The sequence below is a fragment of the Bradyrhizobium sp. HKCCYLR20261 genome (assembly GCF_051168435.1).
Lineage (GTDB): Bacteria > Pseudomonadota > Alphaproteobacteria > Rhizobiales > Xanthobacteraceae > Bradyrhizobium.
Map to the genome: position 1 here is coordinate 113,665 of NZ_JBNPUZ010000006.1, position 56,783 is coordinate 170,447.

Genomic DNA, 56,783 nt, shown 5'->3' on the forward strand with positions numbered 1-56,783 from the left:
GGCGATGAACGAGGCCGTATACATCGTGAGCGCCAGGGTCAGCGCGACGAGCTCGGGAATGATGCGCGAGCCGCCGGCGAAGTTGAAGCCCTTCAGGACGGGGACCTCGAAGGCCACGGGCACGCCGAAGACGACGACCGCAATCAGCGGCAGGCCGATCAGCATGCCCAATACATAGGGCCAGATCCGCATCGCATGCCCGCGCAAAAACAGCTCACGCCGCGCATAAAGCCGCAGACCGACAGAGGCGAGGATCGCGACCCCGAGCGCGATCAGGAACGGCATCAGGCCGGGTTCCTCGACCGGGCGCGGAACGATGAAGCCGCGATTGTTGAGGAAGAAGGTCGAGAACAGCGAGATGCTCTGGCGTGGCCCCGGCAGCGCTGCCAGCACCGCGAGGTACCAGAACAGGATCTGGAACAGCAGCGGCAGATTGCGGATCAGCTCGACATAGGCGCCTGAGACCCGCGACAGCAGCGCATTCGGCGACAACCGGCCGAGCGCCACAAGGAACCCGAGGATCGTCGACAGCACGATGCCGATGACAGACACCAGCAGCGTATTGAGGACGCCGACCATCAGCACCCGGCTGTAGCTGTCAGAGCCGGTGTAGCTGATCAGGGCCTGGTTCACGTCGAACCCGGCCGTGTTGTTGAGGAACCCGAAGCCCGACGTGATGCGTTGGGCGGCCAGGTTGCTGCGAGCGTTGGCGACGATCTCGTAGCCAACCCACGCCAGGACTGCGACGAACAGGATCTGCAGGATGATGCCGTTCCATCCTGCCTTGCCCCCGAGCATGCGCTTCAGACGAAGCCCATATTGCGGAGGCGGTAGCCTCGCTTCGATACTCATTCGCCGCAGCCCCGATGCCCCGATATCGTACAGCGATCAGCGGATCGGCGGTGCGTACTGCAGGCCGCCCTTGTTCCAGAGCTGGTTCAGACCACGCGCGATCTGCAGCTTGGAGCCGGCGCCGACGTTGCGGTCATACATCTCGCCGTAATTGCCGACGGCCTTCACGATGCGCGAGAACCAGTCCTTGGTGAGACCGAGCTGCTCACCGAGATTGCCATCGGTGCCGAAGGCGCGCTTGAACTCGGGCTTGTCGGACTTCGCCATCTCGTCGGCGTTCGCCTGGGTGACGCCCATCTCCTCGGCGGTGATCAGCCCGAACAGCGTCCACTTCACGATGTCGAACCACTGGTCGTCGCCATGACGCACCATCGGGCCGAGCGGCTCCTTGGAGATCACCTCCGGCAGCACGACGTGGTCGGCCGGATTGGAGAGCTTCAGGCGCTCGGCATAGAGGCCGGAGACGTCGGTCGTGAACACGTCGCAGCGGCCGGATTCATAGGCCTTCACCGTCTCGTCGGCGCCGGCGAACGCGATCACCTCGTACTTCATCTTGTTGGCCTTGAAGTAGTCGGCAAGGTTCTGCTCGGTGGTGGTGCCGGTCTGCACGCAGACCGAGGCGCTGTTGAGCTCGAGCGCGGAATTGACCTTCAGGGCCTTCTTCACCATGAAGCCCTGGCCGTCATAATAGGTGACGCCGGCGAAATTGGCGCCCAGCGAGGTGTCACGCGACAGGGTCCAGGTGGTGTTGCGCGACAGCACGTCCACCTCGCCCGACTGCAGGGCCGTGAAACGGTCCTTGGCGGACAGCGGCACGAACTTCACCTTAGTCGGGTCGTTGAAGATGGCAGCTGCAATGGCGCGGCAGACGTCGACGTCGAGCCCGGTCCAATTGCCCTTGTCGTCCGGGTTCGAGAAACCAGGCAGGCCCTGGCTGACGCCGCAGGCGACCATGCCGCGATCCTTGACGGTCTTGAGCGTATCGGCCTGGGCGCCGACGCTCGCCAGCATCGGGGCGAGAGCAAGAGTAAGAGCAACAGTGACGCGTTTCATAAATACAGCCTTTCGCGGTCGTCCTTCGGGAGCGTTGAAATCTCAGCGCGTGGCGGGACCCGACCTGAATCCGCTTCTGCAAACGCCATACCAACAATATGGCTGATGCCATGCACAGCTAAGCCGTGCATGCCAGATGAAGCGGAAATCGCGGCAAGCCCCTCAACGTGCAGCGATCGAATTGCGCCGGCATCACAGAACGACTGGCTGTCCGGGTCAAGGGGTTGACGGCCCTGTTCTGCATTCTGTTATTAACGACGCAATGCTGCCCGATTTGCCCTATGCTGGCAGGCTTTAGAGAGAAAAGACACACTGATGGCATCATCGAACGACCCCGCTGCGGCGGTGCGACAAAACGTCGAAACACGGCTGGTCACGGCGGGACGGGATACGAAGGCGCAGCACGGATTCGTGAATCCCCCGGTCGTTCATGGGTCGACCGTTCTGTATCCAACGGCCGAGGACCTGCACGCGCATCGCGGCGAGTTTCAGTATGGCCGCCACGGCACACCGACCACGAAGGCGCTGCAGCAGGTGCTGATGGCGCTGGAAGGCCCGCAATGCGCCGGCGTGGGCATTGCGCCGTCGGGTCTCGGTGCCATCTCGACCACCCTGCTCTCGGTGCTCAAGGCCGGGGACCACGTGCTGGTCTGCGACAGCATCTACCGGCCGACGCGCAATTTCTGCAACGGCATGCTGGCGCGCTATGGCGTCGAGACGACCTATTTTGACCCATTGATCGGCACAGGAATTGAGCAACTGCTCAAACCGAATACACGCGCGGTGGTTGTTGAGGCGCCGGGCTCCCAATCCTTCGAAATGCCCGACATTCCCGCGATTGCAGCGGTCGCGCACGCGCATGGCGCGCTGGTCATCGACGACAACACCTGGGCCACGCCGCTCTATCACCGCTCGCTCGACCAGGGCGTCGACATCAGCATGCAGGCGGCGACCAAATATATCGGCGGCCATTCCGACATCATGTTCGGAACGATTTCGGCCAATGCGAAAGCGTGGCCGCTGATTTCCGAGGGCATCCGCCTGCTCGGCGTCTGCGCCGGGCCTGACGACGTGTTCCTGGCCCTGCGCGGCGTGCGAACGCTCGGCGTGCGGCTCGCGCAGCATCACCGGTCGGGCCTGGAGATGGCGCGCTGGCTCGCCGCCCGCCCCGAGGTGATCGACGTGCTGCATCCGGCGCTGGAGAGCCATCCGGGACATGCGATCTGGAAGCGCGACTTCACCGGCGCCTCCGGCCTGTTCAGCATCGTGCTGCAACCAAAGCCGCAGGCGGCCGTCGATGCGATGCTCGATACGCTGACCCTGTTCGGCATGGGGTATTCCTGGGGCGGCTTCGAGAGCCTCGCGATCCCGTTCGACTGTGCGAGCTACCGCACCGCCACGTCCTGGGCGCCGGGAGGCCCCACGTTGCGCCTGCACATCGGGCTGGAGAACGTCGAGGATCTCAAGGCGGACCTCGATCGCGGCTTCGCGGCCTTCAACGCGGCTTAACCGCATCGTCACCAGTCAACGGAACGCCCTGCGATCAGGCAGGCGCGGCCGACAAAATGACGTTGATCCGCTGCCGATTGGGCGTAGCCTCCGCGGCAGCGGATGCGGATACGATTGGACATCATGGTTCTGCTCGATCTGATGGGCGGTGTGGCGTTGCTGCTGTGGGGCCTTCACATGGTCCACAGCGGTATCCTGCGCGCATTCGGCCCGGATCTGCGGCTGCTGCTGTCGCGCGCGCTGCGCAACCGCTTCAGCGCCCTGCTCGCCGGATTGGGCCTCACTGCCTTGCTCCAGAGCAGCACCGCGACCGCGCTCATCACGACGTCGTTTGCGGCGGAGGGCCTGGTCGGCCTGATCCCCGCCATGGCGATCATGCTCGGCGCCAATATCGGCACGACGCTCATCGTGCAGGTGTTGTCGTTCAACGTGGCAGCCGTCGCGCCGATCCTGTTCGTGCTGGGACTGGTCGCGTTCCGCAGCGGACCACGGTCGCGAATCAAGGATCTCGGCCGGGTCTCGATCGGCCTCGGGCTGATGCTGCTCTCGCTGCACATCCTGATCGATACGCTCGCGCCCGCCGAGGAAGCGCCGGCGATGCGCGTGTTCATGCAGGCAATCACCGCGGATGTCACGCTGTGCATCATCTTCGGCGCGGCCGTCACCTGGATCGTGCATTCCAGTGTCGCCAGCGTGCTCCTGGTGATGTCGCTGGCCTATGCGCATTTCATCACCGCCGAGGCGGCGCTGGCATTGGTGCTCGGGGCCAATCTCGGCAGCGCGGTGAATCCGGTGTTCGAGGGCGCGCGGCGCGACAATCCCGCGAGCTATCGCTTGCCGGTCGGCAATCTCCTCAATCGCATCATCGGCGTCGCGCTGATCGCGCCGTTTCTGCATCCGCTTGCGGTCCAGTTGCAGCAGATTCAGCCCGACCTCTCGAAGCTGACCGCCCAGTTCCACATGGCCTTCAACCTCGGCACGGCCGTGGTGTTCATCGGCCTGCTCGGAGTCATGGAGAAGCTGCTCGTCACGCTGTTCCCGGATCGCCCGGCCGAGGTCGACCCGGCCAAGCCGCGCTATCTCGACGAAACCGCGCTGGAAACCCCATCGCTGGCGCTGGCCGATGCCGCGCGTGAGGCGCTGCGCATGGGCGATCTCGTCGAGACCATGCTGCGCAACGTCATGACGGCCATGATGACCAATGATCGCGGCCTGGTCGATCAGGTGTCGCGCAACGACAACGTCGTCGACCGCCTCGACGAAGCCATCAAGCTCTACATCACCAAGCTGACGCGCGGCAGTCTCGACGAGCGCGAGGGCAAGCGGGCGATGGAGATCATCTCGCTTGCGATCAACCTCGAGCACATCGGCGACATCATCGACAAGAACCTGAGCGAGCTCGCGACCAAGAAGATCAAGCGCCGGTTCCAGTTCTCGGTCGAGGGCGCCGAGGAGTTGCAGTCCTTCCACCGCCAGATCATGGAATCGCTGCGGATCGCCTTCGGCATCTTCATGTCGGGCGACGCGCAGCAGGCGCATCAGCTGCTGGATCAGAAGGCCGAGCTGCGCAACGCCGAACTCGCCGCGACCGAGCGCCATTTGGAAAGGCTGCGCGAGGGCCGGTCGGAGACGCTGGAGACGACGTCACTGCATCTCGACGTGCTGCGCGACCTCCGCCGCATTCACTCGCATATCTGCTCGGTGGCGTATCCGGTCCTGGACGCGGCCGGCGAGGTTGCGACGCGCAGGAGTGAGGAGGCGGAGAGCGTGAGGACCGTCACTGCCCTGCCTGCATCGGGCGTTCAACCGCTGTCGCGCTGAGCCCCCGCGCTCTGCCGATTGATGCAAGCTGTCTCGTCCCATTGACCGTCATTCCGGGGTAATCGACAAAGTGCAGCCGCGACGCGGCTGCGCTTCGGCGACTGAACCCGGAATCCCGATGTTGTTGGAAATGAACGCAAGCCAATCTCGAGATTCCGGGTTCAAGGCCTGCGGCCTTGCCTCGGAATGACGGTGGGTATGGTGCGATTGTAGTCCGCCTACCCGTAACGCTCAAACAGCCGTGACGCTGAGCGCCCGCTCCCGCTCAATTGCTCAGCGTCTGCGATTCCTTCTGGCGGTTCTTGAAGATCAGCATGACGTTGCGGACGTAGATGACGTTCGACAGCAGCTGGCCGAAGATGATGACCGGCTCGCGCTTCACGAGGCCATAGATCAGCGTCATCAGCCCGCCGCCGATCGAGAAGAACCAGAACGCCAGCGGCACGACGCTCTTGCCCGCGCGCTCGCTCGCGATCCACTGCACCAGGAAGCGCGCCGCAAAGGCGAGCTGCGCGGCAAGACCGAACACCAGCCAGAAATCGAACTTGGCGATGAAGATGTCGTACAGATAGTTGCTGAACGCCTGCCCGAATTGAATCAGCATCACTTCACCTCGATCGCGACCGGCGTCGGCTTCTTGCGGCGGATCAGCCACCACACGCCGGCGAGATCCATGATCCCGATCCAGAGCCGGTCGAAGAAGCCGTAGTTCGAGACGCCCGAATGGCGCGGACGATCGATGACGTCGACATAGGCGATGTCGTAGCCTTCGCGCCGCACCAGGGCCGGGAGAAAGCGGTGCAGACCATCGAAATACGGCATCATCAGGAACACGTCGCGGCGGACCGCCTTGAGGCCACATCCGGTGTCGCGCGTGCCGTCATGCAGAACGGCGTTGCGGATCTTGTTCGCGACCCGCGACTGGAATTTCTTGAAGCCGGTGTCCTTGCGGCCGACACGCTGGCCGGCAACGAGCCCGACACCGGCGCCGCCCTTCTCGAGCGCGGCGATCAGCTCGGGCAGGAACGCCGGGTTGTTCTGGCCATCGCCGTCGAGCGTCGCCACGACAGCTCCGTGCGCCGCGCGGATGCCGCTGCGCACGGCCGCGGATTGACCGGACGACTTTTCATGGCGCAGCACACGCAGATTGGGCCGGCGCGCCATTTCCTCGGCAAGCCGCTGTGCGGTCTCGTCGGTCGAGCCATCGTTGACGTAGATGATCTCGTAAGCCCAGAGACCATCGAGCGCGGCCGCGATCTCGGTGATCAAGGGCGTGATATTGCCGGCCTCGTTGCGCACGGGAACGACGATGGAGACGGCAACGGGGGTTTCGGTCGACAAGAGCGAGACTCGTATGGGCGTGATCGGGCCGGTTCCTGCCCCGGGCGCTCCGGCGGGGGCTTATTATGGGGCTTGGGGCCGGCTATCAACCCCTTTAGCGCGGTACGATCCGGCCGTCTTTCCCCAGGCGAAAACCGAGGCGCCGTGCGGCGAACCAGTAGCGGACCAGCATGGCGCCGGCGAGTCCAACCACCGCCCCGGCCACCACGTCGCTCGGATGATGGGCAAGCAGAACGAGCCGGCTGAGCGCGATGAGGACCGCGTAGATGAACATCGCGATCCGCAGCCGCGGCCAGATGGCGGCGACGGCGAAGGCCAGCGCGAACGCCGTCACCGCATGCGCCGAGGGCATGCTGAAATAGGCCGGCGTGCCGTTGAACGGATCGAAATTGAAGGCATTCGCCTTGCCGCCGACGAACGGACGACCGCGTCCGATGATGTATTTCAGCGCCTGGGCAGCCAGCAGCGAAGTCAGCAGTGCGAAGAAGACATACTGCACATGGGTCGCGAAGTTGAGCAGGCGGCTGCGCGTGGCTTCGGGCCATAAGGGCGCGATCAGGATGGTCACGACCACGCCGGCCGCCAGCAGACCGAGCACGTATTCATCCTGGCCGAACTCGGTGATGATCCGCACCGGCCACAGGCTTGGCGTGCCGCGGGGCGGCATCAAGCCGATCTCATAGGCGTCGAAGGCAACCATCAGCACCAGGATCGTGCCAAGGCCGATGGCGCCGAGCAGGAGAAGCTCGCGCCACAGGCGCTGGCGGCTCGCGGCATCGGGCGCTGTCTGCGGACGCCGCACCAGCCGGCCGACCATGAATTTCCCGACCAGTGCGAGCTGGGCGAAATAGCCTGACGAGGACGGCGAATTGTCGGGGGCGAGCATCTATTCGGTGCCTTCCGAGCGATAGATCGCGATCGACACCGGACGGCCCTGCGAGATGTTGTAGCCGTCGATCCGCTTGGCCACGTTGTAGCGCAGGCCGATTGCCTCGGCGCGCTGCACGAACGCGCGTTCGGTGCGCTGCTCGATGAGCGCGAAACGGCAGGTGCCCTGGCTGAGGAAGTCGGCGGCCCCGGAGCCGTCGGTCAATTGCGTGGACGTTCCCGTCATGAAGACGAGGCTCGGCTCGTGGAAGCCCGCGGCCGCCGCCTTCGGCCCGACGCAGACAACGTTGCGCAGCGCGCGCGCGATCTCGGCGCTCGGGAACAGCGGCGTCAGCGCCGGCAGCACCGCGCCATAGACCACGAAGGCGAGGAACAGCGCCGCCACGCTGGCATTCAGCAGCGAACGCTCGGCGCGGCCGTCGTCATAGAGCCACCAGGCGAACAGGCCGAAGATCAGCGACGCCGCCACGAACGGCCAGGCCAGGAACACCGGCTGGTGCGTGACGATGATGGCTCCGATCACCGCGACCACCGAGGTGATGGCGGGAATGGCGAACCACCACGCCGCGCCCCGGCGCAGCCAGGAGCGCGACAGCACGCGCCGCTCCAGCGCGCCCACGGTGAGGATCGCGATCGCCGGATACAGCGGCAGCACATAGTGCGGCAGCTTGGTCAGCACCGCCTCGAACACGATCCAGGACGGCAGCAGCCACGCCAGTAGGAACTGCGCGCCGGGCTCGCGCCGCGCCCGCCATACGGCCGGCGCGGCCATCGCCGCTAGCGGCGCACCCGGCCAGAAGGTGATGAACAGCAGCAGCAGATAGAGGCCTGGAGGCGCGCCATGCGACTCCTGCGCGCCGATCTTGCTCAGCATGTCGCCGCCGACGGAGTCGGCGAAGAAGGTGTCGCCGGCGCGCAGGAAGATCAGCACGAACCACGGCAGCACCAGCACCAGCATCCACATCAGCCCCCACAGGGGACGCAGACGCCACAGCCAGCCGGCGCCGCGATCCATGATCGCGAGCGTGACGATCGTGAGGCCTGCGAACATCAGGATCAGCGGCCCCTTGATCAGGATGCCGGCCGCGAGCGCCGTCCAGAAAATCGCGGGCGGCCCCCACGGCGGATGCTCCGGATCCTCGCCGCGCTGCCATGAGAGATAGACCCGCGCCAGCGCGCCCATCGCGGCCACCACGGTGAACAGCAGCATCGCATCGGTCTTGGCGAGCCGCGCCTCGACGCCCAGCAGCACCGAGCAGCACATCAGGAGCGCGGCGAACACCGCGCCGCGCCGCGTCACGAAGGTGAGCGCCGCCCAATAGGTCAGGAGAACTGCGCCGATCGCGCCGATCAGCGAGGGGATGCGGTACACCCAGATCCGCAACTGCGCGCGCGGCAACCCGATTGCAGAGGCGGTCTCGACGGCGGCGGATTGCAACCAGTAGATGCCGACCGGCTTCTTGTAGCGCACGTCGTCCTGGAAGCGGATGTCGACATAGTCGCCGCTCTCGACCATCTGCTTGGTCGCCTGCGCGAACCGCGCCTCGTCGCGATCGATCGGCGGGATGGTGAAGAAGCCCGGCAGAAACAGCAGCAGGCCGCAGACGAGCAGGAACGCGACCGCCCTGGCATGGCTCACGGTGACGGCATCGATCATCCGCACCAGCCGATTGCCCGGGTTCACCAGGTTCTTCGGCTCGCGCGGCTCTCCAAAACGGGGGCGGGCATAGGTCTCGACCATGGGGTTCCGAATACGCTGAAACCACCATGCCGACAACCGCTTAGCGAACGGTCACTGGATTCTGACCACAACTGTGTCCGCCGCGCCCGTGGCATCGATCACGGTCAGGCGGGCAAAGCCCGGCCCGGGCGGGTCGATCAGGCGCTGGCGCCGGCTGTCGATTTCGCCGACCGGCAGGCCGTTCACCAGCATCGTCAGCGGCAGCACGCCTCCGGAGACCTTGACCGGCATGACTGAGGCTTCCGGGCCGGCGGAACGGTCGACATCGATACGCGAGCCGTTGAGCGGGAACTGGATGTGGGGCGCCTGCTCCGCGCCTGTCCGCACCAGCTCGCCGATCGGCCGGAACCGGCGCAGCGGCAGCGGCAACTTGGAATTGCTGGCGACCAGCGCCCCCTTGGGCGGTTTCGGCAGCGCCGCCGGCAGCTTGCCGGAGCGCGCGAAGGCATCGAACAGGATCGGCGCCGCAGAGACACGGCCGATCAGGCCAGGCACCGGCGCGCCGTCGGGGCGGCCCACCCAGACGCCGATCGTGACGCGGCCGTCGAAACCGACCGACCAGGCGTCGCGATAGCCGTAGCTGGTGCCGGTCTTGAAGGCGATGCGGTTGCGCGCGGCATTTTCCGGCGGCGGCGTGCCGAGCAGCACGTTGCCGACCTGCCAGGCGGCGGCCGGATCCATCAGCCGCATCGGCTCGCGCGCGTCGTCCTTCTCATCAGCCATCATGATCTCGCGCAGCGGCCGGGTGGTGCCGAGCCGCGGGAAGCCCGCATAGAGCTGCGCGAGGTCCTGCAGCGTCACGCCGACGCCGCCGAGGCCCATGGCGAGGCCCGGCGCTTCGTCCTTCGGCAGCACGAGGCTGCCGCCGGCCTGCTTCAGCCGCGACGACAACCGGCTGGCGCCGACGCGGTCGAGCAGCACGATCGCCGGCACGTTCAGGGACAGCTGCAGTGCCTTGCGCACCGGCACCGTGCCCTGGAACGTCATGTCGAAGTTCTCCGGCGCATAGGAGCCGAAACGCACCGGTCGGTCCTCGATCAGGCTGTCCGGATGCACGAAACCGTCCTCGAAGGCGAGGCCATAGATGAACGGCTTCAAGGTCGAGCCGGGCGAACGCACCGCGCGGGTCATGTCGACCTGCCCCGCCCGCCTCTGGTCGAAATAATCAGCCGAGCCGACATGGGCGAGCACGTCGCCGCTCTCATTGTCGACCACGATGATGCCGACCGAGACATTCGGCCCCAGCGCCATGGCGCGGTCGCGCGCCAGCGGCTCCAGCACCTTCTGCAACGAGGAATCGAGCGTCAGGCGGATGATCGGTTGATCCTTCACCACCGCCGTGGCCTGGTCGGCGGCATGCGGCGCCAGGATCGGCATCGGCTTGCGGAACGCGGGCACCGGTTGCGCCTTCGCCTGCGCGGCTTCGTCGGCCGAGATCACGTTCTCGGAGACCATACGGTCGAGCACGCGGTCGCGGCCGCGGCGCGCGGCCTCCGGATGGCGGTCGAGCCGGCGCGTCTCCGGCGATTGCGGCAGCGCCACCAGCAGCGCGGCCTCCGCCAGCGACAGCCGCTTCGGCTCCTTGCCGAAATAGGCGATCGAGGCCGAGCGGATGCCTTCGAGATTGCCGCCATAGGGTGCGAGCGTCAGATAGAGATCGAGGATCTCGTCCTTGCTGAGCTTTTGCTCGAGCTCGAGCGCGCGCACGATCTGCCTGAGCTTGGCATGCAGCGAGCGCTGCCGCCGTGGCTCGAGCAGCCGCGCGAGCTGCATCGTGATCGTCGAGCCGCCGGAGACGATGTGGCCGTGTGAGCCGAGCTGGATCGCGGCCCGCGCCAGCGCTTTGGGGTCGACGCCGTGATGCTCGTAGAAGCGCTGGTCCTCATAGGCCAGCAGCAGCTTCAGATAGGTCGGATCGACGTCCTTCTTCGCGCTCACCGGCAGCCGCCACCTCCCATCCGCCATCGCATAGGCGCGCAACAGCTTGCCGTGGCGGTCGACCACGGTGGTGGAGAGGGCTTTCGCCTCCTGCAGCGGCAGCGGGCCGAGGGAGATGGTGTAGGCGGTGAGTGCGAGCGCGACAGCGACGACCATTGCGGCCGCGACCGCGAGCAGCCGTTTGACGCCCCGCCCTTTCCTCCCGTCATGGCCGGGCTTGTCCCGGCCATCCACGTCGTTCGGCGCGCGCGGAGGCAGCGTGGGTGCCCGGGTCAAGCCCGGGCATGACGGAGTGTGTGGCTGCAGCGTGCCGCCCAACTCGCGATCGCTGGTCCCACCCTCACTCATTTCGCCGCGCGGACCTCCACGGAGCCTGTCCCGGTCCGACCATAGCGCGAGGGATTGTACATGTCCTCGACATAGGCCTGCGGCAGCACGTATTTGCCGGGCGACACCGCGCGCACGACGTAAGCGACCGTGAACACCGCCTTGGAGTCGGCGGCGCGGTCGAGCGCCGCGGTGAAGCGGTCGTCGCGGAACTCGGTATTGACCGGTTCCTGGCCGTCCTCGATCCAGTCCAGCGTACCGCTGTCACCCGACGACACCAGGCGCGGATTGTCGATCTCGAGCCCCGCCGGCAGATAGTCGGAGACCATGATGTGCCCATATTCCGGCTTGGCCTCGGTGACCTTCAGCACCACCGCAAAGCGATCGTTCTGCTTCGCGATTCTGATGTCGGCCGGCTTGCCGTCGAGCGTGTAGTAGCTGCGCTCGATCTTGAAGCCGTTGGAGGCGGCCGGCTCCGGCGTCAGCGGCGAGCCGGACACCGAGACCACCGCCTGCACCGGCGCCTCACCGGTGTTGGTGATTTTGAGCGGCTGGCTCGAGAGCTCGGCCGCCTTGTAGCTGCGGTACAGCGCCTGCTTCACCGCCTGGCCGTTGACGTCGAGCACCAGCGTCTCCTTGGCGAGCGCGCGCGCCGCCAGCACCATCCACGCATTCTCCTGCGTCGAGGTATACGGCGTGAGCCCACGCGCCGCTTCGACGCGGGCCACCGCCTGCGTCAAGGTCGCGCGCGGTGCGTTGCCCTCGCCCGCCAGCGACACCAGCGCCGCGGCGTCACGCAGATCCGAGCCGTAGTCGGTGCGGCCGAACACCAGCACCGGCTTTGGCGCGAGGCTGTCGGCCGCGGCGCCATAGACCCGCTCCGCGCGGGCGCGGTCGCCGACCAGCGCGAGGGCAGCTGCGAGCTGCGCCTTGGCAATCGGCGTTGCGAGGTTGCCGAGCTTGGTGTCGGCGAGATAGCGCAGGTCGCCGATCGGCGCCGCGCCATTGCGCGCCAGCACGTAGAGGCCGTAGGCGAGGTCGCGGCCTCCCGTCTTTTCCGGCTCCTCTGCATTGACCACCGAGTTCCTGACGCGGTCGAGCGCGCTCTTGAACAGCACGTCCGGCACCGCAAAGCCCTTTTCGCGAGCGCGGGTCAGGAAGTCCGTGACATAGGCGTCGAGCCAGGGATCGTCGCCGCCGGCCGACCACAGGCCGAACGAGCCGTTCGAGCCCTGCCGCGCCAGCAAGCGATCAATGGAGTCGCGGATGCGCTGGTCGACCTCGGTGTCCATCGCCAGATGCGCGCCGGCCGCGAGCTCGTTGACATAGAGCAGCGGCATCGCGCGGCTGGTGATCTGCTCCGAGCAGCCATGCGGATAGCGGTCGAGCGCCTTCAGGATGGTCGCAGCATCCAGCGCGGTCGACAGCCCCGCCGACAGCGACACCGTGCCGGTGCCCGCCACGAGATCAGAGAACATGTCCGACGTCAGCGTCAGGCTCTCGCCCTTGGCCAAGGTGCGGATCGAGCGCCGCGCCAGCACCTGCGTCGCCGGCTTGACGTCGAGCTGATAGTGCCGCGCCAGGCTCAGCCCGTTCGGGCCCTTGATGTCGACATCGAGCTGCGCCGTGCCGGTGCCGCTCGCATCGAGCGGCAGGGTCGATGATCCCCGCTGCTTGGCCGCGAGCTTCAAGATCACATTGGCATTGCCGGACACCTTCACCGGCCCGCTCGCCTTGACGGCCACGACATAGTCGCCGGACGCGCCCTCGACATTGTCGACGTCGAACGACAGCGTGCCGCGGTCGCCAGACAGCAGGAAGCGCGGCAGGGTCGCGGTCAGCACCACGGGATCGCGCACGGTGACGTCGACGTTGGCGCGGCCGACCTTGGTCGCGCTCCACGCCACCGCCATGACGCGCGCGGTGCCCGCGAACTCCGGAATGTCGAAGCTCACTTCCGCATTGCCATCAGGCCCGACCGTGACGATGCCCGAATACAGCGCCAGCGGCTTCTGTGTCGGCGGCGAGCCCTGCAGCTCGGCGCCGCCGCCGTCACCGCCGGAGCGGATCTGGCCGCGCGTGCCCTGCATGCCGTCGATCAGCTGCCCATAGAGGTCGCGGATCTCCGCCGAGAGCTGGCGCTGGCCGAGATAATAATCGTCCGGCGCCGGCGGCTTGTAGTTGGTGAGATTGAGGATGCCGACATCGACCGCCGCGATCACGATCTTGGCGTCCTCGCCGGGATTGAGCCCGCCGACCTTGACCGGGATCTTCAATGCCGAGCCCGGCCGCACCAGCGCCGGCGGGCTCAAGGCAACGTTCAACGTCCGCGCGGACTTGTCGATGCCGAACCAGGCCAGCCCGAGCGCGCGGCCCGGCATGCGCTGCGCAGCCGCGTCGAGCGGACGCCGGAGCGTCGTCACGACATAGGCGCCCGTACCCCAGTCCTTGCCGACCGCGAGCTTGACCTGGTTGGTGCCTTCCTTGACCTCGATGGTCTGCGTCGTCAGCAGGCGGTCGCCGAGCACATTGACCGTCAGCTTGCCGGCGGTGCGCGCGTTCACCGTCACGACCATCGTGTCGCCCGACTGGTATTGCGGCTTGTCGATCGAGGTCTCCAAGAGGTCCGGCGTATCGGCGCTGCCCTCGGTGTACCAGCCGACGTCGAACTGCAGCGACGTCACCGGACCATCGGCATCCGCCGACTTGACGTCGAGCCGGTAACGCCCGGCCTCCGGCTGGAAGCTCAGCCGCGCCGGCTTGTTCGCCGCAATCGTGACATCGCCGTCGCCGACGCGCTTGGTCGACTTCACCGGCTCATAGGCCCAATAGGAATTCTGCCGGTACCACTGATAGCGCGACTCGATCTTCAGGAGCTCATAGCGCAGGCCATTGCGCGCCAGCGTCTTGCCCTCCGGCGAGACGAACACGACGTCGAACTCGGCCTTGTCGCCCTCGCCGACGCTCTTGCCCGCAAACGACGGCTTGATGCCGATCTGCGCCGCCTTCGGCGCCACCGGCAAGGTCAGCTTGCGCTCGACGGCGCGCCCGCCGGTCTCGGCCATGCGCACATAGATCTGCGCCTCCTGCGGCCGGCTGGAGGACGGCGGCTTCGGCAGGCTGACGGGGAACGTCGCCGCGCCCTTGTCGTCGGTCTCGGGCAGGCCCTCGATCGGCGTGCGCTCGTTGGAGGCGCTCTCCTCGTCGGCGACGCCAAACTGATAGCCCGGAAAGCCAGGCCGCTCCGACGCGGTCGTCACCAGCAGGTCGCCTTCGAGCTGCAGGTTGGATGCCGGCGCGCCATAGAGGAAATGGCCGTCGACCTTCACCTCGACCGGCGTCTCAGCCTTGATCTGCTTGTCCTTGGACGACAGGTCGAATTCCAGCCGCTCGGGGACATAATCCTCCACCATGAACGTGGTCTCGCCGACCGCCGCCCCCTTCGGATCGGTGAAGGCGCGCACGCGATAGGTGCCGGTCGGCACCGCGGAGTTCAGCGCCACGCTCAAGGAGCGCCCGCCCGCGCCCTGATCGGGCAGCACGGCGCGGCGGAATTCGACGCCATCGGGGCGCTCGACCACAAGGGTCAGCGGCACGCCGGTCATGGCATTGCCCCTCGCGTCGCGCAGCAGCGCGGTGAGATAGACCGTCTCGCTGGAGCGGTAGACGCCGCGCTCGGAATAGACGAACGCATCCGGGCCCGTCGGCGCTTCGCGCCCGGACACGCCGCGATCGGAAAGATCGAACGCTGTCGTCTTCAGGCTGAGGAACGCATAGTCCGCCTTCTCGCCCGACACCGTCAGCATCGCCGGCGACAGCCCGCCCTCGCCCTTCGCAAGTCCCGTCTCGAACAGCACGTGACCGGCCTCGTCGGTCTTGCGCGTCGCCAGGATCTCGTTGTTGCGCGCCACCAGCCGCACCTCGGCACGCGCCACCGGATCGGTCGACGCCAGCGAGTTCACGAACACGTGGATGCCGTCATTGCCGGAGAACGCGGCGACGCCGAGGTCGGAGACGATGAACCATTGCGTGGCGAGCTGGCCGCCGCTGTCCTCGTCGCCGCTGCTGCCGCTGGCCGGGCCCTTGGGCGCCGCGGTCATCACATAGACCCCCGGCTGCATGTCGCTGATCGCCTGGTCGACCGGGAACGCCGTGGTGACGTCCTGGTTCAGCGTCATCGCGGTCGAGAGCTCACCGCTCCACACCTTCATGCCGCGCTGGTCGCCGAGATCGCTGAGCTGGTAGCTCGACAGCGGCCTCTGGAAGTCGCTGTCGATGACGGTGTTGATCAGATTGCGGTCGCCGATCCGGAACACCTGGACGTTCACCGCCGGCGTGTTGACGCTGACCAGCGGAATGCCCTTCTGCCCGGTGCGCGGCAGCACATAGGCCTTGCCGGTGAAGCGCACGAACGGCTTGCGGTCGCGGACATAGATGTTGAACTCGGCCGATTTCGGCAGGCTCTCCTTGACGCCCGAGGGCAGGCCGGCGCGCAGATTGATGTTGTAGCGCTCGCCATGCTTGAGCCCCTCGACGCAGAGCTGCTTGTCCTCGGACGTCAGCGCCGGCTTGTCGTTGCCGGCCTGGGCCACGAAGGGCGAGAAGTCGGTGCGCTTGGCGAGATCCTCGGAGAACTGGAAGCAGGCGCGCGGGCTCGCCGAGTCCGAATCCACGGTGTAGTCGAGCAGCTTGAAGCCGTGCTCGTCGCGCATCCGCTCATACTGCCCCCGGACATCCGCGACCTCGCGCAGCTCCAGCGACATCCGCAGCGTATCCAGCGCCGGCCGCCACAGCTTGCGCTCCGCCATGGCCTTGCCGAGCACGGCAAGCGCATCGGCCTCCTCGCCGGCATTGCCCGCGCGCTGATAGGCGATGTAGGCCGCCGTCGAGGCCCGCTCCAGGAGGAACGTCTTCTCCGACGCATTGGACGGCCAGATCTGGTTCAGCACCGTGCGCGCCAGCCGCAGCCAGTTGCCGGAATCCTCCGGCGCCGCGGTCGCGATCTGGCCGAGGATCTGCAGGCCGGTCCGTAGATCATTGCGGCGGAGCGCCGCGTCGGCATCCGTGCGCAAGGTCGCCAGCGGCTTGTTCACCGCCCCCGCCTCGCCCTTGATCTGCGCCTCCAGCTTGATCGCAGCATCCGCGAGATCGTCGCGCTTGAACGCCTTGTCGGCGGCGAGCGCGGCGGAGCCTGCGGAGACCAGGCCAAGCGCCATGACGGCGCAGACGACGGCGGCGCGAACCAGACCGATCATGGGACAGCTCCTTGGGGCAAGGCGATGGGGGCGGCTCTTCGGCACCCCCGAGAGGGTGCCCGTGTTTGGCCGATTCGTGGCGAGAATGGACGCGAAATGGTGACGGACTGATGGCGGCGGTTGCAGCGGCCATGGCCGCGGGCCGCTGCCATTGGTCATCGGCGGGGGCGCGGGCCGCAAAATTATGTTCATCAACGGCAATTCACAGCGCATGGCATACCGGCAAAGGCCGCGACGCCCCGGTCAGGGCGCCTCCAACGGGCGGACGAGGCCCATTGGCCCTCCTCCGCCTCCGCTTGGTCGCGGCCAGCTCGTTCCCGGTTCGCTCACTCTTGGCGAAACCGAAGATTTTTCATATGACCCGTGCTATGGAATCCGCGCCGCCCGGGCTCGCCCGACGGTGCCGATTCCCGTGAGTCGGTTGCCAAGGCCGTTCACGTCACGGCCGTTCACGTCGCTCGCGACGACGGTCCCATAGCTCAACTGGATAGAGTAGCGGATTTCTACTCCGCGGGTTGCAGGTTCGAGTCCTGCTGGGATCGCCAACAGTTTTTTTGCTCACTGATTCCATTGAAGAAAATAGCGCTCAGTGCCCCACCTTTTGGAACGCTTGTTCTGGTGGGTCACAATGGCCTCTTGAGCGGTGGGGCAGATCTAGCCGCGCTACTCGAACGGCCGACAGGCTGAAGTTCAACGCGCATCGATCGCAGTATCTGGTCTGGCGGCTTCTCTGAGCCGCGGCGCTAGAGCAAGCGCCTCCATGCAGATAGTCGCACTTCGGGGTGCTAGGACCAGCCGCAAAGGCTGCCACCTAACGACACGTCGTGTAGGACGATCGCATCAAGGGATTGTAGGTCGTGAGACAGTTCTGGTGCTGCGGCAGAAGATTGGGCGCTGGCGCTGGAGGCGACGACCCGTAGACTGGAGGCGGCGCTACCGGTGCCGGCGGCGGCGCGGCTGCATCAGCCACTTCATGGGCGGAGGCACGGGTGGCGCGACACTGCACATAAGCCGGCGACCCCGGCTGCGCACCGTAGCTCCGACACTCCTGGTCATCCTTGGCGGCGATCTCGGCCTGCCGTTCTGCGGCGGACCTAAAACATCCGCCCAGCGATAGCGTCAAAAGAACAACGAGCAACAAGCGCATCAACCCAGTCCCCCTCCGGCAGTGAAGCGCAACCGCCACGGGAGATCAAGGGTATGATGTGGTGACGCCTTTGTGGGTCCCGCTCGCGCGAACGCAAGGCGTAGCGGCTTCCCATCCCGGCCGATCAGCGTAATCATAAGCCATGGGCACGAAATCGCGCGACCGGCTCTATGGTTCCGACGTCCGTATGGCCGCGGAAAGGGCCGCACGCGCACGCAAGGAGGCCGACCGGTTGGCCTGCGACGCTTGGACCAAGCGCATGCTTGCCTTCCGGGGACCGGCTCAACCTTCGCCCACGCTCGGAGACGCGCTGAATGCCGGCTACCATTATCTTGAAGTCCGCTGCCTCGGCTGCGACACTAATCAGACGGTCGCGCTCGACATTGTTCGCCGACCGAAGACGACCCCGATACATGAGCTGGAGCGCTACATGCGATGCAAAGACTGCTCGCGGTTGCGCGGATACCCCTACAAGCGCAGCGAGCTAGTCGCGCTGCGAGAGACCAAGATATCGGCGGAACATCCGGTATCGATATGGTGGCCAGGCGAACGATAGCGCCAGTCTCAACTAGCTCGGGAGGATGGCTTACAAATCAATACTGAGAAGCGCCGCCGCCATAGAACAGCGAACAACCGAGCACGAAGCCCGCATCGTACCATCCGCCTGAATTTGGAAAAGCATACACGCGAACGTCCATGCCAACCGCATGCCCAATCAACGAGAAAAATGAGATGAAGCCATGTACTAGCCCCAACAAAAAGCCCGGCGCATCGTTGTCTGCATACGGAAGGGGTTGCTGGGCACAGGCTGAGACCACAAGAGACATTCCGAAAATCAGTAAAAATCGACAAATCCGCTTCATACCTGCCTCCCCGGAGCAGTGTCGCAGCCAAGCTTACGCAATTCTCGCATTGCCGACACACATTTCTTGGCCCAGTGGCAAGCAATCCGGCTTTGCCCATGTGTAATTTGTACTCCATCACCACCAACCAGGCTGCGATCGCGGAGCTATTCCGGATCGTCCGCCGCTATGAGGGCAACCTTCCGCCCATGCCCGGCGTGTTTCCGGACTACCCGGCGCCGGTCGTACGCGGCAACGACGACGATCGCGAGATGGTGCTGATGCGGTGGGGCATGCCGCCGCCGCCGCGCACTGGTGGGCCACCTGTCACCAACATCCGCAACACGTCCTCACCGCACTGGCGCGGCTGGCTGAAGCCTGAGAACCGCTGCCTGGTCCCGTTCAACAGCTTCGCCGAATACGCGCCCGAGCCGAACCCTGAGACGAACAAGAAGGACGTCGTCTGGTTCGCGCTCTCGGACGACCGGCCCCTGACCTGCTTTGCGGGCATCTGGACCGAGTTCAAGGGCGATCGCGGGACGAAGTCGAAGCCGGTCCCCGGCCCTCACCTTGTCTACGGCTTCCTCACCACAGACCCCAACGCCGTCGTGGCGCCGATCCATCCAAAGGCCATGCCGGTAATCCTGACCACGGCGGAAGAGCGCGAAGTCTGGCTGCGCGCGCCCTGGGACGAAGCGAAGGCGTTGCAGCGGCAGTTACCCGACCACGAGTTGAGGATCGCCACACGCGGAACTGCAAAGGAAGACCCCTCTCCGGTTTGACCGACCTTGATGCCGAATTTCTGGAAGGTGAGGTGGACAGCCTGGCGAGCAGAAAGACATCGAAGAGGCGCTCGCGCACCTCCCCGAGTGTCTCCTGCGCAGCCATCGAGCCAGCGCGTGGTCACACCAGCGATAACAGATCCGACGCCGTTTCGAAGCGGTCCGGCGACGGGCCGGTGACGAGGATCTCGGCGACATCGGACCATTGGCCCGAGATGGTGTAGCGCGTGGTCACGGCCTCGATCGCGTAGTTCGCGAAGGCCTCGCGCGTTTCCGGAACATCGTTGACGGACAGCATGAACTTGCCGGCGATGCCGCCGAGCCGTTGCGCCAGGCGCTCGAAATCATCTCGCGAGAATACGCCGGCGCCGTAGTCTGCCTCGCAGCCCCAATAGGGAGGATCGAGATAGAACAGCGTGCCTGGTCCGTCGTAGCGCGTGATGAAGTCGCCCCACGACAGGCACTCGATGACGACGCCGCCGAGCCGCTCATGAATGGCTTCGAGCAACGGGCCGAGCTTGGTGACGTCGAAGCGCGCAGGACCGGTCGGCTCGACACCAAAATTGCGCCCTGCAACCTTGCCGCCGAAGGCCAGGCGCTGCAGGTACAGGAAACGCGCGGCGCGCTCCAGATCCGTCAACGTGTCCGCATTCGCCGCGGCCAGGCGTTCGAACTCTGCGCGCGACGTCACCTGGAATTTCAGCGTCTCCAGAAATTGCGGATAATGCCGTTGCAAAATCCGGAACAAAGTCACGACGTCGCGCGAGACATCGTTGATGACCTCGCGGCGCGGCGCCCAGCGTCGGCGGAAGAACACACCGCCCATGCCGATGAACGGCTCGGCATAGGTGTCGTGCTGGATCGCCTCGATGCGCCGCGCCAGCAGCTCGCCGAGCCGCCTCTTGCCACCGATATAGGCTGCAGCTGGCCGAACGGGCGCAACCGCCTGCTTCTCTTCTCTCATGGGATTTCACTCAACGTTTTCGAAACCTGCCGCGCGCTAAATCTCCCATTAGGCGGGCCGGCGTTGAGCAATCTGCAGTCGGGCGGGACTTGTTGACGCAGGACCCGCGGTTCGGAGCGTTCGCGCGCTCCGGCCCCTGCCGCGGACAAGGCTCGCCCTGGCAAGGATCAAATCAGGTTCAATCGATGGTGAAGGATGCAACGCCGCAGGTGATCGATTGGCAGATCGAGTTTGTCGGTCTGGCCATGTCGCGCCGCCCTGCCCTCATGGCTTCGGCAGCGGATGCATCTGCCCTTGCAGATAGGCGAGATCGCGCGCGATGCGGTTGTGCTCGTCCCAGAGCTTGACCACCCGCGCCTCGTCCTCGCGGCGCGAGTTCTCGATCTGCGCCTCGGTCCGCGACTGCGCCTCGCGCACCGGCCAATAGAGCGCGCCGCCGATGCTCAGGAGAAAGCCGACGAGGATGCTGATCGGCGCCCAGTCGATCTTGCTCCGCGTATCCAGCTTCTGCGACAGCAGCGCAAAACCGTTGTCCATCTTGGTGTCGAGGATGCGGAATTCCTTCCGCAATTCGGCATGCCCATCCTTGAGGTTCATCACCTCCTGCGTGAGCGCCCCCTGATCGAGCGGCACCGCCATCACTGCGCTCCCCGATAGCTCTCGCGCGGCAACACGCATGCGTTCGCCGCGATAACCGTTCGCATGCTTAACGTCTCCAAAGCTGCAGATTGAAGCGAAGCCGTCCTACCCAATCGCCCTCAAAGTGAGTGCCGCGTTGTTGTAGGTCAGCGTCCCAGCATTGGTGCCGCCGAGCACAGTCGCGTAATGCAGACCCTCGGAAAGGCCAGCCGCGGCCGTCGGTGCTGACACCCAGGTATGATTGCCGTTGTTCAACAACGGAACCCCATAGCCAGGTAACGGTGTCGTGCCGTCAATCCCGACACCGATGCCGGCATTGCATTGCGCGGTATAGGTCAGATCGCTGGCCGCCGAGACCGTCACGTCCGGCTCGTCGCCCCACACCAGGAAGTAAAGCCGCAGGCCCGTGCTCACCTCAGAGAAATAGGCCGTCGACGTCGCATAGTTTCCGCTCGCCGTCGCCAGCACATACGATCGCCGATTGAACCAGGTGATCACGCCGCGCACGAGCGCCGATAGCTGGAACTGACCGCTGGCATTGGTATAGACCATGCCGATCAGGCTGCGCGTGTCGTCTCCGCTCTTGATCTCGGTGCCGACATTGCCCGCCGTCGTGCTCATCACGTGCGAGGTGGTGGAGAAATCCCCGGTGAGGACGCCGTTGTTGGCGAAGGCGTAAACGAAATAAATCGTTCCGGCCGCCAGGTTCTGCCCAGCCACGCCGTTGACGTACACCCCGGTATTGCCGAGCCCGGCAATGCCGGTGACGGGGATGCGATAGAGCTGGCCGCCGACCTTGAGCAGATCGCCCTTGTATGGCGGATATGACAGCGCCGTGGCACTGGAATAGAGCAGCCGGCCGGACGCGATCGGGGCGCCGAGGTTGGCGAGCGCCTGCAGACGCTGCGCGTCGGTCAGCGCCTGGGCCGCAGCGTAGCTCACAGAGCCCCCGATATTGGTGAGCTGCGAGCCATCGACCGCGGGCAGCCTGCCATTGGCGTCGAGCTGCACCACCTGCCCAGCGCCTGTGCCGGCATTGAGCGCAGCAGCCGTGCCCAGCGACGGCCTGGCGCTCAAGTCGGAATACGCCCCCGACGTCGCGACCGTCGCCAGGGCCGGCTTTCCGGTGAGATCGGCATAGGCGCCGGAGACGGCGACGGCCGCCAGAGCCAGGTTGGCGACGGCTTGCGCCTTCTGCGCGGCCGTGAACGCCTGCGCCGCGTCGACGCGGAGCCGGTTGCCGAGCGCCGCCGTGACGGTGGCGGCAAAATTGGGATCCGACCCCAGCGCATTGGCCAACTCGTTGAGCGTATCGAGCGTGCTCGGCGCCGAGTTGACCAGGTCGGCGCGCAGGGCCTGCAGGGCCGCCATGGTGGCGATCTGGTCGGTGTTGGTGCCGGGCGCCGCCGTCGGTGCCGTCGGCGCGCCGCTGAAGGCCGGGCTCGCCGGGCCGACGCCGCCGATCGCCTCCAACATCGCCGCCGCCGTGGCCTTGGACAGCATCGCCAGGGCCGGCGCCGAGATCGACGCCAGGGCGCCCGAGCCATCGGCTGCGACGCAGGGAAACGCGTTCGGTCTCACGGCAAGCGCCGCGAACAGCCCGAGCAGACCGTCGATCACGTGCGCGTCGTTCCAGTCCGACGGATGCACCGTGTTCGGATCAGTGCCATCCTCGGCGAAGACCGTCTTCTTGTGCTTGATGCTCATCGGAGCTCACCCCCCTGCTCGCAGCGGCTCGGCAAACGCCGCGTCGACCTGCTCGAATCTGGTGATGGTCCCAGCATTGATGCCGGCAACGAGCGTCGCCTCGGCCGCGAAACACTGTTGCACGTAGCTGCCGACGGCGGTCGCGACCGTGATCATGGTCGCCGCGTCGAGCGTTACGAACGAGCCGTCGGCGACCTTCCATTTGAAGGTCGCGGCGGAATTGACCTGGGCCAGCAGCACCGCAGCCGCCATCTTCGATTGCGTCTCGCGATCGGTAAGATAGGTCATGCCATTGACCGCCGTTCCCGCCGTCTCCTTGGCGTAGCGCTTGAACGCGGCATAGGCCTTGAGATCGACGAAGATGTCGAACGGCGTCAGCACGTCCTGCAGCGCCGCCGTGGTCTGCGCGCCGGTCGCATCGACCGGCCATGGCGTGGCGCGGTTGCCGGCGGCAAGCCAGGCCAAGTAGGCCGGATCATTGGCGGCGACGACGGCCCGCGCCGCGCTCGACAGGACGCGCCCGTCGCTCGCCTGCCAATACCAGTTGGTCGGATCATAACGCATGCGCGCGTCCCCTATTCGTAGATGCCGCCGGATTGCCGCGTGCCCGCGATCGTGCCGGGATAGTGGCCATCTCCGGCGCCGGCGACGGAGATGATCGCATTGCCCGTGACGAAGAACTTCTTGCCGGTGACGTTCCCGGCGCCGGTGATCCCCGCGTAAACGATCTGGGAGAAGCCGAGATAGAAGCACTCGATCCAGGCGCCCCCATTGCCGAGCGTGATCGGCACGGTGACCGTGAGCGTGACCGACGTCAGGCTCGGGATCTGGATGATGCCGCCATCGCCACAGAACACGTGGCAGCCGATGGTCATGCCGGCATTGCTGCCCTGCGGCGCCCCGCTCACGATCATGTTGCCGGCATAGGTCACGATGCCGGCCTGCGTCACCCCGAGATGCGAGCCGCTGCACACGTTCCAATCGATGTTGGTCAGCGTCAGGTTCGTGCCGTTGCCGGAGCAGTTGACGCCGCACATGGGATCGTTGGTGTAGGCGCCGGTCGCCGTCAGGCGGAAGCCGTCGAAGGAATGCGCGCCACCGCAATTCTGTGCCGAGATCGCCGTCACGCCATTGCCGGCAATGGTGCAGTTCGACGGCGCAGCATGGTTGCCGATCCACCGAACGAAACCAGAGCCCGCCATGTTGGGCAGGCGCACCGCAGCATAGGTGCCATCGGCGACGTGGACGTTGATGCTGTAGCCGTTGAGATTGAAGCGCGTCAGATAGCTCGCGGCATATTGCAGCGTCGCCCAGGCGGCTTGCAGCGTGGTGCCGTCGTTGCCGTCCGAGCCGGAATTGGAGACGAAATAGTCGCGGGCAGCCTGCAGATAGATCGGCTGCCCCGGCACCCGCTGCAGCCACGCCAGCTGAAACTTGGTCCCATCATAGACGAACGCCTGCATGGCGCCGGCGAGCAGGTCACCCCACTGCAGCGGCGTGCCGTCGGAGCGCGTCACCGCCTTGGCGCCGAGGCCGTTGACGTTGATGACGCTCGCTCCGTTGTTGTTGGCCGCGATCGTCGCGACCACCGTCATGCCCTTCTTGTACTCTCTCGGCACCGGGTTGAGCGTCACGACGACATTGTTCGCCGTGCCGGTGTCGTCGCCATAGACCGGCTGCCCGCGCTGGATCAGGTACTGGATCGCATTGGCGAACATCGCATCCGAGTTGTCCTCGGACACCACGGGGCCGCCGGCAATCAGGCTGCCGTTGACGCGGATCGTCTGCCGCAGGCTCGCAATCACGGCGTTGAGCCAGGCCGCCATCACGCGGGTGCCGTCATTGGCCGTGCCGCTCGAACAGTCCTGGAACCAGGTATCAGCCGCGCCAAAGACGCGCGTCTCCGCCGGCCGCGCCGTCACCGTGTTCGGTGCGTTCGCGGGCCCCACAATGTCGGTCATCCCTGTTTATCCCCCGGAGGTCTGATAGGTGATCTCGATATGCGCATGCACGACGCGATCGAGGATGCATTGCAGCGGCGAGATGTCCGGCTCGCAGGCCAGCCCGCTTCCGGCCTGCAGATGGCCGGCGTAAGGAAGCGTTTCGGCCGGCGCCACGAATGCCGGGCTGTCGCCGAGATCGACGCTGATCAGAAGCCGTCCGCCGCCGATCTGCCCGCCAGGCCAGTTGCAGCCGGCCTGGAAGTTGCCAGCCGATCCGCCGCAATCGTTGGTGATGTCAGCGCAGGTGATCGACCAGCCGGCCCGCGCCGCAACGGCCGCGTAGTACTCGCAGCGCGTCCCGCCAATCGCCGCGACCTTGGTGCAGAGGTCAGGGAACGGATCGCACGCATCCGGCAGACCGTATTCGGCCATCCACAGATCATGCGTCTCCTTGTGGGTGGCGCACCAGAACTCGAGCCGGAGGTCGCAATAGCGCGCCAGGATGAAGGCTACAACCGAGGCGATTGCCCGCCAGAAGCCCGCAAGAATGCTTTGCGTCCTTTGCCGAGCCTGAAACGGCGGATCATCAAACACGCCGGGATCGAACGCCCGCACGAGCCCCATCAGGGAGCCACCCTCGTTGGATTGCCAGGCCCGCCCGCGCGGCAACAGTTGCAACACCGATTGCAGGACCTCGTTCGCGGTCGGGCACCGCAAAGGTGCCGGCCGTGTCTGTTCACAGGTTAGCATGGGGATCCCGTTAGAGCGTGGACGCGCCAACACGTGGCACGGCACTGTTGAGGCTAGTCGAACGAAGGCGAAGGATTTGACGGCAAGCTTGCCATTGCGTACCGCGATGCTGACCGTCTTGGCTGGACCGGCGATCTTGGCGCACAACGAAACCGGACCGGCAGAGCCGCGAATTGGTCGAAAATGCCCGATCTCCGACTTGACCGCATCGCGACTTGTCGCCTGTTTGTGCTAGTCTTCTTGCAACGTTGACGGTTCCGCGCTGGTCAATTTTGGCAAGCAGAGACCCGATAGATGAGAACGACGTATGCGCTTCGAAATGGCTTTAGCTCTGGTAAAACGTGCAGAAGAACACGCCAAGTGGATTGGGGATGATCATGGCGATCCTTACGAAGAAGCCCTAAGAACAGGCATTGTAACTACCGACATGAAGCTCGCGCTTAAGGAGATATTGGATCACCTGCGGTCTGCTCTCGATTATTCGGCGCGGGAAATTTGTGAGCAAGTTACTGCTGTCAGAGCGGGTGTTCCAATTTATTTCCCAATTGTGGGGCGAAGCTTCAAGGCAGCTGACTTTAGGTCACGCGTGGGAAAGCTCATGCCGGGCGTTCTAAATGCTCGGCCTGATCTGGAAACAATTCTCGCGTCATTTCAATATTTTTCTGACCAAAAGAACTGGTGGCTACCGGACCTTGCTACGCTTGCAAATGAAACGAAGCATGAGCAACTCAGCGTCAATGAAGTCGGTACGGTCGATGCAACGTTCGAGTATGATGATGACGGAGAACTGCAGATTTCGATGAAGAAACCAGGTGGCACGACATTCGTTGCGGGCGGCCTTATGATGGCCGACCTACCGACCGGTTTTGTATTAGATTCAAGGCAGCTCAGGATCGCTGCCACTATGAAGTACTTGGCGCTGCCGCCCATCGATCAAGAGTTGCTGACCTTTCTAAAGGCTGCCATACCTGGAACGAAGAATGTTATCTCGACATTGGCCAGTGCGATCTAACATGGATCTCGGTATCGAGCCGACTTATAGACCGGAATGTCAGCCTCTGGCCCTTCGCGACATATTGCAGCGCCACACAACTTTAGTCAGTTTTGGAGTGGAGCTGACATGAAATCGAGCTGCGGTTGGACGCGGCTTAGTTCGCCGAGAAGGTGACGCCGCCGAGCGTCGCGATCTGGCCCGGCGACAGCGCGGCGTCAAGCGCCGGCACATCGACGCGGCTGCGGGCCTCGCCGGCGGCGTTGGCGATCGCCTGCCAAATCCATGACCGCGAGAACGATGTTGGCGAGGCCAGATAGGGCATGGTCGAGATCGCGGCATCGCTGCCGGCGACTCGCGAGTTGAGGCGGAACGTCGCGGCGAGTTCGATCTTGATCGCTTCCTGCACATCCGTGGTGAAGGGTTGCAGGCCTCCGATGGTAATAGCGACAGGCACCGCGGCCGGCGCCGCTACGGTCACCAGTGCGCCGGCCGGCTGCACCGTGTCGAGATAGGCCGCCACGCGGGCGATATCGGCTGGCTGCGGAATGCCATCGGAATAGAGATCGTCCATCAGCGGGAATACGCGCACTGTGCCAGGGCCGTTGAACAGCCGCTCGACGAAGACCCGCGTCACGCCGGTGACGGAGCTCGCCCACATCACGTAGTCAGCTGCCGAGCCGCCATGCGGCGGGTTGCGCTTGCGGAATAGGATGCGGGCGCGGAAGGTCTCGTCGTCCTCGACGTCGAGGCCGCCTGCGATGCCGCCGCTGTCGACGGCCGTCGTCGCGTCGTGGAGGCCGGGGCCACTAAAGCCCGAGGTGAGATCGAGCGGCGTGTTGGCGACCGCATTCAAAACTGAGCCATCGGCCGCAGCGATCACGCTCACACGCAAGTTGCCGCCCGCCCCGATCGCGCCGCCGGCCGTGGTCAGGTATTGCGCGCCGTCGGATCGCGTGAATACGGCACCAGCGGTGACCGCAAGCGCGTCCGTCGTGGTGATCACGACGACGCCGGATGCCGGCCCCGCGGGGCGCCGGGCGAGCCCCAGTTCCTCGCCATGGAGATCGAGGTTTTCGGAATCCGCCGTCAGCGCGAATTTCTGCTTTTGGATGTAGTCGGCGAAGCCGAACAGCAGATGCTCGATGCCCCCAAAGACTTTTGCGGTCGGGTTGATGTTGTTCGGCCAGATCCAGGCATCCGAGCCCGGCAGATTTGAGCGGAACGCGGTGCGCGCGCGCTCGACCGAGTCCTTGAGAGAGGGAATAGCGAACATCAGCGCGCCACCTGGCTCCAGAGCACATCGAATTGACGGTCATAGACGAGCAGTCCGTCGCGGCCATACAGCGCGACCGCCAGCTCGATCCGCCCCGCGATCTCGTTGGTGGTCGCCTGCGCGTCGATGCGCACACAGACGCCCTGGTCCCTCAAGGTCGCCAATGCTTCGAGAGCGAACTGCTCGGCCCATTGCGAAGCCGGCAGTCCAAGGATCGTCAGCGGCGCGCGCTCCAGCAACCATAGATGCGAGCCGAGAGGCCCCTCGTCGAGATCGGCGCGGACGTCGATGCCGTCGCCCCACCATCCCCGCGCGTCGCCATCGGCGAGGAAGTAGAGTGGGTGATCGGGATCGACCCGCTTGTCGGTGAACAGCAGCAAAGTCACAGCGGTGTCGATCGCCGCCTTGGCGCGCAGGCCGCCGTGATTGCTGGTCTCGTCGGGCTCGGCCATCGCCCAATCGGCGACGCCGCGCGCCGGGTCCCAGACCGAGTCCCACAGCGCATTGCTATCCGCGGCGCAGCCTTCGGCTGTGCGGATCACGACATCATTGGCCATTGTCTAAACTGCGAACACCTTGGTGGCACAGCCGCCGCCGCAGAGGCCGACAGGCGTTCCGCCGATGTCACCGAGATCGACCTTCGGCGACTTGATGACGACATGCGGCGAAGTGTGCGTGACCTGGCCGTCCTCGATTTGAACCGAGGATTGGCCCCTGGTGACGGTCACGCTGTCGGCCGTCATCACCACCGTGCAATGGCTGTCGTCGGACTGCTTGACGCCCCTGCCGATAGACAGCTTGATCGTCTTGCTATGGTAGACCTCGAGCTGCTCCTTGAAGACGCGGACCACGTCACCGGTGTGGTTGTAGAGGATGGTCCCGCCCTCCGGTGTGTTCTTCGGCCGGAAATCCTTGTGCTCGAAGCCGAGCGCGAGCAGTCGATCGGAGCGGCCGCCGAGGGCGAGAAACACGCCCTCGGAGCCCTTCGGCGCATGCGAGGAGAAGCCGTGCGGCTGCGGCCGATAGACGTCCTCGAATGCCTCGGACTTGAGCCCGGTCATGTTCTTGAGGATCTGCTGCGTGCCGCTGTCGTCGGTCTTCTGCACCGTGGCCCGCCGCAGCGTGCCGATCAGGCCCTCCTGGCCCTCCGGAAACCAGATCCACATCCGTCATTCCCCCGCATCCGAGCCCCAGGCCGCGCCGGCCGATCCGCCCTTGGCGCCGCTGCCGCCGAGCGCACGGGGATCGACCAGTGACAGCACACTCAGCGAGCCGTCGGTGCGATCCTGCGACCAGGTCACGGTCTCGATCGCCATGTCCTGCGCGACATCCAGGAACTGGCTCTGCGTGAAGATCAGCGCGCCCGGCTCCCACAGCGTGCCGCCATCGTCGCGGAAGCCCTGCACGGTCACGCTGGCCTTGAGACTGTTGCCGGCCTCGCGGTCGCGCCGCGTCTGCGCTCGCTTCCTGGCGCGGTCCTTGTCGGTGTCGCCGTCGTGGAACACGATCACCGGCCGATAGCGTCTGACCTCGGCGTCGCGCGCAATGCCCTCGATCTGCAAGGCATCCTCACCATGTCCGTAGGGCTTCTGGCCGCGCACGATGACGTCGGAATGCCGGCCGGACCAGTTATGATCCGCCTCGCCCTCCTCCATGTTGACGCCTTCGAGAATGGCGCCGGCATGCCGCTTCCTGCCGCCCTTGGTGATCAGGATCGAGCCGTCGGCCTGGCCGACCGGGAACACCCCCTGCTCGCGGCAGAGCTTCTCCAGGCAACGGAAAGCGGTCTCACCCGGCGTGATGCGATAGATCGGGACCTTGCTCAGCGGCACGTCAGCGGCAATGCCGACGCCGAACTTGTCGAGCGTGGACGCGATCTCCTGCGGGTCCTTGCTCTTGAACTGCCCGGTGTCGTGCACTGCGCTGGAATCAATGAAGTCCTGCGACTTGGAGCGGCCGGAGATGGTGATCTCAGCCCGGCTGTGCTGGCCGATCTTCGGCTGGTAGCGATCGACATAGCCGCGGCAGGCCAGCGAGCCGTTGAACAGGATGTCGATCTGCGTCCCGGCCTTGAAGGTCCAGGCCGTGGCCGCGCCACCCGGTTCGGCCGCCGCCTCGATCTGGAACGACCGAGCCGCATCCTGGAACGAGGCGCGCACCAGCACGCGCCGCCACGCCGTCCATTGCCGGCCGCCTGCGATGACGGTGACGACCTCCTCATTGAGCATGTCTACCTCGACAGCGCCGTGATCTCGCGCGGCATCAGGAACGGGTTGCGGACAGCGTTGCGCGCGACCAGCGCATCGGCGCGGGTTGGATCGGCGTAGAGGATCCAGGCGAGATCGAGCGAGGGACGCAGCCGGTTGCTTTCGACCGTGATCACTGGTGCCAAATTGGCGATGGTACGGGTGAGCCAGTCGATCACCCTGTCGCGCAAAGCCTCGATGGCAACGAACAACGCGGCGTTCTCGGCGCCGTCGGTCTGATAGAGCTCGGTCTCGAACCGCTCGGCAACCTCGCCGCGCGCCGTCACACCGTCCGGCCTCGCGGCAAAGCTCGTACGCAAGATCGCCTCGGCATAGGCGATGAGGGCCGCGAGCCTGACGGCGCGGCTCGCAGCCGCAGCATTCTCCGCCGCCAGCTTCTGCGTCGGCGTGAGATAGGCGGCGCCGGAGACCGAGACGGATGGGAACGACGCCACCAATTCGAGCGCGGCGCGCACAGCCGAGGCCGCCGGCATCGCGTCCATCGTCTGCCTGACGAGAGCGATGAGGCTGGCGACCGCCGCAATCGCGGCGGCGCCAGGCACGGCGTCGTTGGTGATGCTTGTCGCAAAGCTCCCGACCACCAGCGGGACTGCGTCCCGCACCACGGCCGACACCTTCGGATCGACCGGATAGCTCTGCCTGATGACATCGAGCGCCGCCGCACCTTCGGACAGCGGATCGGTGACGGCCGCGACCACCAGCGCCGCCTTGCCGGCTGTTGTGATCGTCGCCGGAAAGCTCTGCGCCAGCACCGACGCCAAAGTGTCGGCCGCGACGAACGCGACGTTCTGCAGCAACGGGACCGAGATAAGACCCGACGCCGCACCCTTGCGGACGAATTTGAGCTCGAAGGCCACATAGCCCATCTGATCGCGCTGCGTCGCCCGCTCGAAGCTCTGGCAATGCACCGTGACCGGCCCGAAATACGGCACCACGAGCATGCCTGCGCCACGCGAGGCCAGCGCCGCCTTCAGCGTCGTCGCCAGCGCGTCCGCGCTGTCGCCATGCACATAGGCCGAGCCGGAATAGACCCGCGGCTCCTCGCCCAGATCCTCGACAAAGGGATCGTCACGGTTCGGGAAGGTGTGCACGACCAGGCTGCGCCCGCCCTCCTCCTTGTCTTGCTCGAAGAAGAACGGCACGCCCTTGAAGGACGCCGGCCATAGCGTCTTGAGCCAGTCGCGGGCAGCTTGAGATGTCGCCATCGGTGCCCCCTCGGTTTCTATCGCGTGAAAAAGGAGCGCGGGCTAAAGGGGCCGCCACACTAGCAAAGACGACCATAATCGGCCGCTTCGACACGTAGGGGCGATCAGCTTTCTTCCGCTTGTCTAACCACAGGGTGCACTCGGGCGCAAAAGCTGCAGGCGCGACAACCAAGCTACTGACATAATTGACATTTTTTCGTTCGCTTGACTGGCGTCCGTATCAACCTTTTATTGTTATCAACACGCCTCCCGACGCGAATCTCCGCTCGGCCTGCGTCGTGGTACCTTCTCCACACAGTTGATTCTCCCACGGACCGAGTGAGTTGCAAATGCCGCGCCCCAGTCAAAAGCAGAGCGGCGCCTTTTTCACGCCTGAGCCTGTCGTGGCCTCGCTGCTGCGTTGGGCTATCCATTCACCTAGAGACCGTCTGCTCGATCCCTCCTGTGGAGATGGTCGATTCCTAGCGGGCCACCGCAATAGCGTTGGCATTGAGCAAGACCCGGTGTCGGCCGCAGCTGCAATGGAACGCGCCCCTTGGGCGCTTGTTCACGACGGCGAATTCTTTGCTTGGGCGAGGGCCACGGCAGAACGCTTCGATTGCGCGGCCGGCAACCCTCCATTTATACGGTACCAAACCTTCAATGGCGCAGTCCGAGAGCGTGCACTTGGACTGTGCCGGTCGCTCGGAGCTGAATTTTCTGGCCTCACCTCGTCTTGGGCGCCGTTCCTGGTCGCGACCGCGAGCCTGTTGAAACGTGGCGGACGAATGGCTTTCATTGTTCCCGCAGAAATAGGCCACGCCCCATACGCCGCGCCTCTGCTGGACTATTTGGTAGAAAGCTTTGCGACCGTGCAAGTCGTGGCGGTGCGCGAAAAACTGTTCCCCGAACTGTCCGAGGATTGCTGGCTACTATTTGCCGAAGGATACGGCGGCCAAGCCACGCATATTATGTTCACGGCTGTTGATTCGTTCAGGCCCGGCAGCCCGGTCCCTCGTCACGGTGAACGGGTTGAAGTCCATGAATGGCGAAATGTCTGGAATAGGCGCCTCCGCCCGCTTCTCCTACCCAGAGAAGCTCGCGCCCTGTATCGAATGGCGGCCGAAGATCCCGGCTCGCGCCGCTTCGGAAGCATCGCGAACGCCGGTATAGGTTATGTGTCGGGCGCCAACAATTTCTTCCACCTTCGCCCGTCCGACGCAGAGCGCTGGAATATTCCGACCGCTCTTCTATTTCCTACAGTGCGCAATGCGAAGGCCTTGCCTCAGCGTAGGCTGACCCATGCAACAATTGAGACGTGGCGCAAAGCGGACGCGCCAACAATGTTGCTGCGCCTGCCCAAGACAAACAATATTCAGCTTCCGGCCGCCGTTCGCCGCTATCTGGACAGCGATGCCGGAATGGAGGCGCGTAAAGCTTTCAAATGTCGCGTCCGCGACCCCTGGTATTCAGTCCCAGATGTGCGGACCCCCGACTACTTTCTTGCTTATATGTCCGGGCGGACGGCAGGTTTGGTGCGCAACCTTGCCGGCGCAACCTGCACCAATTCTGTTCATGGCGTAAGTGTTCTCGATAAGCCTGCAATGTCCCGCGCGGTGAAGAATTGGGACAGCGCATTCGTTGCAGTTAGCCGAGAAATTGAAGGCCACCCCTTGGGCGGCGGCATGCTGAAGCTGGAGCCGGGCGAGGCTTCACGCATACTGATCCCCTCAGAAGAACTTTTTCCGCAACTTGAGAATAGTGTTATGGCCGACGCGGTTTCCACCATGCGACGTTGGAGACACTATGCCGGACAATAAACATGATCCTGAAGGTGTCCCCGTAGGTTTAGACGATGGCGATGAGGCCTTCCCAAAGACTTGTCAGTGGACAAACCAACAACAAGCATTGGCGCATTTTGCGTCTTATGAAGGACCCACTCAAAGCCAGCAGCACATCAAGCCGTTACATTGGTACGTTGCTTGCCGGCTCGTCGTCGAGGGCGGCTTTAGGCCTGATGAGATAACACCACGACCGCCGTTCGAGATCAAGAAGCAACGCGGTGAATGGCGTCTCACTTATAATCCAGAGCTAGCGCAAGGCGGTGAGGCCACAGTGCTCGGAGGGCTTAAGACGAAGAACGTAGACGTGGTGGTGAGCAAACCCGGCTTGGGACCCGTCCTGGCAATTTCGTGCAAGGGGATGACAGGTGCCTTTCGAAACCTGACCAATCGCATGGAGGAAACGATTGGAGAGTGCACGAATCTTCACATCACTTACCCGGCTTTGGTATTCGGCTATTTGTTTGTCATCCGCGCGAACCGAGCTATTGAGGCTGCTGCAGCGATTTCGGCACCAACTGACGAGCTTACGCCTGCAAAGCAGCTCAAGGCCAACGACATCGCAATGGCGTTGGGTGGCGAGCCAGTTGAAAGCATCATACGATTCCACTCTGCTCTGCGCGAATTGACTGGACGGCGCGGCATTCGGAACGATGTATCGAGATACGAGGCCGTGTCCCTTGCAATGGTAGAAATGGCGGACGGCGAACTAGGAAAATTGCTAACTAGCTACCCGGCTGACAGCAGTCCTTTGCGGCTAGAGCGGTTTTTTGAGGGCCTTTATCTGCGCTACGATGAGCGCTTCGTTTATTCGGCTCCGGACCTAAAAAGCGTGACCCAGCGGCTGGAATGGTCGTCGGATTCTCCAGCCTTCGGCGCGGGTATGGTTATCGATTATCCCCCTCGGCTTTCTTGATTTGCGAAAGGCCCATTGACTTATTTACCTCATCCGCGGGAAAGTTGGCTTAGGGTCAAATGCCCTATTTTGGCACTGGACCCAAACTTCCCCCTATCGCAACCCCACAATTCCTGTTCGTTGCAGGCTATGGCGCCGCGCCAGCCTCCGGCATTGATCGGCCGGTCGAGCCGGTCGACCCAGTCGCCGTCGTCCCGCTCGACCGAAACGCATTGATCGCATTCTGAACCCGCAGCTCGACACGCGTGAGGAAATCCGGCGACGGCTCGACGGTCACCTTGGTCTCCAGCGTGGCGTTGCCGACCACCTCGGCCTTGGCCGGCTCGACTGTTCCGATGCCGGTGGCTTTGCGGATGTCGTCGATCGTCCATTGCGATGCGAATTGACCTCTGCCGGGTGTGCCGGCTGTCGCGTAGCCGAGACTGGTCAGGTCGCCCTCAATCTTCGCGCGCTTGGCGTCGTTCATCGCCTTGAGTTGCGCCAGATAGGTCGGATCGCTGTCGCCGTAGATGGCGGCAGCCCGTTCCGAATCCTCGATATCGTGCAAGGCGTCGAACTTTTCCGGATGCAGCCCGGCCAGGCGCTTCATTCGCTCGGTTGCCGGCAAGACGTCCCGCTGCGTCGCAATGTCCAGGATCGGCGCCAACATGGCTGTCATCCGGGTCAGGCCGAACTTCAGGCTCCCGGCCGCGCTCTCGCCGCGGAAGACGCTTCCGGCCCCGCTCAACAGCGACGACGCTGAGTCGGCGCCAACAGCACCGGCCAGCGCCGCTCCGAAGCCCAGCTCGGCCGCCGAGCGCAGCGGGTCCTTCTTGGCCCGCTCGCTCATGTAGCTCAGTCCGCTCGACAGCCAGTTCATGCCCGTCGTCACCCCGGGCATCAGCGGCGCAGCCGTATTACCCAGGAGATTGTCGACCTGGGCGCCGATCGCCTTCTGCAGCACCTTCGGGTCGTGCTGCAGGAAGTCGTCGGCCGCCTCGCCGCCCTTGGCGCCGTGGACGAGTGCGGCATCCTTCTGAATGCGCGCCTGCTGCGTGGCAAAGATGCTCATCATCTGCGCGGTCGTCTGCTGCGAGGCAATCGCTGCGATCACCTCCTGGATCTGCGCGGGGTCCGTCACCCCCTTCTTGGCGAGCGCCGGGATCAGCACGTTGTTGGTCCAGGCGTAAGGGTCAGTCGCGCCAGGCTGCAGGTACTCCTGGCCCGCGATACCGCCGGGCTTGACGCCCTTGACGTTGCCCGTCGTCGTCTTGATGACCTTCGACTGATCGAGCAGCCCATAGGTGGCCAGGGCCTCGACGGCCTTGTTCGACATCTTGCCGCCGACGAACTGCGTGTAGAAGCTCGATAGCGCCTTGCCGGCCGAGGAGCCGCCCAGCTCCTGCGCCAGGGTCGGCGCCGTCTTGAGCATGAAATCGTCGCTCAATGCGTTGGTTGCGGCGCGGCCATATTTGAACATCTCGTAATAGTCGGTCGGCCGCAGCGTGTCGCCGAAGACGTTGATGGCCTTGGCCATCCCGTCGATATAGTGGTTGAACTTGGCGAGGTCCTGGGTGACGCCCTTGATCTCCATGCCCTTCACGAGCTTGTCGAAATCCTCGCCCAGCTCCGCGGCATGCTCGGGATGGGCGCCAAGGGCGACGATGCGCAGTTTCATCAAGGGATCGAGGATGTGCGTCGCCTCCTCGAAACTGCCGACCACAGAGCGGATGTTGCGCGCGGTGTGCATGATCTCCGTCTGAGAGACCGACTTGTAACGCGCCGAGAGCTTGGCCGCGATGTCGTCGGCCTCGGCAATCTCCTGCGCCGACATGCCCGCGGCGGACATCCGCACTTCCTCATGCGTGCGGTCCGAGGCCGCCTGCGCCGTCCGGGCCGCGAGCGCATGAACGGCGCGCGAGCCCTCATAGGCCGCCGCAGCTCCGGCGGCCATCTTCGCCGCGCCGCCGATTGTCACCGATCCCCGCTGCAGCCGGCTCGCCTGCCGCTCGGCAACCGAGGCCATGCTCATCTGCTTCTGCACATCGCGGTTGAGCGCATTGGCCGCGCGCGCAATGCGGTTGATCTTGTTCGCGACGGCGTCGAAGGCGCCGCCGGTCGCGTCCTTGCCCTTGATGACGGCAGTCGCCTCGAGGATCGTTCCCATCTACTTCCGCCTCTTGCGCAACGCGATCGCCCGACCGGCCCAATAGTCCAGCTCCGAAAACCCCATGCGCCCGCAGGCCTCGGCATCGACGATGCGCTCGACCAGCACGAGGTAATCGCAGATGACGCCTATGGAGTCGGCGTCGCGTCCTCGAAAAAACTCAGCACCCCGTTCTTGACCGCCATGGCGTCGAGGATTGACAGGTTGTTCATCGCGAGCAGCGGATCCGGCTCGATGATCATCCGCTCGGTATAGGCGCGGATCACCTCATCATTGTCGACCAGCGCCATGCCGCCCTTGGCCTTGACCCAGGTGCGGGGGTCGCCGAGGATCCAATAATCGGCGCTGGCCGGCTCCTGCAGCACCACGGCCGCAATGCGCCCCTTCGGCCCGTCGATCGGCCGTTTCAGCGGAATGGTCTTTCGTTCGCGTGCCATGCGCCCTCACCCGCTTAGCTGTTGAGCTTCTGGTACTGCGGCCCCCGGATCTCGCAGCCCTCGACCTCACCGGTCGAGAGGTTGACATCCGGCTCGCCGACGATCCGCGCCGAGGTGAAGATGTGCGTGCGGCTGTTGTCTTCCTCGACGATGGTGACGTCGAGCGTCTTCCGGATCACGTCGTTCCACACGATGCCGGAGCGATCGCGAAACTTGATCTTGGCGCCGAACAGCTTTGGGCTGGCGGTGAAGCAAGGCGAGCCGTCGCCGTTCGCCTTCGCCTCCACCTTGATGTTGGTCGGCTCGATCGAAATGTCGGCGTCGCTCGGCGGGAACCGATCGGTGCCGGCGGTGACGGAGATGCGACCGCCGAAATTGCTGTCGCCGGGATCATTGGCCATGGTTGGGGATCCTCAAAGCTGTTGCGGGATGGGCGCCAGGGGCGAGCACGACTAGACCGCCGCCGCGCCGGACGCGGTCTGATACTGCAGGTACGCCGTGATGTTGGCCGCGAACACGCGCAGCTGATTGACGACATCGACCGGCAGATAGGCGTTGAGCCGGTTGGCATCGTTCGGGTCGCGCTCGACGTTGACGAATTGTGCGAACAGATCCGGCTTCTCGAGCACGCCGAGCGCGACCAGATCGTTGTAGGCGTGGATCAGCGTATTGCGCACCGATTTCGGGGTCGCGATCTCGGCCAGGTTGAAGGGGTTGTCATCCGCGAGCGCCTGCCGCGCATGCTTGTCGGAGACTGCGGTCTTGAAGTATCGGGCCACGAACATCAGCTGAAACATCGTCTCGACATCGCGGAACGTGCCGTCGGCGACGCCAGCGGCCGTCTTCTGGTAGGTGGTCACCAGGCGATCGATGGCGACCAGGCCGTCGGAGCGCACCTTGCAGCCGGCGATGCCATCGGCATAGAGCGCCTGGCGGTCCGGGATGTCCCACCATAGCGAGCGGTCGCGGGGCGGCAGCACGCCCTGCAGCACCAGCGTCTGCAGCGGGCGCGAGACTTCCGGGGCATCGCCGAGATGGGCGCTGGCCATCGCTGCCGCCGCAGCCGCCCATTCCCACTCCGGCGTCGGCGAGCGCTGCGACCCGATCACGGTCACATGCTGATCGTTGCGGCTGTTGCCGAAGGTCACCAGAGCCGACAGGGTGCCGTACTGCGCTGAGAAGTAATGCCCATAGAGCTGCTGGATCGGCGACCAGCGGCCGGCGCTGTCGTTGAGGAAGTCTCTGACAGCATTGAGCGACACCGCGTCCGAGTAAGGGCCGGCGAGGAAATCATACTCCTGATCGCCGAGGCTCGCGAGCGGGCCAGCAAGATCAGGAACACCGTTGCCGCCCGACAGCGGCGCCACGGCCGTATTGGCCGCCGAGAGCACGTTCGCCTCGTCGGTCGCGAACGTCACCTCTTGACCGTTGAACACGGCACCCTTGTGCACGGCCGTCACATTGACCTTGCCGGCCGTGGCGCCATCCACGGCGGCCGTAATGGGCAAGCCCACGGCATTGATCGCAGCAGCGGCATTGGCCGCGACGATCGCGGCAGTATCGGAGCTGTTGACCTGGAACGTCACCCGCCGCCCCATCACCCACAGGATGCCGGCACCGGTCACGCCCGGTGCCGCAAAGGTGAGCGAGCCGGCCGCAGCCGCGCCGGCGGGATCCGCCAACGGCAGCACCCAGATCGGCTGGAACGGCGCATTCAGCCGCGCGATGCGATACATCGCCACAAGCATCGAGCCGACACCGAACACCGCGGCAGCCTCGCGCTCGTTCTGGATCGGACCATACACGACGCCGACGGGTGCCGAGCCGGCCGCGAGCTTCTGCCCGATCAACAGCACCCGCGGGCTGCCCTGATATGGCGTGCCGCCCGAATTGATCTCGGCATAGAAGAAGGGCACCAGCTCGTTGCCCGGAATGTTGTTGAACAACACCGACATATTGACGTGACTCCGTGTTCGCGCGACGTGCCTCACGTCGGCGGGGCTTAACTTTTTCTGGTTTATTGGCAGGGCGCCGGACTAGGGCGTGTGCTCAGAGGTCATTCCGATAGCTGACCGGGCGCAGGAATGTCCCCTACCCGCTACGCGAACGCATCGGCCCCCCCCCAACGAAGGTCCGAGTTGGGCCATTGAGCGACATCGCAACCCCAGAAGCCCGGACCCGCATCGCCGGCGTAGTCTTCTCCTTGGTCAGTGTGCATCGTTCAAGGCTGCGCGAGCCGCCACCGTGCTGCGTCTTGCAGTTCACGGCTGCGGAATTCACCTGGGAAGTTGAGAACGGCCTGTTCAATTGTCCATTCTTTCAGCCCCAATTCCTTGAGCTTCCGGAATCCGCTCTGAATATCGCCTTGGCTGACGAGACGCTTGATAGCCTCGATGGTACCGTGCCGACTGCGCATCGCTACAAAGACTTTCGGGTGATAGTTGTGCTCGGTGCTGATACGAATTGACTCGTCGATCCACGCCTCTAAGTCAGAAATGTTTGTCATCTTTCGTACCCTCGATGGAGTGCTGAGCGCATCTGGCCGGGAACCTAACCCGCAACGCCCCCAGGGAAGCGACATCGGCTCAGTCGTTAAGGAGGCCTTCCCAGAATTCGGAGGGCTCCAAGTCACTCTGCCAACCCTGATCGTCAAGCGATCGCGCCATTTTGAGGATTCTTTGCAAATGCTCCGCATGTGGGTGTTCTATCTCGATGAACTCGCGGATCAAATGTTTCACGTCGAGCCAGTCGATCTCCACTTCGTAGTTGCGCGGCTTTTCTCCACGACCAAACCTCCTGAAGACCACCCTCATTGCGGCATCGTCGAATCCGGGAACGTTGTCGGGATGTTCTTCGTAGTGAAACGAACTCTCGACATGGGTCTCCGGTGGCTCATCTTCTTGGCCAAGCTTTTTTTCGTAGATATGTCTGAGTTTCATGATGACTGCCCTCAATGCGGCTCGATGGCATTGATCTGATCGGTTGCGCTGCACTCCGTGAAGGACGGCAATTGCGATGACGCAATAAATCTTATCATGGGGCGAACCCCAGGTTCTGCACCCCATACTAGCACAGATCAACCGGCCAAGACGGCTTCGGATCATTTCCGGAGGCCGCCGACGTGGCTGCAGCAGGCTCCACCTCGGCCCGTTGCACTTCGATGACGTCACCGTCACGAAGCCGACGCGTCCAATATTGCGACCGCGCTTTCCACTCGCCGCTCGCGACCAGCGGGAAGCCGGTTTGGGGATCGCACACGCGTACGACGCCGCCAGCTGCAAGCGGCGCGGGTTTCAGGAAGATGTTCTCCATTATCCACCTTGCAGACTGTCGGCGCTTGCCTGCACCGGCGTGGTGTCGGTGACGGCGGGTTGCGGGGCCGCCTTGATGGCGACGGTGTCGAGGTTGACGCGGGTCGGCATGACTGACGCGGCGCGCGCCATGCCGAGCGCGAGATCGTGCAGATAGGTGGACGTACCGAGCTGCGCCGCGATCGCCTTGAGCGCGGCCGGCAGTCGGTCGAAATCCACCGGCGTCGAGGCCGGCGCCGGATCGCAACAGGCCTCTTTCACGCGGATGCGGCCCCGGATCGTCCGGGCCGCGAGACGGATGTTTTCCTCGCCCGAGCGATGCTTGATGGCCGAATGCCACTCATCGAACGGCAGCTTGACCATTTGCCGGAACAGCGCGCCGGTCGGCCCGAAATGCAGTGCGTGATAGATCTGATCTTCGAGCACGCCGAGCGAGGCCTCGAGCGCCGCATCGGTATCGGCATAGTCGACGATCACCTCTCCGTCCTGGTGGAAGTTGGCGACGACAGAGATTTCGAAGACGAGATCGACCTCGCCCTTGTAGAAGGCAGGGCCAGCCTGCGCGATCTTGGAGAGCGACGAGTTTTCCGTGAACACCGCGATCAAGGGGCGCTTTTCGTCGTCGGCCAGATCATCGAACGGATCGATGCGCGAGTCCGAGACATAGGCGCCGGCGATGGTCGGCCAGGGGCCGTTGCTCGGCAGCAGCGCCGAGGGGCGCAGCGCTTCCAGCGCAGTTAGCCGCAGAAATTCGCGCGCCAGCATGGCTAGATCCCATTGAGCGTGAGCCGGACAAAGCCGGGCGTCGACGGCAGAACCTCGTGAATGCGGAAGCGCCGCCCGGTCGCTTCCTGCGTCACGAGATCGCCAGTGCGCGGGCGCCAGGCCAGACGCGACAAATCGAGCGAGACATAAGGCCGGTCGGTCGAATGCCCGGCGCGCTCCGGCTTGACGCCAGCTTGTGCGAAGGCCCCGACACCCGCGCGGGCCGCGGACTCGCCGAACGGGCAGAGCACGTGCTCGACCACTGCGCGCGCCCGGTCTGGGATCAGCGGCGCGTTACGATCGGTGTCGTATTTCATCGCGGCGAAGGTAAAGTGCTCGCCCTGGATACGGTCATGCGTCACCGCCGCAGCGGCAACCGCTCGCGCGAACGGTGACGGCATGGTGGTCATCTCAGCTTCGAGTACTCGTCGATTCATGTTTTCGAATTCAGACCAGTTTAGCCGTCGAGCGATTTCTCGCTAGGAGCATCCCGCCGCAAAAGGATGGTCTGCCTATTGGAGGGCTCGACCTGCCTTCGCAATCGGGCGAATGCACGGCTAAGAACGGCAGGTTTCTTCCCGCGTTCCCCCGTGCAGGTAGGAATCGTGCCCTTCAGCCCAGAAGTCTGCGCTAGAAGAATAATCGCTCCCAAGAGGACAAGGATGAAAAATGCGATCACATAAAACCATTGCGTGGTGACGGCTCGCTTGAGGGCCAACAAAGCGATGATCCCGGAAAGGTGCAGATCGACGAACCTTGCCGCGCTGTAGCCTGCAACAATCAACCAAAACAGGATAAAGTACGAACTAAGCGTGAGGTTCACTTTCGATACGGAATACTCCCGCACACCATCAGAAAGCCAGACTGTCTTATAGAGACGGCCTTCGAACGCATCCTCAAGCATATCGATGTGCTTTTCCCAGTTCTCTTGCCAAAACTTGGAACCCCGAGCCGAGAGGTAGTTTGCCAATGCCGTAAGAATGCCGAGCGATGAAAGGCTGAGTACCAGTAGGCCAGATTGCGTTGGACCGGCGGGCTCCTTCCAAACAAAACCAAACGCGACAAATATGGCAGCCTGGAAGCCCCAGAAAAACGTGGCGCGTTTCCAGTAATGTTCAATCTCGAACGTGCGCTGCTCGTATGCCCGACTCAGGGCGTTCTTGAGCTTGCTATCATCGACTTTCTTAGCTTCCGAACATTCTGATGTCCGGCTATCCTCTGAGCAATCTAGTGCTCCAAGATATTGCTCGCGTGTCACAGTCACCTAGGCCTCCCCTGTTCGGTCTCCGTACTATCAGGGTAGCGCAACCATACAGACGACCGCAACGCTAGTACTTTGATGGTCATCCTCCTAAGTTGCAATCCGCGGAATGCAGTTTAGGCCGCGGGTTTTCGAGCGACACGGGTACCCCTACCCGACCCTACGATCGATGATCACTGTCCCCGTCACATCGCCTGACTGGGCGGCGTCACCGGCCAGGCCAACACGCGTGTTGCCATTGGCCGTTTTGGTGAAATTCAGCGCGGTCGCGTCCCAATACAGAGGGTCGCCGAGCGCCCAGGCTGTGCCAGCCGCCTTCGGCTGATCGGCAAACACGCCCTCGCGGACGATGGCGACGGTGTCGCCCGGATTGGAGTCGTTCATGGCGACGCCGAACAGCGCGCCGATCAGGATCGGCAGGCCGCGATTGGTGCCGCCGGCCGGCGAGACGATGTCGATCGTATCGCCCTCGTGACGGTAGGTCTGCATAGGAGGTTCTCACTTGCTGTGCTGGATAAGACGAATGGCCGGCGCACGAGACGCTGGCCGCATGTGGTCGAGACGCCGGGTTAGTTGCCGGGGTTCTTGACCATGCCGCGCCAATCGATCGCCTTGGCGGCGAAGTCGAGCCGGCCCTTGATCTCGATGCCGTCAACCTCGAAGCCGAGCCGGCTCTCGGTGTAGAGGCCCTCCTCGCCTTCAAGATAGGCGTATTCGATGGTGTCGATCAGCGCCGGGTCGGCGAAGACGTACCAGGCATTGCCGGACAGCCGCGCCTCGGTGATCTGCAGCAGCGAGCCGGCGAACGGGTTCACCTGGGCGTTCTGCGTCGGATACAGGGTCGTGGCCAGGAACTGCTGGCACTCGGTTTCCTTGTCCGGCGACACCACGATAAAGGCCGGGGTAAGGTTCAGCGGCTCGGCATCGGCGGCCTTGAGTGCGAGGCCCTTCTGCTTGCGCATCAGCGACCGCGCTTCGTTGAGCGAGGGGATCGCGATCGCAGCGCCCGTGCCGAGATTGCCGTGCTTGGCATCGAACAGCGGGGTGTTGTCGCCCATCTGCGGGTTGCTGAGGACGATCGCCCAGAACAGCGAGGACTCGGTTTCGGCCGCGGCACGGCCGAGTAGCATCGGGAGGCGGTCGAAGGCGCCGAGATCGTCGTTGATCAGCGACTGCCGGGTGATCGCGACGATACGGCCATAGGTGGCGAGCGCGTACTGTTCCTTGCCGTCGCCGAGCGCCGCATGCTGGTACTCGCCGCCTTCCTTGATGGGCTTGAACTGCGGCAGGTTGGACAGCTGCACGATCGCGCGGGCCTTGAAGTCGGGCGCATTGTTCTGGCGCGACAGCTTCTTCCAATGCTGCGGCGCGACCTGATAGGCCATGCGCAGCCGCTTCGAGACGACATTGGCCAGGATCGCCGGGAAGTCTGACGTCGCCATCATGCCGCCGGCACGGGTCAGGCCGGAGTCGAGCCCGAGCAGGCGTGTCGCCAGCTCCATCTTGCCGAGGCCGCGCAGACGCTGGCCAGTGGTCTGCTCGAAATAGACCCGGCCCATCTCCATCAGCGACATGCCGCGCCATTCCCGTGCGGCGTCGTCGAGCTGGACCGCCTGCGGATTGGCGCGATGCAGGATCGCGTTCTCTAGCGCGGCACGCATGGTGTCGCGCTCGTCGGTGATCACCTGCACGCGCGCCGAGATCGGGGTCTCCGCGGCGCGGGCCGCGATGGCGTTGAGCACGGCCGAGCGGACCGTGTCGACCGCGGTGCCTCCGTTGATGTGGGTGGCAGCGAAGTCGGCCGGCATGCCGTGGCGCAGGGCGAGCGTGGTGATCTCGGCAACGCGGGCGCGCTCGGCCTCGACAGCGCTGCGCACGGCGCCGTCGGTCGCGGCCGGTTCGGCGACAGCGACCAGCGGCGCCGCGCGGGTTTCAGTCGCTGCCGGGCTCGCGCCTGGCGTCAGGGTCTCAGGCTCCATTGTGGACTCCCTCTGGTCGGGCGCAGCCCGCTTGATGATGATGGGAAAGGTTTCGTCGGTGCCGCGCACCTGGGCGCCGGCATCTGCCGGGATCGTGACGAAGGACACCTCGAACGGCGTCCATCGGGTGGCGATGCGCTTTTCGACATCGCCCTTTTTCTGCGGCTCCTCGACCCGGACCTCGTCAATCGCGTAGCCGACGGAGACGTTGCGGATGATGCCCTCGGACACCATCGCGAACATGCGGTCCGCGCCGTCATCGACGCCCTTGCTCGGAAAGCGGATCAGCGCCCGCCCCTCGCTGCCGTCGATCCAGGCCTTTTCGATCACGCCAACCTGGCTTGCCGTGCGGTAGGCCGAATGGCTGTCGAGCGCCGGCGCCCCGGCATTGAGCCTGGTCAGGTTGACCGCCGCGCGGGAGACTTCGAGGATCTCGTCGAACGGCACGGACGTATCCCAGCCGGTCCAGCGTCGGCGCCGCACGGCTGCACCCGTGGTGAACGTGACCTCGACGGTTCGCTTGTCGTGATCGACAGATCCGACCGGCAAATCGCGCGTCTGCATCGGCAGCGCCGCCGGATCATTTGCCGGGCTTGCCGCCGCCGGATTTGGTTTCGACATTGGTGTTGACCTCGGTTTCGGACTCGTTGCGCGCGCCGCCCTTGGTCGAGGCGAGCGCAGCGCGCGGATCGGTGTCGAGAACGATCTTCCGGCGATCGATCTCCTTGAACCACGCTTCGATCTCGTCGAGCTGCGTGTCGGGATCGACGCCCCAGGCGAGCACGAATTGCGCCCAGGTCATGCGGCCGGAGCGCACCGCGAGGATGTCGGCCTGCATTTCCTTCATCGGATCGATCGGCTCATTGGCCGGCATGATCCATTCGACGGGATAGCCGCCATCCCGGCGCGGCAGGATGCCCGTATCCTGCGCCAGCCCGATCCAGGCCTCCCACAGCGGATCGAGCAGCATCGCGACAATGGTCAGATGCTGAAACTGCTCGATGACGCGCCGAAACTCGATCTTGCCGGCCTTGAGCGAGGAGAAGTTCGCCCGCGTCAGATCGCCGGTGAGCTGGTCATAGGTGAGGCCCGCACCGGCGGCGAGCGCCTGGAACGTCGTGCGCAGCACGCTGTCGAACTGCATCGACGACGACGGCGAGACCGCCTGCACCTCCTCGCCCTGTTCGAGATAGGCGACCATGCCCGGCGCGAAATTCTCGATGCGCCGCTGATTGCCACTGCTACCCGCCTGCTGCGTCGCCTGCGCCAGAGTGCGCGCCGAGCTCGTGGTCTTGACGAAGGCGGCGAGGCAGGCCTCGATCCGCGACTTGACGACGATCGCCTCTTGCAGGTCGGCGACGTCGCGGCCCGTGAGCATGACCGGCGCGAGCCATGGCACGCCGCGCCCCTGCCCGATCCGCTCCTTGCGGTAGGCGTGCAGCATCTCCCGCGCGGGGATCCGCACCGAGGCCGACGGCATCACCAGGCCGCGGGCGCCGGGATGGACGGGGAAGATCCAATAGGCGCGTCGCTTGCCGTTGAGATCGTATTCGATGCCCTGATCAACGACGACGCCCTCGGTGTCGACCGCATTGGCCGCTGGCCGCTCCGTCATCAGCACCTGGTCGCGCGAGGCGTCGAGATGATCCGGCTCGAGCAGCTGGATTTCGAGCGGCACGACGCCCCTGGTGACGCTGTCCGGCGGCACCGACACCAGCCGCGCCAGCACCTCGCCGGACTCGACGATGCAGCCCGCTGCGAGCGCCAGCAGGCCGTCGAAATTGAGCTGCCCCTCGCGGTCGCATTGCTTCGACCATTTGCGCCAGGCCGCCTTGACGCGCCGGTCCAGCGCCTTGTTGCCGGTGTTCGGCTTCGGCATGATGCCGGTGCCGACCGCATGCGCCGATGTTACCGACTTGATGCGGGTACCCCACCAGGTGTTGCGGACGAGATCGCGCGAGCGCGCGCGCAAGCGGTGCAGTGCCGCCTTGGTCTCGACATTGGCCGAGGCGTTGGTCGCGCGCCAATTGTCGGTCCGCCTTCCTCCCATCGCGCCGTCATAGTGGCGCACCTGGTCGAGGCTGACGCGGGCAGCCGCCCGCCGCAGGCCGGCCGTCGGCGCGAAGAACGCGACGACGCGATCGAGCACATTCATGTCGGAAGCCTCAATCGCGGCAGTGCCGAATGTAGGAGACGCGCGACGGCGCCGCCGAGGGCGACACCTCCTTCACCAAGTCGTCGAGGGTGGCGATCATCTCGGCGCGCGAGCGATACTCGACCTCGCGGCTATCCGGCCCCGAGCCGAACTTGACCCGCCGCGCCCCGGTCGCGATCGCCGCCTTGAGCGCGTCGATGTCGTCCTGCGTGTAGGCCATCGCGCATCACCGCCGGCTGATGATCTTCGCCACGTTCTCGAAGCCGCGCTTGGCGAAGTAGAAGCTGACGATGAGGTTGGACGTCGTCGCCGCGAAGCCGGCGAGCGGGTCCGTCGTCCCGAGCCCGAGCAACTTGTCGTAGATCAGGAGCTTGCCGAGATAGGCAGCCACGAAATAGCCCATCAGCTTGTCGGGCTCATACCAGCGGCCAAGCTCGGCGATCCGGTATTGCGTGATCGCGTTGGTCTCAGCCGTTTGCGCTGCGATCTCGGCCGCGGCGAGGTCTGCGGCCGTCTTGGTGTCAGCCACGCCGGCCGCGACCTTGGCCTTGTAGGCCTCGATCAGGCCCTTGATGACGGGGCCGCCGAGGAAACTGAGGATCGCCATCCACATCGGGTCACGCCCTCAACAGCGAGCGCACGCGCGCAGCAATGGTGACCGCCGAAATCCCAGCCAGGATGTAGCCGAGGATCTGCGGATTGCTCTGCAAGGCCTGCGTGACCTTGTCCTTGAGATCAGCGTCCCCGACGGCCGGTGCGACCTTGTCGAGCAGCGCCAGGCCCGAGCCGATGCCGCCGAGCACATAGCCCCACAGGACCGTGATCGACTTGCCGCAGACGGCCCAGACCTTGGCCCAGAAGCCATCGGCTTCAGCGTAGAACGTCTGGAACGCCGGGATGCGATGCAGGATCGGCCGCAGCAGCAGCGCATAGGCCGCGACCAGGCCGGGGATGAAGGCGAGCACAAAAAGGATCTTGCCGAACATAAAAGGTTAGCTCCGCTTGAAGGTGAGGACAACCGCTCGGACCAGGCCAGCGACGAGATCGCCGATCGAGCCTTTGGCGGGATGGGCGATCGACGGCCGCGGTGTCGGCGTCGCCTGCGAGGGTGGCGGCACTGATGGAACCGACGGGATGGTCGGGAAGATCGAGGCGTCCAGTTCCTTCATCGCCAGCAACAGACCAGCGCATCCGAGTTGGCGGTCGACCACGGCAGGGTCATAGACGCCATCGCGGACATATTTGCCCGACCTATACTGATCCGTGCCGGCCCAGACGTACGGCGACGGCACGCTGCGTCCCGCATAGCCCAGCCCGTTGTACTGTTCGAGCAGGGTCAGCGTGCCGCCGATCGACCAGTCCTTCCAACGCGAGGGATAGGGCGAGCAGTTGACCAGCGCGTCGACCGCAGCGTCCTCCCAGCTCTTGAAAGGGCCACGCCCGGCCGGAACGTGGATCGACACGCGGTCCCACGGATCGCCTTGGGCCAGCGACGCAGACCAGGACTGGCTGCTTTCGCGCTCATGGATAACGGCGATGACGTACCAAGGCACACCGGTCTGCGCCGATACGGCTTGATAGCGTGGCTTTCTGACAGCCAGGCGACGGACGGCGACGGAGAAATCGCGCGTCAGTTTCGCCTGCTGCCAGCGCGCAAGATTGTGCGCCTTCAAGGCAGCGAGATCGGTGGTCATGGAAGGCTCCAACAGAAAAAGCCGCCCGAAAGAGCGGCTTTTGAGGTGGATGGAATCGAAATTGGCAGCAGCGCGGTGCCGCCGCGATGTTGTATCGTACGAAACAGACCAGCGGCACCGCAGCAGCCAGGCGCAGGAGTCGGATATTTCACCCTCGGGTGGCCGAGCGGACCGCTTTTGCTCTGTCAAGGATTACGGCTAGGCACCCTGAAGAAGACTTAGCCATTCAAGTTTGGCGTCTGACCTGATCCACGATTGACTAGTCATAATCAGGCTCTGTGCAACTGCAGCAAGCCACCGATGCCAGTGATATCGAACTCTTCGTCGCGTTGATCGTGTTTGCGTGGGTAGGTCTTAGGTTGTTCAACTAAGGCACAGGTTCCGACCGATTGGTAGGTGCATAGAAGCTTAAATTGTGAGATCAATACCGGCATTGCAGCTCAATCTCACCGAGCATTCCCTCGGCAGCCCAGCCACTCACTTTGGAGAACAACGCATGCGGTGGTCCAGCTTAATTTGCCTAATAATCTTCTCGCTACATTCGGCAGCAAATGCACAGACGTTCAACCTTCCAGAAAGCATCACGTCTGAATTTCGCGGAGATGCTAGGCCCTCAACTCCGGTCGCCCCGTCACCAGGCCCAACAATTCCAACAGCACGAACGAACAATTTTCTCGGTCGCGGCTATAACGGTCTTTCCGCGGAATTTCGAGCAACGTGCCTGACCGGTACTGAATCCTCATCCGGTGGTGATGCGAAGCGGGTCGACTACTCTATTCACATGGCTGGCTCTTCCGAGGAATACCGCTCCGACGTGAACATGAGTGCGGGAGCTTCATTTGGGCTCGGTAGCTGGGGAGGTGACGCCTCTGTCTCGTACTATCAGTCATCCGCGCGGAGCTCGTTCGTCGACCACGTCGTTGTCCGAGTTGTGGTAACTGGACCTGTTTTGACCCTAACGGGTCCAAAGCTTACTTCAGACGCTAGGACTTTGGTCAAGAACAAGCTCGACTTCTACCGAAAATGCGGCAACCGTTACGTCAGCTCGCTCGCGGTAGGCGGCGAATTTTCTGCCGTCATCGACATCGAAACTAATTCGGAAACGGAGCGCTCCGATCTTCGTTCTACAATGAGCGTAGTCGCAACGGGGTACGGGTCTGCCAGCGCCTCATATGCCGCAGCGATGCAAAAGATATCAAACTCTTATCAAAAAAATATCCGGATCATTCGCAATGGAACCGGTGAAGCCATTCCGTCCCTCACGATCGATTCTTTGGTGAACTATTCGCTAGCATTCCCAACAAAGATCAACGCCGTGACCGGCGCTCCTATGTCATTGAGCTACGCTGACTACCAGACCATAGATCCCAGCATCGAGACTTATCGGGACCAGGAGATTGTGGTCTCGGGTATGGCGAACCAATTTGGCGATTTCTTCGAGCTATTGGGCGACTTAGACTATTACTCCAAACACCGTACAACGGGATCGTTCTATCCTCCACTCGGTGACGACGAATTACAGCGATATCGGGGTGAACTTTCCGTTGCAACGATCAACGCCAAGCTAGCGTTCAATGCTTGCGTCGAAGATCCAGGCAGGAAGTGCACGCTGGCGTCTTTCCCAGCGGTGACGATCAACGCACCTAGGCCAGCTCAACAGACGAGTCTCGATCCGAAATCTGGCGCGTATCAACCGGTCGGTACTGCTGGAAAAGGAGAGAACAAGACCGTCATTGTCATCGGCAGCTGGAGTGCATGGGACAATGGAGAGAATCTGTGGTGGCCCCCGGAGCGCTGCTGTTTTGAGATCAGGATTGAAGGTGAAGAAGGGCCGCCTGTGACCAAGCCGTACACTGGTCCGGTCAAATTTACTGGGCCTGCTCGCGTCTCGGTCCATATAGGCGATTCAACTTACGGCGACAATCGCGGTCGCGGCTTAGCGGCTATCGTTTATTAAACTAGAGCGTTCGCTGGTTCTACAAACTGTACCTTCGCCCGTTCAGAGCCTTGGGAATAGTCGTGTCGCGGCGCGACCGCATTATGCATGCCGGCCTCACGAGTTGCTTTGGTCGCGCCGCAAGGAAGCAAAATTGATGGGCTTGTACCTTAGTTGAGGACCCAAATATTAGAGGCTAATTCCGGAGGGGCCGAGGAAATCGTATCTCCCCCGATTGATAATTTCTGCTTCAGGCCCTACTCGGACGTATGTCGAGGTCGGCTATCCGACCGCTGTCAGTCGAACAGCCGACCTCCAGCATCCTATGGCCTCGAGCCTATCGGCTCAACCATCCGCTGGTATCGCGGCCAATCCAGTTTGAGCCTCGCAGTTCCTCCTGCGACCCGGGCGCCGGTGCATCAAAGCTGGCGTTGGCGGGCAGCTCCGGCGGCTCAATCGGCGGTGGATCAGCCGTTTTGGTGGCCGCGACCGCTCTCTCGACAGACGCCTTCTCATACTGCACGGACGTTGTTGGTGCAGGACCGGCCGCAATCTGCACGGCAATTGGACGCGGCGCGAACAGATCACCTTGCGCGATCGAAGGTGCCCGCTCGCGGGCCAGGACCTTCCATTCCTCCTCCGTCATCGACGACAGGCCGAGGTGATCGGCGATCGCCATGTTGTAGACGCGGCAGTCGAGGAAATGGTTGTCCTGCGTCCCGCGCGGGCGCCATCCTCTTGTCATACGTCCGCGCGAGCGGATTTCGGCGAGGTATTCGGCCGTGACCTGCTTGAAATACACCTCGTCCAGGAACTTGCCGAAATGGCAGTAGCCGGGCGGATCGACCTCGCGCCCGGCCGATTTGCCCTCGCGTCGCAGATCCTCGTACCAATGCCCCTTCAGCGACCAGGTGCCGACCGGCCAAAGCTTCACAAAGCCGAGCTTGCGGCCGTTGAGATCGATATCCTTGACACTCGGCGTACCGATCGCCGGCAGGTGCCAGCCGTCGCGGCCGTCGACCGCGTAGGCGTTGTGGCGGGTCGTGCACCAGAGATAGACGACATGCGAGCGGAAGCCGGAGTCGACGGCGAAGCCGTCAACGCGCCGCTTACCACCGAAGGCATCGGGCCATTCGCGGTCATAGAGCTCGGCGAGCTTCAGGAACGCGCCGGCATTGGCGTTGGTGGTGTCGCCCTCTAGCACATCGACGTAGAGCACCCATGACTCGCGGTTCGGCGCCCAGGCGACAACCTCGACATAGATACCGTTCATCTGCACGTCGGCGGCTGCCGTCAGCATCAGGCCGCGCGGCGGGATGCGCCCGCGCGGATAGTCCTCGCGCCGCTCCATGAGCCTGACGTGGTCGGGCGCATCGCCCTTGATCTCGAAGGCCTCGCCTAGCGTAAGGTTGTAGAAGGCCTTGAGCTTCGCCGGGTCGCCCTGCGCGTTGAGCCAGCGCTCGGCGATCTTGTCCCAGGGCACGAACGGCGAGGACATCGCGTCGATATGGTACGACGGAAACCGCCCCGGACCTGGCGCGGTCGCGACCCACGCACCACCGCGCACCAGTTCGTTCTTCTCGTGCGCCTCGATCACCACCCCGCAGCACGGCGCCACATAGTGCGCCTGATAGGGATACGCCTCGTTGAAACGGAATTGCGGCCCGAACCGAAACGGAAAGGCGCCGCCACAATGCCGGCAGGTGACGTGCCAATAGCGCTGGTCGCCGGAATTGAACTGCTCGTCGATGTAGCAGGCGCCCTTGACCGTGGGCGTTGAGATGTTGACCTCTTTCCAGTCGCCAGTGGCGAGGAACGACTCGTAGCGCGCCTCGATCATGGTGTGCGGCGAGCCCTGGCCGTCGAGATCGGCGGGATATTCGCTGGCCTCGTCCTTGATGATCTTGCGCTTGGTCTTCGAGCGCAGATCGGCGGTCGAGTTGGCAATCGCGAGCGCCATCGAGCCACCCGGATATCGCTTGAGGTACGTCGTCGAGCCCTCGCCCGAGCGCGACACCTGCGGCTTGACCTTGGCTTTCAGCGCTGCCGATTGCTCGATCGCCGGGTTGAGCTTGTCGGCGATGAAGTCGGCCAGCGCACCGTCGGTCGGCTGCACCAGCAGGATGCCGCCGCTCGGATCGGTGTCGATCGAGGATCCGACGATCGCGATCGCCATCACCGTAAAGCCGGTCTGCGCGCTCTTGCGGATCACCTCCTTGTTGACGGCCGAGTCCGGTCCGCTGTTGTTCAGCGGCTCGACCACGTAAGGCGTCAGCGCCGGGTCCCATTTCTCGTTGGCGCGCGGCCCGTCCGGCACGATCAGGTTTTGCGCGGCCCATTCGGCCGGCAGCACCTTGCGCGGCGGCGCGACCAGCGACCGAATCTCGCTGACGAACAGCGCGACACCGGAGTTCTTGAAGTGCAACATGGTCCGGCCTGGTTATGCCGGCTAGCCCGCCTCTCCCGGCTCGATCATTGATGGCTGCGCGGTCGCCTCGATCGCGCCCATCGCCTCGGCGATCGCGGCGCGGATGTCGCGCGCGATGTCCTTGAGCGCGGCACGCGCGCCCTGCGCGCCGTCCTTGACGGCCGCTGCGGCCACGGTTTCGGCGGATGTCGGCAGGCGGTCGACGATCCGGATGATGGCCTCGGCGGCCTGCATGCCGGCTTCCCTCACCTCGGCGACCGGCACCAGCCGGCCGAGACGCTCCTCAAGGTCGAGGAATTTCAGGTCGGCCGCATATTGCGCCGCGCGCGCTTGGTGATCGCGCAGCACCGGTGAGGCCGGCATCTCCCAGGCCTCGATTTCCGCCCGCGTCTCGGCAGCGCCTTCCTTGACCGCATCGCCGACCTCGCCGACCGCCCGATCGAACTGCGCGAGGTTCACCAGCTTGGTGCCGTTCGGCCCAGGTCGCGTTTCGAGCCGACCCTCGCCGACCAGCGCATCAACCCGTTTCGCTATCGCCTGCCGCGATTTCCCCTTCTGTCGCGCTATCTCCGACACCGACAGCCACAGCCCGGCATCGAGAGCGAGGAGGCCATCCATGCGTGTCAACCTGTCAACCGTGTCAACCCAGAATCCAACTCTTGCGGCTGGCGAATTTCCGGGGCGCGCTTGGGCCGTGCGCGGCCGGGGGGTGGGGAAGGACCCGCGGCCAACCAAGCACTGCTCACCTGAACGGCTAGCCCAGACGTCTGGCCTTCTCAGAACCGATCGCGTCGAGAGAAACTTTGCTTCCGGCGAACGGCCGGCACGGATTCACCTGCTGTCTACTCTAGCCGGCTATAAATAACGCGGACCGGAGCGGAACGAATCCTCGCGTACAGTTGACGAATTCAAGGCTTACGCGCGAAGATAATTAAGCCTCTTGAGCTGCAATCAACGGAGCAATGTCTTGTCTGCTGAAGGATTAGAGACGGGGACGCGTTACTGGGCCTTGATCCTACCGGCGATTGGTCTAGTCGCCGACGCGATTACAATTCTTGTATTTCTATTCAGTTCTGTCTCTGCCCCATCCACAAGCGGGTCTAAAGTTCCGTGGGCGGCAATCGTCCTGACGCTACTTGCATATTCATCGCTAGCGGCCGGCTTTGCGTTCAACTATGTGGCGTTCATCCGCCAGCTCGGAAATCTGAAAAACCTTACGCTCTCTCGCCAGCCAAAAAATCATCGTGCTGCCTTAGTCGAAGAGCTACACTATAACATCAATATTGGGGTCCTAGTTGTTGTGGCTACACTATGGATACCGCTCTTCCTGTTTTGGTTTTTTGCATTCGTCGGATTTGACGGACCCGACACAGCAATCCAAATCATTTACGGCACAGTATTTGCCGTTCCCATCATCTACTTTTTCAGTCGCGGGCTATTTCAAATGATGATCGGTCCACAAAAGACGATTTTAGCAGTACGATTAGGCGTCATAGTTGAGTAGCGAAATTCGCCAACTGAGTTGAATTGACGCCTCCCTTGATGACTCCCGAACAAGACGGAGAGAGGTAAGCCGCAATCCAATTCTATTTTGCCGTGCTCTCGACTACGCGCGACCGCCGAGGATAACCGCGATCTCGTGCTGCAATCGCGCGGGCAGGATGGTGGCGACCGAGCGCAGGAAGGTGTCCTTCGTCACGCCCGAGATCATCTCAGTCGGGATGAACAGGCCCGACCGCTGTCTCGCGATCGGAACACGGCCAGCGCCCGTGCGCTTGAAGACCTGGCCGCCGAGGTCGAGGGCGACCCGATGCGGAAAGCGTCCGCCCTTGATGAAGGTGCCAGTAAGCACCCGACGATGATTCCAGGGCGCAGCGGAGACGCCCTTGCGCGTCTCGCGCGCGCCGAAATACTTCAACGACACGTCGCCGCCGCGCGACTTGAGCGCATAGGTCGAGCCGCTTGGCTTCTTCTTGACGGCCCGCACGATCACCGGGCGCTTCAGTCCGGTCTGCGCCGTCAACGACCGTACGACGCGGGTTGCCGTCATATCGCCCGTCCGGCGCACGGCGCGGCCGATCGCCGCCGGCGCCTTCTGCTTGGCCAGCTCGAACAGCTCGGCCAGGTGCTCGACCTGCGATGCGTCGATTTCGAGCGTCGAGAACGCCATCGCTATGACCTCTTGAGACTGGCCCGGAGGCTCACCAGCCGCTCGGCCGCCGCCGTACGCAACGCGCCCGAGCGCGCGTCCTCGATCAGGGTACGCGACACATAGGCCGCCGACTGAGCAGCGCTCTTGGCATCACCACGTACGGCGGCGGACACGCCACGCACGATCGCTTGCTTGCGTTCATTGCAGCGGCAACCCATGGCATCCCCGGAATGGTAATCGCCACACCAGCGCCGGCTTAGCTCGCGGGTGATCACAAACGCTGTTGCTCGGTGCGAGAGCGCGCGGTGTGGCGATGTTCGAATTTGGAAGCAGCAGACGTGCGCAAAGCAAAAGCCCGATCTCGCGACGAGACCGGGCTCCAAAGCTCCGCTTCAGGCCGAGATATCGGCCTTGCGCATCGGATGATCCGACTTGACCCCGTTGTTGCGGCAGAGTCCGCTATACCGGTTCAACCTGGTTCACTGTCGCGTGGACGCGAACCGTGCGCTTCATGATTTCGGTCAGTATGGTGAGTCGGCCTCTATCGTCAACGTCCGACACCTTGCCGCTGAAGCCACCTAGCACGTCGTCGAGCAGGAACTTCACATCCTGCCCGATCTCGGGCAGCCAGGACGGAGGCTCGCTCTTGCGCCGCCGCGCGAAAAACCTCTCGCGCTCCCGCGTCTCGATTGCCTGGATCACCTGCATGCCGAGTGGCCGAACGACGGCAGCACGCTCTCCGAAGATCAAGAACGGGCTCGACTGCATGCCCGGGGCAGTTCGGATCAGCGGCAGCATGCGCCCGACGACGTCCTCGGCGACGAACAGCATGCGCGGAAACAGCGGCAGCGCAACATCCGGTCGATCGAGCCGTTGCGCATAGGCCTTGGCCGAGACGCGTGCGGCACGAAAGATCGTCGGCAGATAGAACGGCACACGGCGAATGCGGAGATTGGCCTGCGCCGTCAGCTCGCGCTTCGGCTCCGCAAGCAACACGAAATAGCACTGGTCTGGTCTCGGTTCGACACTGTCCGATTGCGCGCGCATCACCATCCCCTATCTGAAATCCGCCAAGTCCCGATCATCGACCTCAGGCGGCACCGGCGGCCCGGTCGCAATGCTGCACAGCTCGCCGCTGACCTTCGGCGGCCACGGCCATGGTGCGCGCGAGCCCGCCCGGAAATGCCTGCGCACCGCCCGCTCATCGAAGAACGGTTTCACGAACCCTTCCCAGGCGCCGGCCTGCTGATGAGTGAGATCGACCCATGCCGACTCCTCCGGCACGCGCGCGAGCGCCATCAGCTGCGCCGTCACGGCGCGCGGAAAGCTGACAGACCCGTCGCCTGCCCTGCAGTAGATCTTGCGGAACGCATCGCCGCGTCCGACCATGTCGTGCAGCGCCCTGATCGCCTTGGCCTCGGCGCTGTCGCCGGGGTGAACCTTCGCCACGGGCGTGGCCTCGGCCTGCGTCAGCAGCTCCCATCGGCGCTCTTCCAGATAGCGCCATCCCGCCGGAATCGTCTTCCGCCCGAGCCGCTGCAAATGGTCGAGGAACGGCCCGACGCCATCCAACGCGGCCTTCTGCTGCGCCTCGTTCAGCGCAGCCGCGGCGTAGGCAATGCGATGGCGATCGTCGGCGAACGCGGACGGCCAGCGCTGCTCGAATGCGGCGATGAACTTCGCGTTTCGGTCGCGTGCGCGCGCGTCTCTCTCCCGTTCAATAAGGGGACGTTCTAAGGGGTCGTTCTTGGTGCCCACGTATGTGTGGGCACCCGTGCCCACACATGGCTGGGCACCCGGGTGCCCGCCTGGCTGGGCACCCCCCTGCCCACCGGTGGGCACCCCCTCCCCCTCGGATGCACTTTCTGCATGACTGTCGTCGTCATCGCCTTCGGGATCGTCGTTCGATTGGGATTCCCAATCGTCGCGATCGAGCACCACGCGATACATGTAGCTGTTCGACGGCTGACCCGCTTCGTTGCTCCACGGCGGCCGCTTCTTTTCGACCCAGCCGGCCTCGACCAGCCGTTCGAGCGAACGCTGCACCGAGGCGCGCCCGCAGCCGAGCTGCGCCGCCATCTTGACTTGGCTGCGCCGGCACCAGCCGGCCTTGTCGATATGGCAGCCGAGCAGCCCGATCACCTGCAGGTCGCGCGGCTCCAGCGAGCGATCGAAGATCGCGCCGGCCGGGATGATGGAAAGACGGGGACGGCTCATGTCACGATTTCCAGGAAAGAGCAGACGCACGCACGCGACGACACGGAGGAGGCTCGACGAGCAGGTTCAGCGTCCGCAAGCCGACGCCTCCTCAGGGCTGCAAGCCGGCGTCTTGCCGGCGCGATCGATCCGCTCCAGCTCGCGCCAATATTCGGTCCAGTAGATCGGCCGGTCGCCCTGCCATTCCTGGCGCCCGACCTTCACGACGTCGCAGCGGAGGCATTGCTGCTCGGTCTTGTTGATGAAGCGGACCTTGTCGCCCCAGCGATGGCGCGGCGAGGTCACGCGACGACCCCGCGGCGATATTCGATCGGAACGCCGATGAACT

At 64.2% G+C, this 56,783-nt stretch carries 53 protein-coding genes and 1 tRNA gene (2 of these 54 only partly in view); 10 read left to right on the forward strand and 44 right to left on the reverse strand.

What is annotated here, in order from left to right:
• Both ACQR1L_RS15925 and ACQR1L_RS15930 read right to left on the reverse strand, forming a co-directional pair.
• Positions 1-852, reverse strand: partial view of an amino acid ABC transporter permease gene (locus ACQR1L_RS15925; RefSeq protein ID WP_434858883.1) — the 5' portion only. 354 nt of this gene lie to the left of the window's left edge; only the first 852 of its 1,206 coding nucleotides appear in the window; it begins with the start codon at positions 850-852; the stop codon falls past the left edge of the window.
• Positions 853-888: 36 nt separating this feature from the next.
• On the reverse strand, positions 889-1,905 hold the full coding sequence (locus ACQR1L_RS15930; protein ID WP_434858884.1) for an amino acid ABC transporter substrate-binding protein: 1,017 nt from the start codon (positions 1,903-1,905) through the stop codon (positions 889-891).
• Between the two features lie 315 nt (positions 1,906-2,220).
• On the opposite strand from ACQR1L_RS15930, the gene metC reads away from it, so the two are divergent.
• The gene (gene metC, locus ACQR1L_RS15935) at positions 2,221-3,414 is read left to right on the forward strand and encodes a cystathionine beta-lyase (RefSeq protein ID WP_434858885.1); all 1,194 of its coding nucleotides are present in this window, start codon (positions 2,221-2,223) and stop codon (positions 3,412-3,414) included.
• A gap of 123 nt (positions 3,415-3,537) precedes the next feature.
• Entirely contained in the window at positions 3,538-5,235 is a 1,698-nt protein-coding gene (locus ACQR1L_RS15940; RefSeq protein WP_434858886.1) for a Na/Pi cotransporter family protein, read from the forward strand.
• Positions 5,236-5,500: 265 nt separating this feature from the next.
• On the opposite strand, the gene ACQR1L_RS15945 is transcribed toward ACQR1L_RS15940, so the two are convergent.
• The 6 genes from ACQR1L_RS15945 to ACQR1L_RS15970 all read right to left on the reverse strand — a co-directional run bounded on the left by ACQR1L_RS15945 (position 5,501) and on the right by ACQR1L_RS15970 (position 16,725).
• The gene (locus ACQR1L_RS15945; RefSeq protein ID WP_035645206.1) at positions 5,501-5,839 is read right to left on the reverse strand and encodes a lipid-A-disaccharide synthase N-terminal domain-containing protein; all 339 of its coding nucleotides are present in this window, start codon (positions 5,837-5,839) and stop codon (positions 5,501-5,503) included.
• On the reverse strand, positions 5,839-6,576 hold the full coding sequence (locus ACQR1L_RS15950) for a glycosyltransferase family 2 protein (protein WP_434858887.1): 738 nt from the start codon (positions 6,574-6,576) through the stop codon (positions 5,839-5,841). Before ACQR1L_RS15950 ends, ACQR1L_RS15945 begins: the two co-directional genes overlap by 1 nt.
• Positions 6,577-6,670: 94 nt before the next feature.
• Positions 6,671-7,462, reverse strand: a complete 792-nt coding sequence (locus ACQR1L_RS15955; protein WP_434858888.1) for a phosphatase PAP2 family protein — start codon at positions 7,460-7,462, stop codon at positions 6,671-6,673.
• Positions 7,463-9,205, reverse strand: coding sequence for an ArnT family glycosyltransferase (locus ACQR1L_RS15960; protein ID WP_434858889.1), 1,743 nt, complete (start codon positions 9,203-9,205; stop codon positions 7,463-7,465). It abuts the gene before it with no gap.
• A gap of 51 nt (positions 9,206-9,256) precedes the next feature.
• Positions 9,257-11,491, reverse strand: coding sequence for a penicillin-binding protein 1C (gene pbpC, locus ACQR1L_RS15965; RefSeq protein ID WP_434858890.1), 2,235 nt, complete (start codon positions 11,489-11,491; stop codon positions 9,257-9,259).
• Entirely contained in the window at positions 11,488-16,725 is a 5,238-nt protein-coding gene (locus ACQR1L_RS15970) for an alpha-2-macroglobulin family protein (protein ID WP_434858891.1), read from the reverse strand. The genes pbpC and ACQR1L_RS15970 overlap by 4 nt, the downstream gene beginning before the upstream one ends.
• Positions 16,726-17,193: 468 nt before the next feature.
• On the opposite strand from ACQR1L_RS15970, the gene ACQR1L_RS15975 reads away from it, so the two are divergent.
• A tRNA-Arg gene (locus ACQR1L_RS15975) sits at positions 17,194-17,270 on the forward strand.
• A 744-nt stretch (positions 17,271-18,014) separates the two neighbouring features.
• Positions 18,015-18,428 (forward strand): hypothetical protein, encoded by a 414-nt coding sequence (locus ACQR1L_RS15980; RefSeq protein WP_434858892.1) that lies wholly within the window; start codon positions 18,015-18,017, stop codon positions 18,426-18,428.
• Positions 18,429-18,465: 37 nt separating this feature from the next.
• On the opposite strand, the gene ACQR1L_RS15985 is transcribed toward ACQR1L_RS15980, so the two are convergent.
• Entirely contained in the window at positions 18,466-18,735 is a 270-nt protein-coding gene (locus tag ACQR1L_RS15985; protein ID WP_434858893.1) for a hypothetical protein, read from the reverse strand.
• Between the two features lie 98 nt (positions 18,736-18,833).
• Here ACQR1L_RS15985 and ACQR1L_RS15990 point away from each other — a divergent pair, with 98 nt between their 5' ends.
• On the forward strand, positions 18,834-19,496 hold the full coding sequence (locus ACQR1L_RS15990; protein ID WP_434858894.1) for an SOS response-associated peptidase: 663 nt from the start codon (positions 18,834-18,836) through the stop codon (positions 19,494-19,496).
• 121 nt (positions 19,497-19,617) lie between these two features.
• Here ACQR1L_RS15990 and ACQR1L_RS15995 read toward each other — a convergent pair whose 3' ends face one another.
• The 6 genes from ACQR1L_RS15995 to ACQR1L_RS16020 all read right to left on the reverse strand — a co-directional run bounded on the left by ACQR1L_RS15995 (position 19,618) and on the right by ACQR1L_RS16020 (position 25,646).
• Entirely contained in the window at positions 19,618-20,460 is an 843-nt protein-coding gene (locus ACQR1L_RS15995) for a DNA adenine methylase (RefSeq protein WP_434858895.1), read from the reverse strand.
• Positions 20,461-20,724: 264 nt separating this feature from the next.
• Positions 20,725-21,099 (reverse strand): hypothetical protein, encoded by a 375-nt coding sequence (locus ACQR1L_RS16000; RefSeq protein WP_434858896.1) that lies wholly within the window; start codon positions 21,097-21,099, stop codon positions 20,725-20,727.
• Between the two features lie 105 nt (positions 21,100-21,204).
• The gene (locus ACQR1L_RS16005; RefSeq protein WP_434858897.1) at positions 21,205-22,806 is read right to left on the reverse strand and encodes a hypothetical protein; all 1,602 of its coding nucleotides are present in this window, start codon (positions 22,804-22,806) and stop codon (positions 21,205-21,207) included.
• 6 nt (positions 22,807-22,812) lie between these two features.
• Entirely contained in the window at positions 22,813-23,370 is a 558-nt protein-coding gene (locus ACQR1L_RS16010; protein WP_434858898.1) for a DUF4376 domain-containing protein, read from the reverse strand.
• 11 nt (positions 23,371-23,381) lie between these two features.
• Entirely contained in the window at positions 23,382-24,767 is a 1,386-nt protein-coding gene (locus tag ACQR1L_RS16015) for a hypothetical protein (protein WP_434858899.1), read from the reverse strand.
• Between the two features lie 6 nt (positions 24,768-24,773).
• Positions 24,774-25,646 carry a hypothetical protein gene (locus tag ACQR1L_RS16020; RefSeq protein ID WP_434858900.1) on the reverse strand — a complete coding sequence of 291 codons (873 nt, stop codon included), beginning with the start codon at positions 25,644-25,646 and terminating at the stop codon, positions 24,774-24,776.
• Positions 25,647-25,806: 160 nt separating this feature from the next.
• Here ACQR1L_RS16020 and ACQR1L_RS16025 point away from each other — a divergent pair, with 160 nt between their 5' ends.
• The gene (locus ACQR1L_RS16025) at positions 25,807-26,511 is read left to right on the forward strand and encodes a hypothetical protein (RefSeq protein ID WP_434858901.1); all 705 of its coding nucleotides are present in this window, start codon (positions 25,807-25,809) and stop codon (positions 26,509-26,511) included.
• Between the two features lie 136 nt (positions 26,512-26,647).
• Here the strand turns inward: ACQR1L_RS16025 and ACQR1L_RS16030 are convergent, their stop codons facing one another.
• The 5 genes from ACQR1L_RS16030 to ACQR1L_RS16050 are packed head-to-tail and all read right to left on the reverse strand — an operon-like array spanning position 26,648 to position 31,238.
• On the reverse strand, positions 26,648-27,766 hold the full coding sequence (locus tag ACQR1L_RS16030) for a baseplate J/gp47 family protein (RefSeq protein WP_434858902.1): 1,119 nt from the start codon (positions 27,764-27,766) through the stop codon (positions 26,648-26,650).
• Positions 27,766-28,323, reverse strand: coding sequence for a phage GP46 family protein (locus ACQR1L_RS16035; RefSeq protein WP_434858903.1), 558 nt, complete (start codon positions 28,321-28,323; stop codon positions 27,766-27,768). Before ACQR1L_RS16035 ends, ACQR1L_RS16030 begins: the two co-directional genes overlap by 1 nt.
• Positions 28,324-28,326: 3 nt before the next feature.
• Complete coding sequence (locus ACQR1L_RS16040) at positions 28,327-28,932, reverse strand: phage baseplate assembly protein domain-containing protein (RefSeq protein ID WP_434858904.1); 606 nt, start codon at positions 28,930-28,932, stop codon at positions 28,327-28,329.
• A 3-nt stretch (positions 28,933-28,935) separates the two neighbouring features.
• Entirely contained in the window at positions 28,936-29,994 is a 1,059-nt protein-coding gene (locus ACQR1L_RS16045; RefSeq protein ID WP_434858905.1) for a phage baseplate assembly protein, read from the reverse strand.
• Between the two features lie 2 nt (positions 29,995-29,996).
• Complete coding sequence (locus tag ACQR1L_RS16050; RefSeq protein ID WP_434858906.1) at positions 29,997-31,238, reverse strand: DNA circularization N-terminal domain-containing protein; 1,242 nt, start codon at positions 31,236-31,238, stop codon at positions 29,997-29,999.
• Between the two features lie 503 nt (positions 31,239-31,741).
• Here ACQR1L_RS16050 and ACQR1L_RS16055 point away from each other — a divergent pair.
• Positions 31,742-33,037, forward strand: a complete 1,296-nt coding sequence (locus ACQR1L_RS16055) for an Eco57I restriction-modification methylase domain-containing protein (RefSeq protein WP_434858907.1) — start codon at positions 31,742-31,744, stop codon at positions 33,035-33,037.
• Positions 33,024-33,974, forward strand: coding sequence for a hypothetical protein (locus ACQR1L_RS16060; RefSeq protein ID WP_434858908.1), 951 nt, complete (start codon positions 33,024-33,026; stop codon positions 33,972-33,974). The genes ACQR1L_RS16055 and ACQR1L_RS16060 overlap by 14 nt, the downstream gene beginning before the upstream one ends.
• 127 nt (positions 33,975-34,101) lie before the next feature.
• Here ACQR1L_RS16060 and ACQR1L_RS16065 read toward each other — a convergent pair whose 3' ends face one another.
• From ACQR1L_RS16065 to ACQR1L_RS16145, 17 genes are all read right to left on the reverse strand, one after another.
• On the reverse strand, positions 34,102-36,120 hold the full coding sequence (locus ACQR1L_RS16065) for a hypothetical protein (protein ID WP_434858909.1): 2,019 nt from the start codon (positions 36,118-36,120) through the stop codon (positions 34,102-34,104).
• 128 nt (positions 36,121-36,248) lie between these two features.
• The gene (locus ACQR1L_RS16070) at positions 36,249-36,557 is read right to left on the reverse strand and encodes a hypothetical protein (RefSeq protein ID WP_434858910.1); all 309 of its coding nucleotides are present in this window, start codon (positions 36,555-36,557) and stop codon (positions 36,249-36,251) included.
• Positions 36,558-36,571: 14 nt separating this feature from the next.
• Complete coding sequence (locus ACQR1L_RS16075; protein WP_315751467.1) at positions 36,572-36,958, reverse strand: hypothetical protein; 387 nt, start codon at positions 36,956-36,958, stop codon at positions 36,572-36,574.
• 51 nt (positions 36,959-37,009) lie between these two features.
• Positions 37,010-38,512: a phage tail sheath subtilisin-like domain-containing protein gene (locus ACQR1L_RS16080; protein WP_434858911.1), complete on the reverse strand. Its 1,503-nt coding sequence runs from the start codon at positions 38,510-38,512 to the stop codon at positions 37,010-37,012.
• A gap of 266 nt (positions 38,513-38,778) precedes the next feature.
• A complete protein-coding gene (locus ACQR1L_RS16085) occupies positions 38,779-39,063 on the reverse strand; it encodes a hypothetical protein (protein ID WP_434858912.1) in 285 nt (94 codons plus the stop codon).
• Between the two features lie 79 nt (positions 39,064-39,142).
• Complete coding sequence (locus tag ACQR1L_RS16090) at positions 39,143-39,496, reverse strand: hypothetical protein (RefSeq protein ID WP_434858913.1); 354 nt, start codon at positions 39,494-39,496, stop codon at positions 39,143-39,145.
• Between the two features lie 127 nt (positions 39,497-39,623).
• Entirely contained in the window at positions 39,624-39,869 is a 246-nt protein-coding gene (locus ACQR1L_RS16095) for a DUF2635 domain-containing protein (protein WP_434858914.1), read from the reverse strand.
• Positions 39,869-40,633 (reverse strand): hypothetical protein, encoded by a 765-nt coding sequence (locus ACQR1L_RS16100; protein ID WP_434858915.1) that lies wholly within the window; start codon positions 40,631-40,633, stop codon positions 39,869-39,871. Before ACQR1L_RS16100 ends, ACQR1L_RS16095 begins: the two co-directional genes overlap by 1 nt.
• A gap of 2 nt (positions 40,634-40,635) precedes the next feature.
• Positions 40,636-41,034 carry a hypothetical protein gene (locus ACQR1L_RS16105; protein ID WP_434858916.1) on the reverse strand — a complete coding sequence of 133 codons (399 nt, stop codon included), beginning with the start codon at positions 41,032-41,034 and terminating at the stop codon, positions 40,636-40,638.
• A gap of 56 nt (positions 41,035-41,090) precedes the next feature.
• On the reverse strand, positions 41,091-41,897 hold the full coding sequence (locus ACQR1L_RS16110) for a RipA family octameric membrane protein (protein WP_434858917.1): 807 nt from the start codon (positions 41,895-41,897) through the stop codon (positions 41,091-41,093).
• Positions 41,898-42,044: 147 nt separating this feature from the next.
• Positions 42,045-42,383 carry a DUF2190 family protein gene (locus tag ACQR1L_RS16115; RefSeq protein ID WP_434858918.1) on the reverse strand — a complete coding sequence of 113 codons (339 nt, stop codon included), beginning with the start codon at positions 42,381-42,383 and terminating at the stop codon, positions 42,045-42,047.
• An 80-nt stretch (positions 42,384-42,463) separates the two neighbouring features.
• The gene (locus tag ACQR1L_RS16120) at positions 42,464-44,494 is read right to left on the reverse strand and encodes a prohead protease/major capsid protein fusion protein (RefSeq protein ID WP_434858919.1); all 2,031 of its coding nucleotides are present in this window, start codon (positions 44,492-44,494) and stop codon (positions 42,464-42,466) included.
• Positions 44,454-46,028, reverse strand: coding sequence for a phage portal protein (locus ACQR1L_RS16125; protein WP_434858920.1), 1,575 nt, complete (start codon positions 46,026-46,028; stop codon positions 44,454-44,456). The genes ACQR1L_RS16120 and ACQR1L_RS16125 overlap by 41 nt, the downstream gene beginning before the upstream one ends.
• Positions 46,029-46,038: 10 nt before the next feature.
• Positions 46,039-46,248, reverse strand: a complete 210-nt coding sequence (locus ACQR1L_RS16130) for a phage head-tail joining protein (RefSeq protein ID WP_434858921.1) — start codon at positions 46,246-46,248, stop codon at positions 46,039-46,041.
• A 6-nt stretch (positions 46,249-46,254) separates the two neighbouring features.
• Positions 46,255-46,641 carry a hypothetical protein gene (locus ACQR1L_RS16135; RefSeq protein ID WP_434858922.1) on the reverse strand — a complete coding sequence of 129 codons (387 nt, stop codon included), beginning with the start codon at positions 46,639-46,641 and terminating at the stop codon, positions 46,255-46,257.
• Positions 46,642-46,645: 4 nt separating this feature from the next.
• Positions 46,646-47,014: a hypothetical protein gene (locus ACQR1L_RS16140; protein ID WP_434858923.1), complete on the reverse strand. Its 369-nt coding sequence runs from the start codon at positions 47,012-47,014 to the stop codon at positions 46,646-46,648.
• Between the two features lie 6 nt (positions 47,015-47,020).
• Complete coding sequence (locus tag ACQR1L_RS16145) at positions 47,021-47,722, reverse strand: hypothetical protein (RefSeq protein ID WP_434858924.1); 702 nt, start codon at positions 47,720-47,722, stop codon at positions 47,021-47,023.
• Between the two features lie 991 nt (positions 47,723-48,713).
• On the opposite strand from ACQR1L_RS16145, the gene ACQR1L_RS16150 reads away from it, so the two are divergent.
• Positions 48,714-49,679: a hypothetical protein gene (locus tag ACQR1L_RS16150; RefSeq protein WP_434858925.1), complete on the forward strand. Its 966-nt coding sequence runs from the start codon at positions 48,714-48,716 to the stop codon at positions 49,677-49,679.
• A 316-nt stretch (positions 49,680-49,995) separates the two neighbouring features.
• On the opposite strand, the gene ACQR1L_RS16155 is transcribed toward ACQR1L_RS16150, so the two are convergent.
• Together ACQR1L_RS16155 and ACQR1L_RS16160 are read right to left on the reverse strand one after the other, a co-directional pair.
• Complete coding sequence (locus tag ACQR1L_RS16155; protein WP_434858926.1) at positions 49,996-52,086, reverse strand: phage terminase large subunit family protein; 2,091 nt, start codon at positions 52,084-52,086, stop codon at positions 49,996-49,998.
• A gap of 21 nt (positions 52,087-52,107) precedes the next feature.
• Complete coding sequence (locus ACQR1L_RS16160; protein WP_434858927.1) at positions 52,108-52,704, reverse strand: hypothetical protein; 597 nt, start codon at positions 52,702-52,704, stop codon at positions 52,108-52,110.
• A 349-nt stretch (positions 52,705-53,053) separates the two neighbouring features.
• Here ACQR1L_RS16160 and ACQR1L_RS16165 point away from each other — a divergent pair, with 349 nt between their 5' ends.
• The gene (locus ACQR1L_RS16165) at positions 53,054-53,590 is read left to right on the forward strand and encodes a hypothetical protein (protein WP_434858928.1); all 537 of its coding nucleotides are present in this window, start codon (positions 53,054-53,056) and stop codon (positions 53,588-53,590) included.
• 102 nt (positions 53,591-53,692) lie between these two features.
• Here ACQR1L_RS16165 and ACQR1L_RS16170 read toward each other — a convergent pair whose 3' ends face one another.
• The 5 genes from ACQR1L_RS16170 to ACQR1L_RS16190 all read right to left on the reverse strand — a co-directional run.
• Positions 53,693-54,256 carry a hypothetical protein gene (locus tag ACQR1L_RS16170; RefSeq protein WP_434858929.1) on the reverse strand — a complete coding sequence of 188 codons (564 nt, stop codon included), beginning with the start codon at positions 54,254-54,256 and terminating at the stop codon, positions 53,693-53,695.
• 441 nt (positions 54,257-54,697) lie between these two features.
• Positions 54,698-55,291, reverse strand: coding sequence for a transcription termination/antitermination protein NusG (gene nusG, locus ACQR1L_RS16175; protein ID WP_434858930.1), 594 nt, complete (start codon positions 55,289-55,291; stop codon positions 54,698-54,700).
• A 3-nt stretch (positions 55,292-55,294) separates the two neighbouring features.
• Positions 55,295-56,455, reverse strand: coding sequence for a helix-turn-helix domain-containing protein (locus ACQR1L_RS16180; RefSeq protein WP_434858931.1), 1,161 nt, complete (start codon positions 56,453-56,455; stop codon positions 55,295-55,297).
• Positions 56,456-56,521: 66 nt separating this feature from the next.
• A complete protein-coding gene (locus tag ACQR1L_RS16185) occupies positions 56,522-56,740 on the reverse strand; it encodes a hypothetical protein (protein WP_434858932.1) in 219 nt (72 codons plus the stop codon).
• Positions 56,737-56,783, reverse strand: partial view of a DUF7768 domain-containing protein gene (locus tag ACQR1L_RS16190; protein WP_434858933.1) — the final stretch only. The gene runs 319 nt beyond the window's last position; the window shows 47 of its 366 coding nt (coding positions 320-366); the start codon falls outside the window, past its right edge; its stop codon occupies positions 56,737-56,739. Before ACQR1L_RS16190 ends, ACQR1L_RS16185 begins: the two co-directional genes overlap by 4 nt.

Excerpts from the sequence above, each read along its gene's own strand:
- ACQR1L_RS16120 (WP_434858919.1), bottom strand. The coding sequence starts at position 44,494 with ATGTCGAAACCAAATCCGGCGGCGGCAAGCCCGGCAAATGATCCGGCG.
- ACQR1L_RS16160 (WP_434858927.1), bottom strand. The coding sequence starts at position 52,704 with ATGGATGGCCTCCTCGCTCTCGATGCCGGGCTGTGGCTGTCGGTGTCG.
- ACQR1L_RS15945 (WP_035645206.1), bottom strand. The coding sequence starts at position 5,839 with ATGCTGATTCAATTCGGGCAGGCGTTCAGCAACTATCTGTACGACATC.
- ACQR1L_RS16015 (WP_434858899.1), bottom strand. The coding sequence starts at position 24,767 with ATGACCGACATTGTGGGGCCCGCGAACGCACCGAACACGGTGACGGCG.
- ACQR1L_RS16095 (WP_434858914.1), bottom strand. The coding sequence starts at position 39,869 with ATGGAGAACATCTTCCTGAAACCCGCGCCGCTTGCAGCTGGCGGCGTC.
- ACQR1L_RS16010 (WP_434858898.1), bottom strand. The coding sequence starts at position 23,370 with ATGCGTTATGATCCGACCAACTGGTATTGGCAGGCGAGCGACGGGCGC.
- ACQR1L_RS16080 (WP_434858911.1), bottom strand. The coding sequence starts at position 38,512 with ATGTCGGTGTTGTTCAACAACATTCCGGGCAACGAGCTGGTGCCCTTC.
- ACQR1L_RS16100 (WP_434858915.1), bottom strand. The coding sequence starts at position 40,633 with ATGCTGGCGCGCGAATTTCTGCGGCTAACTGCGCTGGAAGCGCTGCGC.
- ACQR1L_RS16000 (WP_434858896.1), bottom strand. The coding sequence starts at position 21,099 with ATGGCGGTGCCGCTCGATCAGGGGGCGCTCACGCAGGAGGTGATGAAC.
- ACQR1L_RS15955 (WP_434858888.1), bottom strand. The coding sequence starts at position 7,462 with ATGCTCGCCCCCGACAATTCGCCGTCCTCGTCAGGCTATTTCGCCCAG.
- ACQR1L_RS16135 (WP_434858922.1), bottom strand. The coding sequence starts at position 46,641 with ATGTGGATGGCGATCCTCAGTTTCCTCGGCGGCCCCGTCATCAAGGGC.
- ACQR1L_RS15980 (WP_434858892.1), top strand. The coding sequence starts at position 18,015 with ATGGGCACGAAATCGCGCGACCGGCTCTATGGTTCCGACGTCCGTATG.
- ACQR1L_RS16180 (WP_434858931.1), bottom strand. The coding sequence starts at position 56,455 with ATGAGCCGTCCCCGTCTTTCCATCATCCCGGCCGGCGCGATCTTCGAT.
- ACQR1L_RS16070 (WP_434858910.1), bottom strand. The coding sequence starts at position 36,557 with ATGGCACGCGAACGAAAGACCATTCCGCTGAAACGGCCGATCGACGGG.
- ACQR1L_RS16050 (WP_434858906.1), bottom strand. The coding sequence starts at position 31,238 with ATGGCGACATCTCAAGCTGCCCGCGACTGGCTCAAGACGCTATGGCCG.
- ACQR1L_RS16145 (WP_434858924.1), bottom strand. The coding sequence starts at position 47,722 with ATGACCACCGATCTCGCTGCCTTGAAGGCGCACAATCTTGCGCGCTGG.
- ACQR1L_RS15990 (WP_434858894.1), top strand. The coding sequence starts at position 18,834 with ATGTGTAATTTGTACTCCATCACCACCAACCAGGCTGCGATCGCGGAG.
- ACQR1L_RS15995 (WP_434858895.1), bottom strand. The coding sequence starts at position 20,460 with ATGAGAGAAGAGAAGCAGGCGGTTGCGCCCGTTCGGCCAGCTGCAGCC.
- ACQR1L_RS15985 (WP_434858893.1), bottom strand. The coding sequence starts at position 18,735 with ATGAAGCGGATTTGTCGATTTTTACTGATTTTCGGAATGTCTCTTGTG.
- metC (WP_434858885.1), top strand. The coding sequence starts at position 2,221 with ATGGCATCATCGAACGACCCCGCTGCGGCGGTGCGACAAAACGTCGAA.
- ACQR1L_RS15940 (WP_434858886.1), top strand. The coding sequence starts at position 3,538 with ATGGTTCTGCTCGATCTGATGGGCGGTGTGGCGTTGCTGCTGTGGGGC.
- ACQR1L_RS16030 (WP_434858902.1), bottom strand. The coding sequence starts at position 27,766 with ATGTTCGCTATTCCCTCTCTCAAGGACTCGGTCGAGCGCGCGCGCACC.
- ACQR1L_RS16045 (WP_434858905.1), bottom strand. The coding sequence starts at position 29,994 with ATGCTCAATGAGGAGGTCGTCACCGTCATCGCAGGCGGCCGGCAATGG.
- ACQR1L_RS16025 (WP_434858901.1), top strand. The coding sequence starts at position 25,807 with ATGCGCTTCGAAATGGCTTTAGCTCTGGTAAAACGTGCAGAAGAACAC.
- ACQR1L_RS16105 (WP_434858916.1), bottom strand. The coding sequence starts at position 41,034 with ATGCCGTCACCGTTCGCGCGAGCGGTTGCCGCTGCGGCGGTGACGCAT.
- ACQR1L_RS16155 (WP_434858926.1), bottom strand. The coding sequence starts at position 52,086 with ATGTTGCACTTCAAGAACTCCGGTGTCGCGCTGTTCGTCAGCGAGATT.
- ACQR1L_RS16040 (WP_434858904.1), bottom strand. The coding sequence starts at position 28,932 with ATGTGGATCTGGTTTCCGGAGGGCCAGGAGGGCCTGATCGGCACGCTG.
- nusG (WP_434858930.1), bottom strand. The coding sequence starts at position 55,291 with ATGGTGATGCGCGCGCAATCGGACAGTGTCGAACCGAGACCAGACCAG.
- ACQR1L_RS16170 (WP_434858929.1), bottom strand. The coding sequence starts at position 54,256 with ATGGCGTTCTCGACGCTCGAAATCGACGCATCGCAGGTCGAGCACCTG.
- ACQR1L_RS16130 (WP_434858921.1), bottom strand. The coding sequence starts at position 46,248 with ATGGCCTACACGCAGGACGACATCGACGCGCTCAAGGCGGCGATCGCG.
- ACQR1L_RS15930 (WP_434858884.1), bottom strand. The coding sequence starts at position 1,905 with ATGAAACGCGTCACTGTTGCTCTTACTCTTGCTCTCGCCCCGATGCTG.
- ACQR1L_RS16115 (WP_434858918.1), bottom strand. The coding sequence starts at position 42,383 with ATGCAGACCTACCGTCACGAGGGCGATACGATCGACATCGTCTCGCCG.
- ACQR1L_RS16065 (WP_434858909.1), bottom strand. The coding sequence starts at position 36,120 with ATGGGAACGATCCTCGAGGCGACTGCCGTCATCAAGGGCAAGGACGCG.
- ACQR1L_RS16005 (WP_434858897.1), bottom strand. The coding sequence starts at position 22,806 with ATGAGCATCAAGCACAAGAAGACGGTCTTCGCCGAGGATGGCACTGAT.
- ACQR1L_RS16140 (WP_434858923.1), bottom strand. The coding sequence starts at position 47,014 with ATGTTCGGCAAGATCCTTTTTGTGCTCGCCTTCATCCCCGGCCTGGTC.
- ACQR1L_RS16035 (WP_434858903.1), bottom strand. The coding sequence starts at position 28,323 with ATGGCCAATGATGTCGTGATCCGCACAGCCGAAGGCTGCGCCGCGGAT.
- ACQR1L_RS16060 (WP_434858908.1), top strand. The coding sequence starts at position 33,024 with ATGCCGGACAATAAACATGATCCTGAAGGTGTCCCCGTAGGTTTAGAC.
- ACQR1L_RS16090 (WP_434858913.1), bottom strand. The coding sequence starts at position 39,496 with ATGAAACTCAGACATATCTACGAAAAAAAGCTTGGCCAAGAAGATGAG.
- ACQR1L_RS16075 (WP_315751467.1), bottom strand. The coding sequence starts at position 36,958 with ATGGCCAATGATCCCGGCGACAGCAATTTCGGCGGTCGCATCTCCGTC.
- ACQR1L_RS15960 (WP_434858889.1), bottom strand. The coding sequence starts at position 9,205 with ATGGTCGAGACCTATGCCCGCCCCCGTTTTGGAGAGCCGCGCGAGCCG.
- pbpC (WP_434858890.1), bottom strand. The coding sequence starts at position 11,491 with ATGAGTGAGGGTGGGACCAGCGATCGCGAGTTGGGCGGCACGCTGCAG.
- ACQR1L_RS15970 (WP_434858891.1), bottom strand. The coding sequence starts at position 16,725 with ATGATCGGTCTGGTTCGCGCCGCCGTCGTCTGCGCCGTCATGGCGCTT.
- ACQR1L_RS16125 (WP_434858920.1), bottom strand. The coding sequence starts at position 46,028 with ATGAATGTGCTCGATCGCGTCGTCGCGTTCTTCGCGCCGACGGCCGGC.
- ACQR1L_RS16085 (WP_434858912.1), bottom strand. The coding sequence starts at position 39,063 with ATGACAAACATTTCTGACTTAGAGGCGTGGATCGACGAGTCAATTCGT.